Annotated in this window: 47 protein-coding genes and 1 pseudogene (2 of these 48 cut by a window edge); 21 read left to right on the forward strand and 27 right to left on the reverse strand. The window is 47.7% G+C overall.

The window, feature by feature from the left end; translation table 11 throughout:
• Window positions 1-618, forward strand: the 3' portion of a protein-coding gene (locus tag H6F52_RS09405) for a tetratricopeptide repeat protein (RefSeq protein WP_190534017.1). Its footprint begins 591 nt before the window's first position; 618 of the gene's 1209 nt are visible here — the last part of the coding sequence; its start codon lies beyond the left edge, outside the window; it ends in the stop codon at window positions 616-618.
• Window positions 619-666: 48 nt separating this feature from the next.
• Here the strand turns inward: H6F52_RS09405 and H6F52_RS09410 are convergent, their stop codons facing one another.
• On the reverse strand, window positions 667-1839 hold the full coding sequence (locus H6F52_RS09410; RefSeq protein WP_190534019.1) for a GNAT family N-acetyltransferase: 1173 nt from the start codon (window positions 1837-1839) through the stop codon (window positions 667-669).
• Window positions 1840-1954: 115 nt separating this feature from the next.
• Complete coding sequence (locus H6F52_RS09415) at window positions 1955-2203, reverse strand: hypothetical protein (protein WP_190534022.1); 249 nt, start codon at window positions 2201-2203, stop codon at window positions 1955-1957.
• Between the two features lie 72 nt (window positions 2204-2275).
• On the opposite strand from H6F52_RS09415, the gene H6F52_RS09420 reads away from it, so the two are divergent.
• Window positions 2276-4297 (forward strand): serine/threonine-protein kinase, encoded by a 2022-nt coding sequence (locus H6F52_RS09420; RefSeq protein WP_190534025.1) that lies wholly within the window; start codon window positions 2276-2278, stop codon window positions 4295-4297.
• A gap of 46 nt (window positions 4298-4343) precedes the next feature.
• On the opposite strand, the gene dprA is transcribed toward H6F52_RS09420, so the two are convergent.
• From dprA to H6F52_RS09435, 3 genes are all read right to left on the reverse strand, one after another.
• Window positions 4344-5456, reverse strand: coding sequence for a DNA-processing protein DprA (gene dprA / locus H6F52_RS09425; protein WP_190534028.1), 1113 nt, complete (start codon window positions 5454-5456; stop codon window positions 4344-4346).
• Between the two features lie 27 nt (window positions 5457-5483).
• Complete coding sequence (locus tag H6F52_RS09430; RefSeq protein ID WP_190534031.1) at window positions 5484-6134, reverse strand: DUF2301 domain-containing membrane protein; 651 nt, start codon at window positions 6132-6134, stop codon at window positions 5484-5486.
• 68 nt (window positions 6135-6202) lie between these two features.
• Window positions 6203-7006, reverse strand: coding sequence for an SAM-dependent chlorinase/fluorinase (locus tag H6F52_RS09435; RefSeq protein ID WP_190534034.1), 804 nt, complete (start codon window positions 7004-7006; stop codon window positions 6203-6205).
• Between the two features lie 279 nt (window positions 7007-7285).
• Between H6F52_RS09435 and H6F52_RS09440 the strand changes: the two genes are divergently transcribed.
• Entirely contained in the window at window positions 7286-7441 is a 156-nt protein-coding gene (locus H6F52_RS09440; RefSeq protein ID WP_190414178.1) for a hypothetical protein, read from the forward strand.
• Between the two features lie 298 nt (window positions 7442-7739).
• Here the strand turns inward: H6F52_RS09440 and H6F52_RS09445 are convergent, their stop codons facing one another.
• Window positions 7740-9107: a TldD/PmbA family protein gene (locus H6F52_RS09445; RefSeq protein WP_190534037.1), complete on the reverse strand. Its 1368-nt coding sequence runs from the start codon at window positions 9105-9107 to the stop codon at window positions 7740-7742.
• 256 nt (window positions 9108-9363) lie between these two features.
• Here H6F52_RS09445 and H6F52_RS09450 point away from each other — a divergent pair, with 256 nt between their 5' ends.
• Together H6F52_RS09450 and H6F52_RS09455 are read left to right on the forward strand one after the other, a co-directional pair.
• The gene (locus tag H6F52_RS09450) at window positions 9364-11679 is read left to right on the forward strand and encodes an MASE1 domain-containing protein (RefSeq protein WP_190534040.1); all 2316 of its coding nucleotides are present in this window, start codon (window positions 9364-9366) and stop codon (window positions 11677-11679) included.
• 30 nt (window positions 11680-11709) lie between these two features.
• Entirely contained in the window at window positions 11710-12381 is a 672-nt protein-coding gene (locus H6F52_RS09455; RefSeq protein ID WP_190534043.1) for a DUF1361 domain-containing protein, read from the forward strand.
• Between the two features lie 43 nt (window positions 12382-12424).
• On the opposite strand, the gene H6F52_RS09460 is transcribed toward H6F52_RS09455, so the two are convergent.
• Window positions 12425-13222, reverse strand: a complete 798-nt coding sequence (locus H6F52_RS09460; RefSeq protein WP_190534184.1) for a sugar phosphate nucleotidyltransferase — start codon at window positions 13220-13222, stop codon at window positions 12425-12427.
• A 352-nt stretch (window positions 13223-13574) separates the two neighbouring features.
• On the opposite strand from H6F52_RS09460, the gene H6F52_RS09465 reads away from it, so the two are divergent.
• Window positions 13575-14747, forward strand: coding sequence for a hypothetical protein (locus tag H6F52_RS09465; protein ID WP_190534046.1), 1173 nt, complete (start codon window positions 13575-13577; stop codon window positions 14745-14747).
• Here the strand turns inward: H6F52_RS09465 and H6F52_RS09470 are convergent.
• The 4 genes from H6F52_RS09470 to H6F52_RS09500 form a co-directional block, all read right to left on the reverse strand.
• A complete protein-coding gene (locus H6F52_RS09470; protein WP_190414119.1) occupies window positions 14744-15001 on the reverse strand; it encodes a hypothetical protein in 258 nt (85 codons plus the stop codon). The genes H6F52_RS09465 and H6F52_RS09470 overlap by 4 nt on opposite strands.
• A 270-nt stretch (window positions 15002-15271) precedes the next feature.
• Window positions 15272-18127, reverse strand: coding sequence for a putative PEP-binding protein (locus H6F52_RS09475; RefSeq protein ID WP_190534049.1), 2856 nt, complete (start codon window positions 18125-18127; stop codon window positions 15272-15274).
• Window positions 18128-18173: 46 nt separating this feature from the next.
• Entirely contained in the window at window positions 18174-23531 is a 5358-nt protein-coding gene (locus H6F52_RS25680) for a PAS domain S-box protein (RefSeq protein ID WP_242033888.1), read from the reverse strand.
• 99 nt (window positions 23532-23630) lie between these two features.
• Complete coding sequence (locus H6F52_RS09500) at window positions 23631-27500, reverse strand: PAS domain-containing protein (protein ID WP_190534052.1); 3870 nt, start codon at window positions 27498-27500, stop codon at window positions 23631-23633.
• A gap of 178 nt (window positions 27501-27678) precedes the next feature.
• Here H6F52_RS09500 and H6F52_RS09505 point away from each other — a divergent pair, with 178 nt between their 5' ends.
• Window positions 27679-28365 (forward strand): ComF family protein, encoded by a 687-nt coding sequence (locus H6F52_RS09505; protein WP_190534187.1) that lies wholly within the window; start codon window positions 27679-27681, stop codon window positions 28363-28365.
• Window positions 28366-28472: 107 nt separating this feature from the next.
• On the opposite strand, the gene H6F52_RS09510 is transcribed toward H6F52_RS09505, so the two are convergent.
• Window positions 28473-28841, reverse strand: coding sequence for an EamA family transporter (locus tag H6F52_RS09510; protein ID WP_190427002.1), 369 nt, complete (start codon window positions 28839-28841; stop codon window positions 28473-28475).
• A 116-nt stretch (window positions 28842-28957) separates the two neighbouring features.
• Here H6F52_RS09510 and H6F52_RS09515 point away from each other — a divergent pair, with 116 nt between their 5' ends.
• Window positions 28958-29644 carry a Mo-dependent nitrogenase C-terminal domain-containing protein gene (locus H6F52_RS09515; protein WP_190534055.1) on the forward strand — a complete coding sequence of 229 codons (687 nt, stop codon included), beginning with the start codon at window positions 28958-28960 and terminating at the stop codon, window positions 29642-29644.
• A gap of 107 nt (window positions 29645-29751) precedes the next feature.
• Complete coding sequence (gene obgE / locus H6F52_RS09520) at window positions 29752-30771, forward strand: GTPase ObgE (protein ID WP_190534057.1); 1020 nt, start codon at window positions 29752-29754, stop codon at window positions 30769-30771.
• A gap of 210 nt (window positions 30772-30981) precedes the next feature.
• On the opposite strand, the gene H6F52_RS09525 is transcribed toward obgE, so the two are convergent.
• The 6 genes from H6F52_RS09525 to H6F52_RS09550 form a co-directional block, all read right to left on the reverse strand.
• A complete protein-coding gene (locus H6F52_RS09525) occupies window positions 30982-31782 on the reverse strand; it encodes a class I SAM-dependent methyltransferase (protein WP_190534060.1) in 801 nt (266 codons plus the stop codon).
• A 50-nt stretch (window positions 31783-31832) separates the two neighbouring features.
• Entirely contained in the window at window positions 31833-33494 is a 1662-nt protein-coding gene (locus H6F52_RS09530) for a hypothetical protein (RefSeq protein ID WP_206754030.1), read from the reverse strand.
• Window positions 33484-35655, reverse strand: a complete 2172-nt coding sequence (locus tag H6F52_RS09535; protein ID WP_190534066.1) for a hypothetical protein — start codon at window positions 35653-35655, stop codon at window positions 33484-33486. Before H6F52_RS09535 ends, H6F52_RS09530 begins: the two co-directional genes overlap by 11 nt.
• Before the next feature lie 4 nt (window positions 35656-35659).
• Window positions 35660-37330 (reverse strand): 2-isopropylmalate synthase, encoded by a 1671-nt coding sequence (locus H6F52_RS09540; RefSeq protein ID WP_190534069.1) that lies wholly within the window; start codon window positions 37328-37330, stop codon window positions 35660-35662.
• A gap of 96 nt (window positions 37331-37426) precedes the next feature.
• A complete protein-coding gene (locus H6F52_RS09545; RefSeq protein ID WP_190414139.1) occupies window positions 37427-37948 on the reverse strand; it encodes an NYN domain-containing protein in 522 nt (173 codons plus the stop codon).
• A 317-nt stretch (window positions 37949-38265) separates the two neighbouring features.
• Complete coding sequence (locus H6F52_RS09550) at window positions 38266-39108, reverse strand: sulfurtransferase (protein ID WP_190534072.1); 843 nt, start codon at window positions 39106-39108, stop codon at window positions 38266-38268.
• 588 nt (window positions 39109-39696) lie between these two features.
• Between H6F52_RS09550 and H6F52_RS09555 the strand changes: the two genes are divergently transcribed.
• The 4 genes from H6F52_RS09555 (at window position 39697) to H6F52_RS09570 (ending at window position 43859) form a co-directional block, all read left to right on the forward strand.
• The gene (locus H6F52_RS09555; RefSeq protein ID WP_190534074.1) at window positions 39697-40584 is read left to right on the forward strand and encodes an MnmC family methyltransferase; all 888 of its coding nucleotides are present in this window, start codon (window positions 39697-39699) and stop codon (window positions 40582-40584) included.
• Between the two features lie 411 nt (window positions 40585-40995).
• Entirely contained in the window at window positions 40996-41991 is a 996-nt protein-coding gene (locus H6F52_RS09560) for a two-component system response regulator (protein ID WP_347276199.1), read from the forward strand.
• 152 nt (window positions 41992-42143) lie between these two features.
• The gene (gene glmU, locus H6F52_RS09565) at window positions 42144-43523 is read left to right on the forward strand and encodes a bifunctional UDP-N-acetylglucosamine diphosphorylase/glucosamine-1-phosphate N-acetyltransferase GlmU (RefSeq protein ID WP_190426984.1); all 1380 of its coding nucleotides are present in this window, start codon (window positions 42144-42146) and stop codon (window positions 43521-43523) included.
• A gap of 6 nt (window positions 43524-43529) precedes the next feature.
• Window positions 43530-43859, forward strand: a complete 330-nt coding sequence (locus H6F52_RS09570) for a YnfA family protein (protein ID WP_190534079.1) — start codon at window positions 43530-43532, stop codon at window positions 43857-43859.
• Between the two features lie 52 nt (window positions 43860-43911).
• Here H6F52_RS09570 and H6F52_RS09575 read toward each other — a convergent pair whose 3' ends face one another.
• Complete coding sequence (locus H6F52_RS09575; RefSeq protein ID WP_190414704.1) at window positions 43912-44871, reverse strand: isoaspartyl peptidase/L-asparaginase; 960 nt, start codon at window positions 44869-44871, stop codon at window positions 43912-43914.
• A 107-nt stretch (window positions 44872-44978) separates the two neighbouring features.
• Window positions 44979-45140, reverse strand: a complete 162-nt coding sequence (locus H6F52_RS09580; RefSeq protein WP_190414705.1) for a DUF2256 domain-containing protein — start codon at window positions 45138-45140, stop codon at window positions 44979-44981.
• 113 nt (window positions 45141-45253) lie between these two features.
• Here H6F52_RS09580 and H6F52_RS09585 point away from each other — a divergent pair, with 113 nt between their 5' ends.
• Window positions 45254-46087, forward strand: a complete 834-nt coding sequence (locus H6F52_RS09585) for an RNA methyltransferase (protein WP_190414706.1) — start codon at window positions 45254-45256, stop codon at window positions 46085-46087.
• A gap of 199 nt (window positions 46088-46286) precedes the next feature.
• On the forward strand, window positions 46287-48098 hold the full coding sequence (locus H6F52_RS09590) for a serine hydrolase (protein WP_347276200.1): 1812 nt from the start codon (window positions 46287-46289) through the stop codon (window positions 48096-48098).
• 596 nt (window positions 48099-48694) lie between these two features.
• On the opposite strand, the pseudogene H6F52_RS26065 reads toward H6F52_RS09590, so the two are convergent.
• A pseudogene (locus H6F52_RS26065) lies at window positions 48695-48817 on the reverse strand (Ycf66 family protein); the annotation flags it as partial.
• 394 nt (window positions 48818-49211) lie between these two features.
• On the opposite strand from H6F52_RS26065, the gene H6F52_RS09605 reads away from it, so the two are divergent.
• The 3 genes from H6F52_RS09605 to H6F52_RS09615 all read left to right on the forward strand — a co-directional run bounded on the left by H6F52_RS09605 (window position 49212) and on the right by H6F52_RS09615 (window position 51708).
• Window positions 49212-50669: a RecQ family ATP-dependent DNA helicase gene (locus tag H6F52_RS09605; RefSeq protein WP_190534190.1), complete on the forward strand. Its 1458-nt coding sequence runs from the start codon at window positions 49212-49214 to the stop codon at window positions 50667-50669.
• Between the two features lie 79 nt (window positions 50670-50748).
• The gene (locus tag H6F52_RS09610) at window positions 50749-51291 is read left to right on the forward strand and encodes a GNAT family N-acetyltransferase (protein ID WP_190534085.1); all 543 of its coding nucleotides are present in this window, start codon (window positions 50749-50751) and stop codon (window positions 51289-51291) included.
• Between the two features lie 96 nt (window positions 51292-51387).
• Window positions 51388-51708: a hypothetical protein gene (locus tag H6F52_RS09615; RefSeq protein ID WP_190534088.1), complete on the forward strand. Its 321-nt coding sequence runs from the start codon at window positions 51388-51390 to the stop codon at window positions 51706-51708.
• Here H6F52_RS09615 and H6F52_RS09620 read toward each other — a convergent pair.
• Both H6F52_RS09620 and petN read right to left on the reverse strand, forming a co-directional pair.
• Window positions 51705-51872, reverse strand: a complete 168-nt coding sequence (locus H6F52_RS09620; RefSeq protein ID WP_190534091.1) for a hypothetical protein — start codon at window positions 51870-51872, stop codon at window positions 51705-51707. The genes H6F52_RS09615 and H6F52_RS09620 overlap by 4 nt on opposite strands.
• A gap of 7 nt (window positions 51873-51879) precedes the next feature.
• Window positions 51880-51969: a cytochrome b6-f complex subunit PetN gene (petN, locus tag H6F52_RS09625; protein ID WP_190430645.1), complete on the reverse strand. Its 90-nt coding sequence runs from the start codon at window positions 51967-51969 to the stop codon at window positions 51880-51882.
• A 149-nt stretch (window positions 51970-52118) separates the two neighbouring features.
• Here petN and H6F52_RS09630 point away from each other — a divergent pair, with 149 nt between their 5' ends.
• Window positions 52119-52562, forward strand: a complete 444-nt coding sequence (locus H6F52_RS09630) for a hypothetical protein (protein WP_190414713.1) — start codon at window positions 52119-52121, stop codon at window positions 52560-52562.
• Here the strand turns inward: H6F52_RS09630 and H6F52_RS09635 are convergent.
• Together H6F52_RS09635 and H6F52_RS09640 are read right to left on the reverse strand one after the other, a co-directional pair.
• Window positions 52549-53226 carry an SDR family oxidoreductase gene (locus H6F52_RS09635; RefSeq protein WP_190534093.1) on the reverse strand — a complete coding sequence of 226 codons (678 nt, stop codon included), beginning with the start codon at window positions 53224-53226 and terminating at the stop codon, window positions 52549-52551. The genes H6F52_RS09630 and H6F52_RS09635 overlap by 14 nt on opposite strands.
• 101 nt (window positions 53227-53327) lie before the next feature.
• Window positions 53328-53954 (reverse strand): class I SAM-dependent methyltransferase, encoded by a 627-nt coding sequence (locus H6F52_RS09640; protein ID WP_190534192.1) that lies wholly within the window; start codon window positions 53952-53954, stop codon window positions 53328-53330.
• A 78-nt stretch (window positions 53955-54032) separates the two neighbouring features.
• On the opposite strand from H6F52_RS09640, the gene H6F52_RS09645 reads away from it, so the two are divergent.
• Entirely contained in the window at window positions 54033-54761 is a 729-nt protein-coding gene (locus H6F52_RS09645; protein WP_190437887.1) for a class I SAM-dependent methyltransferase, read from the forward strand.
• Window positions 54762-54967: 206 nt separating this feature from the next.
• Here the strand turns inward: H6F52_RS09645 and H6F52_RS09650 are convergent, their stop codons facing one another.
• Window positions 54968-56077, reverse strand: coding sequence for an acyltransferase (locus tag H6F52_RS09650; RefSeq protein ID WP_190534096.1), 1110 nt, complete (start codon window positions 56075-56077; stop codon window positions 54968-54970).
• Between the two features lie 297 nt (window positions 56078-56374).
• On the reverse strand, window positions 56375-57319 hold the full coding sequence (locus H6F52_RS09655) for an ABC transporter substrate-binding protein (protein ID WP_190534099.1): 945 nt from the start codon (window positions 57317-57319) through the stop codon (window positions 56375-56377).
• Window positions 57320-57443: 124 nt separating this feature from the next.
• Between H6F52_RS09655 and H6F52_RS09660 the strand changes: the two genes are divergently transcribed.
• Window positions 57444-57671, forward strand: the start of a protein-coding gene (locus H6F52_RS09660; protein WP_190534102.1) for a PAS domain S-box protein. 3315 nt of this gene lie beyond the right edge of the window; the window shows 228 of its 3543 coding nt (coding positions 1-228); its start codon is at window positions 57444-57446; its stop codon lies off the right edge, out of view.

Below are 57671 nucleotides of genomic sequence, written 5' to 3' on the forward strand. Positions count from 1 at the left end.
GGGGCAATGCTTGGCGTTCCAATAGAATTGGTATGGAAGGGATACGCATCTTTCAACGCTGATTCCGGCATTTTGTTATTAGCAGCGATTGGTGTTTTTTTGCTAGTTCGTAGAGTGATGAGTCCGCATCACGCTTGTTACGAAAAAGGCAATCAGCTACTTAAATCACAACAGTACGAAGAAGCGATCGCTTCCTATGACAAAGCCATTAAACTAAAACATGATTTTTGGGAAGCGTGGCACCATCGAGCCTGGGCGTTAGGAAGCCTACAACGGTATAAAGAAGCGATCGCTTCCTACGAGCAAGCAATTGTCCTCAAACCAGATAACCCCGCTATCTGGACTGACTGGAGTGGGGCACTCGCTGCATTGCAACGATACGAAGAAGCGATCGCCTGTTGTGACAGAGCCATCGAAATCAATCCTCACTACCCTTATGCTTGGTATAACAAAGCTTGCTTCTGTGCCCTACAAGGCAAAGCTTCTTTAGTGCTTGATTCTCTAGAACAGGCAATTAATCTCGATCCCAATACATTTAAAACCTATGCCAAAAATGAATCAAGTTTTTATCGAATTCGGCAACATGAGCGGTTCAAAAAAATGATTGGTGAATTGTAGCTAGTAGGATAATAGCCATTGCCTATCTTGCTGCTAACTAATGAGCCGCTAAAAATGATCTGGCATCCACGGTTCGGGACTGGCAAAGAGCAGCATGGCGGTCAATAAAGAATCGGCATCCCCTTCAATTTTCCCAATCGTTTGTAACTGATGAGCTGTCAGTAACCCTGTGAATAAAGGTGATAAGCCTCGCACATCTAACCGTAATTCACCGCGTCCGCCTCTTGTCACTTCACCGCGTCCGCCGGAAACTGCCAAAACAAATTTTCCATTGTTATCGGGCAATACATTATCTTGAATTTCAAGATGCAATTCGGCTTCTAACCCAATCGGATAGCCGCGCATTGATAGTGCTTTTGGCACATCAACGACTCGCACCAACCATCGTTCTAAATGGGCAATTTTGTAAGTTTGTTCTGTGAGTAAAGACAAAAGCGGGTCTCCTGCCTGACCTTGCCAAATCACCTTGTCTGCCAGAGAACGGTGATCGGCAAAGAAAGTCCACAAACGACGTGCTGCTGCTGGTGTCAATGCCACCATGTCTCTGACTTCAAGGTGATAGCTTGTGTCGCCCCTCTTTTGGCTGAAAATGATGTAACCTTCTGCTTTGTCTTCAAAGCCAATCCGGTAGGCGTAAATCACGTCTTCTGGGGACTCGACAATGCCTTGCCAAATGGCTTGGTGGCGATCCAAGTTGCCACTGGAAGCGATCGCTCGTTGACGGTAGAGTTCGTGAAATTCGTGGTGAGTCGCTTCCACGCGCTGCATCGGCAAAGTGCGATCTTTGAGCAGAATCGTCTCTGTCGGCACCGTCAAACGGCAATAGTTCCCAGCTTGTTCGTAACCTACTTTTCGATAAAGGGCGCTGGTAGAGGCGTAGAGCGTCGATAGGGGAATTCCCTTAGCGTGACACTCCTTAACAATATTAGTCATCAGCGCCGCTGCTACCCCTGTGCCTCGATACTCTGGCGCAATGCCCACGGCGGCAATTCCGGCGATTGGTACGCGAGAAGATCCGAACCACTGACCCATGTGGAGAATGCCTAAGCCCCCAGCCGCCTGTCCTCCTTGGCGGATGACGCGGAAGTTCTCCAACCCAATCCGATTCAAATACATCTGCCAGCTATCTGGCGGTGAATTGAAACACTGGGTTAATATTTGCCCAAGCTGTTTAGCTTCTTCAGGGTTAGAAATCGTGCCGAATTCAAAGTTAGTTGTCATATTAGGCTGCTAATTGCTGATTAATTTTTTACGATCAGCCATAGTCATCTGCGTCTGTGAAATCGAAGCGAACCGAAGGTCGTCCTTGGAGGACATCGCGTTCTGGATGAACCGCCTAAAACTTCATTCCATTCTCTGCCACGATGAAATTGAACTCATGCACCACTATCTCCCGATAGGTAGAATCGTGACATAAGGGTTGCATCGCCACCACCATACCAATGCCTATTTCTCGTGTGCCTGCTAGCGATCGCAGCGAAATAGTCGCCGTGTTTGCTGGTTTCGTAATCGCACCGTGTCCAATAAAAAGCATCAAAACTGTAGCCGTCAGCAGCATTAAAGCTAAGAAAATTTGGCGTTTCATGCTTGAACCACTACAGAGAAAATTGAGGGGCACATTTATCATAGACTCAACCAGATGTTGCATCTTCTACCTATGAGCTGTTGCCTCAACCCTGATTGTCAGAATCCTCTAAATCCTGATACGACAAAGTTTTGCCGAAGTTGCGGGGCAAAACTCATGCCGTTGCTGAGAGCACACTATCGCATTATCCAGCTTATTTCCAATGAGGGAGGATTTGGTAGAACTTATCTGGCAGAAGACATAGATAGGATGAATGAACCCTGCGTTGTCAAGCAATTTAGACCCCAAGTCCAAGGAACTGCGGCACTCAACAAATCTATTCAACTGTTTAAACAAGAGGCAAAGCGTCTGCAAGAGATGGGACATCATCCGCAGATTCCCACGCTCTATGGCTACTTTGAAGAAGGAAATTATTTATATTTAGTGCAGGAGTTTATCGATGGGCAGGATTTATTGCAGGAGTTGGAACAACAAGGTGCTTTCAGTGAAAAACAGATTCGAGAGATGTTGCTGGATATTTTACCTGTTCTCAAATTCGTTCATGATAAAAATGTAATCCACAGAGATATCAAACCCGAAAATATTATGCGTTGCCGCTTAACAAGGGGAGGAAAGCGGGAGTTAGTACTGATTGATTTTGGTGCAGCTAAGCAGTTAACAGCAATAAAGGCAACTCAACGAGGTACAAAAATTGGTTCTTTCGGATATACTTCCTACGAACAAATGCAAGGGGGTGAAGTTTATCCAGCTAGCGATTTATTTAGTCTAGGTGTAACTTGTTTTCATTTGCTAAGTAATGTCAATCCCCACTTATTATTTCTTGATTATGGCTACGATTGGGTTTGTCAGTGGCGGAAATACCTAAAATATTCAATTAGTAGTAATTTGGTTAATATATTAGATAAGCTATTGCAAAAAAATGTTGATTACCGCTACCATTCGGTAGACGAGGTTATTCATGATTTGATGCGGAGTCCGCAAAATTTAACGCCTAAAATATCTGTAGCGCCGTCTAGAAGTAATAACCCTTTTAAAATTACGTCTTCAGCGGTTACACTGGTTAGAAACAACTTTTCAAATCAAGTTTTAGCAGGTAGTACCACGTTAATATTATTGTTATTTGGATATAGTTATTTTAAACACGCCAATCTAAATAATTTTTCAATTAGTAATCTAACGTTAAGTCCGAATCAACCAATTTTTAGAAAAAAATTTGCTTTAGCGAACACTTTAAAGGGACATTCAAAGTCGGTTGCTTCTGTCACCATCAGTCCAAATGGAGAGATGCTAGCTAGTGGGAGTTTAGACAACACGATTAAATTGTGGAATCTGAACACGGGGCAGGAAATTTACACTTTGAAGGGGCATTCAAAGTCAGTGGGTGCTGTTGCCATCAGTCCAGATGGACAAATTCTGGCTAGTGGCAGTTGGGACAACACGATTAGATTGTGGAACCTTAAAAAAGCAGATAAAGTTCGCACGTTAATAGGGCATTCGAGCCAGGTTGTTTCTGTCGTATTCAGTCCCAATGGAGAGATTTTAGCGAGTAGCAGTTTAGATAATACGATTAAATTATGGAATTTAAAAACAGGTCAGGAAATTCACAATTTAAGTGGGCATTCTAACTGGGTTGTTTCTATTGCTTTTAGCCCAGATGGACAGATGCTGGCGAGTGGTAGTTGGGATAATACGGTTAAATTGTGGAATATAAAAACAGGGGATAAAATTCGCACGCTGACTGGACATTCAAACCATGTTAATTCTGTTGCCTTTAGCCCAGATGGACAGATGCTAGCGAGTGGCAGTTGGGATAATACGGTTAAATTATGGAATGTAAATACTGGGCAAGAAATTCGCACGCTGCATGGGCATTCAAAAGCGGTTTATTCTGTTAGATTCAGCCCAGATATGCAGACGCTTGCCAGTGGTGGTATGGACAATACGATTAAATTGTGGAATCCGAATACTGGCAGGGAACGCTACAGCCTTGAGGGGCATTTTAACAACGTTGTTTCCCTCGCTTTCAGCGGCGATGGACGGACTCTGGCGAGTGGAAGTCAGGACTTTAATGTCAAAATTTGGCGGATAGAGTAGCAATTTGGGATTTTAGATTTTGGCTTGGGAAAGGTAGCGATCGCTTCTAAGATTTTTGATACCGCATCCCCGGCAATTGCGACACTAACCCCATGAGTTCTAACTGCAACAGCGCACTGGAGACTGAGTTAGCTGGCTTACCCGTTTGCTGCATAATTAAATCAAAAGCCGTTGGTTCTGAGGAAATTGCTTGCCAAATCTGTTTGAGTTCAGGTTCCAAATCGGGTACAGGAAGCTGATTAAATAAGTCTAGCTGTTGCACTGGGTCGAGTTTTGGAATCGCTCCCAGCATTTCTAATAAATGATTTTCATCTAGAAAAGGCGTCGCTCCCTTACTAATTAATTTTAAACAACCCAGCGACTGCCGATCGTCCAACCTTGCAGGCAAAGCATAGACATCTCGACAGAATTCATTCGCATAATCAGCAGTAATTAAGGAACCGGATCGGGTTGGCGCTTCCATCACCAGCACCGCACGACTCAACCCGGCGATAATCCGATTGCGGGGGGGAAAGTGTTCGCGCTTCGGTTGGGTGCCAGCAGGATACTCACTCAGCGCTAACCCGCGATCGCATATTTGTTCGTATAGGGACTTGTTGCGCCAAGGATAGACAACATCCACGCCAGTACCAAAAACTGCCAGCGTCCGTCCCCCAGCTTCTATACAAACGCGATGCGCTTCCGTATCAATGCCATCTGCCATGCCGGAAACAATCGTGAAACCGCTTTTCGTCAAAGCAGCGGTAATTTTGCCAGTCCAGCGTCTGCCATATTCAGAGGGTTGGCGAGTACCGACAATGCCGATCGTTGGCGTAATGCCATGATTTTCTTGGAGTTGCACTTTGCCGCGATAATACAGCACTGGCGGTGGGGTAGGCGTCTCTAGAAGTAAGCGGGGATAATCAGCATCTGCTGGCGTCCAGAAACAGGGATTTTTTACCAAGTGTTCTTCTAAAAATTGTTGGGGATGCAGGCGCGATCGCTTCTCTATCACCCCCTCAATCGTTTGACGCCCAAACCCCTCCACCTCCCTCAAGGCGGCTGGATTGGCTTTCCAGGCTTCACTGAGCGTGCCAAAATGCTGGTGCAAGCGCCTGAGCAAAATAGGGCCAATTCCAGGGATTTGCGACCATGCTAGCCAGAAGGCACGTTCTTCCATAAGATATAGGGCGTTTAATCGCTTTCCTCAAGCCTTCGCCGAATGCTGTTGTTTGAGATAGACAAATACCGACTTATCACCAATATCCGGTGGAATTTCTTGGACAACCTTACGCAAGGCAAAGATGACAAATAGAATTGCCCAAACTGCCAATAATCCCCGTTCTACTGACACTGGCAATACACCCGTCAGGTGTCCTAACAGCAACATTGGCAGCAAAGGCGTGAGAACTTTAGTTTCCAGACGGTTGAAGCAAAAGGCTTCTTTGAAATAAATCCCCGTTAATGCCGCAAAGGTGAAGCCGACTCCAAACAGGGTTATTGGGTGATTGTAGACATATAGGGCAAGAGGTTCGCTACTTTGTAGCGCCAACACTGTCGCTGATAAAACACCAATTGCCCAAAAAGCTTGAAGTAGTCGGTGTAGCGGTTCTAGGTAAATATGGATGGTAAATAAACTGACGCCTAATGCCAAACAAAAACAGGCGTACAGTGGCGTGAGGAGTGACAATCCCATGTTTGTCTTTAGCACCAGGAAGCTACCTAAAGCAAAGCTTAAAGCCGCTACCATTAAGCCACTGCGGTAAACGATCACGCCAGTGCGATCGCTCTCGGTTATCGTAAATTCTCCAAACTGACCTTGATAAACTACCGAATCTGACGCATTTAACTGAGTCATAAAACCTATCCGAAAATTGCTATAGAATATCAGCGATGCGGATGTCTAAATCCCGATTAGGAATTGAATTAATCCATCTGAAGAAGCACCTCATCTCCCCAGTCTAGTTGGAGTTGCGACTGAGCATTGCCTCCGTTGACGGCAATTTCGACCCAACCGTGACTGCCAATTAAAGCGATCGCTTCTCCGGTTGGACTGTCGCTGTAAGTCTGGCAACTGGGTAGCCTAAATCCCACAACCACAGACCAGATTTTTCCTTGGACGAAGGTACCTGGAATATTCGTAATTAAGTTGCCAAAGCGATCGATATACTGAATGCAACCCGTGACACCCGCTTCTGTCTGGCTGCATTCAGGGATGGGCAGTTGAACTACGCTGGCTGGATCGATAGCGTCTCCCAGTTGTTCGAGAGGAACGCCACTGGCAAGATGGGCACCCACGGGAGCAAAAATATCTCGACCGTGAAACGTTGAACTGGGTTCGGTGGTGCGCCAGTAGTCGGGGTTCGTGAGTTCGACGGCGGCAATTTCGGGTAGGGACGGGGAAACCCCAGGACTACTCAGAATGCCACTAAACAGCCCGTTATCTGGTCCCACCAAGAAACCGGCGGCAAATTTAACAGCGATCGCTCTGCGGCTACTTCCCACTCCCGGATCGACAACAGCAATATGCACTGTCCCTTTCGGGAAATAAGGGTAGGCATTCATCAAACAAAACCTTGCGGCTGTAATATTCTGAGGGGGAATCTCATGGGTGAGATCCACCACCGTCAGCGTCGGGTTGATTTGAGCAATCGCGCCTTTCATCACCCCTACATATACATCGCTTAAGCCAAAATCGCTCGTCAGAGTAACGATCCGGTTTTGATACATCTTTGTTAAGAGGGATTCTTTGTGCCAAGCGCGGGTGCGATGCTGTTGATGCAACCAGAACGCGCGGTGGTTTGAACGTCTTTTTTGAACGTTTTCAGAGTCTAGCTTACCTTCAGCAAGGGCGATCGCTCTCAAACCCGTATTCGTTGCAAAGCTTTAACCCTTAACGCTAGCTAACAAACTATGAATATTCTGTAACAAAAACTACCATTTTTTGGGTATTTAGGTTATATTAGATAAGTAGCAGATACCTCAAGTCGCTTAAAAAAAATGTCCATTATGAACGGAAGACGCCAAGATAACCAGAAAAATGCGGCTGCGGCTCACCGCGAAAATATTCAAAAAAGCTTGCAGCATCGTCTAGAAATTGCCAGAGCCAAAGGTGACGAAGCTTTGATTCGCCAGTTGGAAGCGGAAGCCAACTACTTCCACTAAACCTGAATTAAGCGATACTCTCAGTCTCAAATACCGAGCCTTCGGAGTCTGCTGTTTCCGTGCAAGTGTACTGGGGCAAAACCGCCACAAATGCCATGCTATGCACGTTAATTAAATAAAACAAAAGGGGATGCCGTTTACTAGCGGCATCCCCTTTTTGATTAGAGCGTCTATCGATTCAGATCCCCGACTTCTTAGGGAAGTCGGGGATCTCGCGTTCACGAATCATTTAGAATTGCTATACGGTAATGGGTCATTGGAGAAAGGGAGAGAATTCTTCATAGCTTCCCGGTTCCTCCTAGCGCCCGCCCACCACGACATTTTTAATTCGCAGATGGGGACCCCCCACACTCACTGGTAGCGGCATTTGTCCGCCTTTACCGCAACCGCCATTGATATAGATGGAGTCGTTCCCAATCGCCTCAATATCTTTAAGCGTTTGGAAGACATTGCCAGTCAGACTGACATCAGTCACTCTTTCAGCTATCTTGCCATTGCGAATCATATAGCCTTCAGCAGCGGCAAAGGTAAACATCTCGCCGTTGGTTTGTCCGCCAAGCATCCGCACCGCATAGACGCCTTCCTCGATATCCCCAATCATGTCATCGAAGGAGTGTTCCCCCGGTTCAATGCCGGTATTGGTCATCCGCACCAACGGAGGATAAGTCGCGTTAAGTGCCCTAGCGTTGCCAGTCGGAGCTTCGTGCAGCTTGCCAGCAGTTTCGCGGTTATGCAAGCGCTGGGTGAGGATGCCGTCTTTAATTAAATATTTGCGTTGAGCGGGGACGCCTTCATCGTCATACTTGAGAGAACCAGGTAAATCGGGCATCGTGGCATCATCAACCACATTCAGTTGTTTGATGGCTAAGGGTTTGCCTAGAGTAAGCAATTCCTGCATCCGGGGGTTTTCGTAGACAAAATCAGCTTCCGAAAGATGTCCAAAAGCTTCGTGAATGAAGACACCCGCGAGATATGGGTCGAGAACGACGGTATATTGTCCGCCTTTGACTGATTTGGCTTCCAATTGACCGACAGCGCGTTTGGCGGCTCCCAGTACCTGGTCTTCAATTCCTTCGAGAATGTTATAGTCTGTGCGGGAATGGACAGATTCAAAGCCTTGGCGGGGGGCAGAACCTTCTTCCCTAGCGATCGCCCCAAATCGACCCGACACATCCAAGCGTTCTTGGGCAATACAGGTGCCGAGAGAATTGGCAAAATAGGTGATGCCGAAGCGATCGCGCAAATTCACCATTGTCGTTTGAATTCGGGGGTCGAAATCTAGCAGCAGTTGGTTATATCCCTCCAATAACCGCCGCTTTTCTGCCAGAGAAACCCCACGTGGATCGCGCCCGATTTCCACCGCCACATAATCTTGAATGGGTTCCATTGGCGCTAGCATCGTCGTTTCTTTTCCGACCAGATGCGCTTGAGAAATCGCTTCTTCAATCCGGTCTTTCAACTCAGCTAAACCATTGAAAGTGACAAAACTCCAGCCGCCCATGTGGCAAGCGCGAATGCCCCCAGCCAGGGTAAAGTTACGATCTACGGCATCCAGCTGATGACCGCGAAAGGAGATAGAGGTAGACTCACTTTGTTCTAAGCGAATTTCTAGATAATCTACCGCTGTGCGATAAGGAGCGATCTCTGCCTGCAACCGATTTTGCATAGAATTTTCCACTTTTTAATCCTTTTATTTAGCCCCTGATAGGGATTCTAGGCGATTGTTAGGGCAGGCTGCTTAAATCGATTGGCACTGGATTATTGCTTAATTTGTACTAAACCGAAGGTGAAATCAGATTAATTATCGGATTTCTCCCTTCAGTTAAAAATTTGTCTATATTTACCTTTGCAACATCTAGCTCAGCGGATTATGGTTGCAAGGAGAAAACATCTCGCATTTTGAACCCCTAAACCGCCGTATTATGTCCCAAACTCGGCTTTGGCGATACTTAGCCAGCGTCGCCATACTGACTGCCATCTACATTGGTGCAGCAAAACTATCACTGGCGCTTCCGGTGTTGAATAAGTACGTAACGCCGGTTTGGCCTCCGGCTGGGATTACCCAAGGCGTGCTGTTTATCGGGGGGCGAAAGCTTTGGCCTGGAGTCGTGCTAGGTGAATTTTTATTTGCCAAAGTAGTTCTGCACGTACCCCTATCTGTTGCCATTGCTGGCAGCTTGGCTACCACCTTGCAGGCTCTAGTCGGGGTCACGTTGCTTCGTTTGATTCGTTTGCGCCCCTCTCTGGATCGCCTGCGAGATGTTTTCGGTTTTCTCGGCTTGTCTGTGATGCTGTCTACTCTAGTCGCTTCCACTCTGGGTTTGACGACTCTTTGCTGGGCAAATCTTATCCCTTGGAGCGACTATGCGACGACGTGGTGGACGTGGTGGTTAGGGGATGGCATGGCAGTTTTAGTGTTAGTCCCGGCGATCTTGACTTGGAGCGTCCTTCCTCGCATAGACACAAGACGAGAGCGAATCATCGAGGCGATGCTTTTGCTGACTTTGCTTGCAACCGTCACCCAGTCAGTTTTCTTCGCCAAAACTGCTACAGCGATCGCTCACTATCCCCTTGCCTACATGCCCTTCCCTTTGGTCGCTTGGGCAGCCCTCCGATTTAATCAGCAAGGCGCTGTACTGGCAACTCTACTTGTCTCCTGCATTGCTATCTGGGGCACCGCCTTGGGGGATGGGCCGTTTGCGGCAGTTGCCATTAATACCGACCAAGCTTTGCAATTTTTACAAGCCTTCATGGGCGTTATCGCAGTCACTGCTTTGGTTTTGGGGGCGGCGGTTGCGGAACGCGCCTCAGCTGAAGCGTCACTACGCTCTAGCGAAGCCAGTCTCGCCAACGCCCAACGGATCGCCCATCTCGGTAACTGGGATTTAGACTTGGTTAAACAGCAACTGCGATGGTCGGATGAACTTTATCGCATCTTGGGTTTTTCACCAGCAGAATTTGAGCCAAGTATGGAACGATTCCTGACATCCGTTCACCCAGATGACCGAGAACGGGTCAGAGAATTGATAGACGCCGCATCGTATTTCAAGCAAGCCTTCAGCACTGACTTTAGAGTTGTTTTATCCGATCGTTCTGAGCGCATTGTCCACGGCACTGGCAAAATTATTCAGGAGCAAGGAGGGAAAGCCGCTCGACTCATCGGCACGATTCAAGACGTTACAGAACAAAAAAGAATCGAGCAAGCACTGCTGCAATCGGAAGCTCAATTACTCGAACTTGCCCACAATCTCGATCGGAAAGTAACCGAAAGAACTCTGGAGTTAGAAGAAAAGAATAATGAACTCGCGCGATCGCTCACCTCGCTCAAACAAGCCCAACAGCAATTAATTCAAGCTGAAAAAATGTCGAGTTTGGGGCAATTAGTAGCAGGAATTGCTCATGAAATTAATAACCCCATTAACTTTATCACTGGCAATATTAGCCATATTACTGCTTATATTCAAGACCTCCTCGACATCCTGAACCTTTACCAGCAAAATTATCCCACCCCACCCCCGGCGATTCAAGCGTATAGCGAAACGGTTGAACTGGACTTTGTGATTGAGGATTTACCGAATCTTCTAGAGTCCATGAAAACGGGTGCAGAACGTATCCGTCAGATTGTGATATCCTTACGCAGCTTCTCCCGTCTGGATGAAGCCGATATGAAGCCGGTGGATATTCATGAAGGCATCGATAGTACGGTGCTGATTTTACAGCGTCGCCTGAAAGCGCGTCCGGGACATCCAGGCATCGAAGTGGTTAAAAATTACGGTGACTTACCCCTCGTGGAGTGCTATCCGAAACAACTCAATCAGGTGTTTCTCAACCTGCTTAGTAATGCCATTGATGCCTTAGAAGAAAGAATGAAAGAGGAAGAAAAGGTCAAGGATGAAATTACCCTTTCAGGATTTTCACCTCAGCCGTTTGCGATCGCCCTCACCACCCAAATTTTGTCACCCACTCAGGTGCAGATTGAAATTTCCGACAATGGCATCGGCATGACTCCGGAAGTCAAAAACCATATTTTTGAACCATTTTTTACCACCAAACAAGTCGGCAAAGGCACCGGCTTAGGTTTATCGACTTGCTATCAAATTGTGGTAGAAAATCATCAAGGACAACTCATCTGTCTATCGCAGCCAGGATTAGGGGCAACATTCCAGATCGTCATCCCCCTGCGGCAGAGTGGTCATCCCGGAATCAGTAGTTATACTGGTAGCTTCAATGTGAACTAAAACTGCTGATTCAACAATGAGACAGCGTGTATGAAATTTGAGCTGGTTCGCTGGACTTCCAATATATTGCGGGTTTTGTCCCGCAATCTGGACTGGATGACGTGGAATCTGTTTTTGGCGTTTGTACCTCTGCTTTTGAGTATTTGGCTATTTCGCAGCAGGCAAAAGCGCTCGCCGATCTGGTGGGCGGGAGTCTTAGTTTTTATCGCGTTTTTGCCGAATGCGCCCTATTTGTTGACAGATATCATTCACTTGATTCATGATATTCGCGCTAACTACTCGGTGTGGATGATTACGCTAGTTCTCATCCCCCAGTATTTGTTAGTTATCCTGGCTGGCTTTGAAGCTTACGTTATATCTTTAATTAATCTAGGTTACTATTTACATCGCCACGAACGTAGTAAATACATTCTTTGGATGGAGCTAACTTTGCATGGTCTTAGCGCCATTGGCATTTATTTAGGGCGATTCCTACGCTTCAACAGTTGGGATTTTGTTACTCAACCGGATGCTGTCTTCACTAGCGTGCTGGATGACTTGGTCGGCAAATGGCCTGTGGTGGTCATGGTTGTCACCTTTATCATAATTTCTGGCTTGTACTGGCTGATGAAGCAGGTGACTTTGGGGATAATTTTGCGAAGGCGGTTAAAAGCTATCCAGTCGCCATCCAATCACAATCATACGGACTCCCCGACAGCTTAAGCGTTTGTTTCTTTCAAGCTGAGCCGAGAGAGAATCAATCAATTTAGATATCAATCTCATCAGCCGCAAATTGACGAACTGCTTTCACAAGATCCGCAGGGGTGCCGATATCCAGGTAGGTTCCATCCGGAAACGTTTCGGCTTCCACCCGCAAGCCGCTGTCAATCGCCGCCTGAACCACATCGCTAATCGGTAACTCTTTCGCCTGTGGCACTTGCCCAGCTTGGATTGCAGCGAGATACTCGTGCATAAACTGGGTAAAAGCTGGCGTCCAAACCGCGATCGCCCACATATACTTTAAATCGCTAATCGGCGGTTTTTCGACCACGAAGTGGACTCGTCCTTCGGCATCAAAATCAACCATCCCGGCTTTATGAGGCTGATCGTTCGGAAATAATCCCAAAACTGCATCGGCATTCCCAGCCGCAAGCCGTGCCAGTAAACGCACAAAGGCGTCTTCGGGCTGAAAAAGGATGTCGGGAAAGCCCAGTGCTACCACCGCGTCTTGCACGAAGGGATAGGCTTGATCCAAGGTATAAGGAACGCCATAAGGCAACCCCAGCATCAGATAGCCGAGGTTCATGTCTAGCAGGGTGCCGTCCCCAAAATAAGCCGGAATATCCCACTTTCCCGGACGCAGTACGGTGTATGCCTTCTTAATCCCTGCCAACCGCATTTTCTCTAGTAAGTAATGACTCACGACTTTGGGGCGTAAGGTGCCGCTGCCGCTATCTACCGGACGAAATCCAATCGGGTACAGCTCTTTGCTCATCGGTAAGGGGGCGATTCGCGTTGCTTGCCCTCCTGCTGGTAGCAGTCCAATGACTTCCCGCTGGTGAATGCGATCGCTATCAATCATAAAAATGCCGATTGCGGTGGAATGGAACAGGGAAACCCTCAATCTTATTATTCTCCCTGAATCTTTTTGACAGATAAAGACTTGCTGGGATTTTTGCTGGGATTTTGGTCAGGTGTGAGCCAAAGTTCCTATCAAAAGAAAGATGGCATCGCACCTGTCTTAGTCTGAAATGAATTTAGGTTGGGTTGTGCATTTAAGAATTTCCCGCAGCCGCAACCATAATTATTTCCATAGAAGGGCGGATTTCCTGTATGGCCTTTTCCGCCATATCTTTCTTTAGAGATTGCCAATTTTTGTCGTCCTTTCTGAATATTTTTGAAAGGAGTCCAATCAGATGCCGCTATTGTCTACTGATGAATTAAAAAGTTTGATAGAAAATTCCGCTAGTCCCTGTATCTCGATTTATATGCCGATGGAAAAGGCAGGGCCAGAGATTCGACAAAACCCGATTCGCTTCAAGAATCTCATGCGTGAGGCTGAGCAACGCTTGGAGGAAATGGGGATTGACCACAATCAGGCGATGACATGGCTTGAGCAAGCGAATGCGATTGATAGCCCTGAGTTTTGGGAAGAAAACCAAGGCGAGGGGGTGGCAATTTTTATCTCTCTCGAAGTCTTTCGTTACTACCAGCTTCCGGTTGATGTTGAAGAATTGGTAGTGGTTAGCGATCGCTTCCACATTAAGCCGCTGTTGCCTATCGTCAACAACGATGGACGGTTCTACATCCTAGCCCTTAGCCAAAAGGATGTCCGGCTGCTTCAGGCAACGCGCACTACGGTCAAAGAGGTGCATATTGAAGACTTGCCAAAAAGCAAGGATGAAGCCCTCCAATATGACGCGACTTCCAAGGACGGTCAGATCCGGATTGCCACATCAAAAGGGGGAACCAACAATACTTTTCAGCAACCCGGTAGTTTCCACGGGCAGGGAAGCCCAGATCAGGATGATATCAAGAAGGATCTCCTGCAATTTTTCCATCAGATTGATGGTGCATTGCATGACTTCTTCCGGAATAAGAAAGGCCCTTTGGTGTTAGCGGGAGTTGAGTATCTTTTCCCGATTTACAAAGAGGCGAATACTTATCAACATTTGGTAGAGCAAGGGATTACTGGAAATCCTGAAATATTCAAGCCAGAAGAATTGCACGAACTCGCTTTACCGATTGTGGAGCCTCTGTTACAAGAGAATATTGAGGGGGTTGTAGAGGTATACAAAGAACTGGCTGGAAACGATACGAGTAAAGTATCCCACGATATCAAAGAAATCATCCAATCTGCTTATTATCACCGGGTTGATTCTTTGTTTGTGGCGGTCGGCGAGCAGCGCTGGGGTCACTTTGACCCTGAAACCATGACCGTAGATTTACACCCTGAACCACAGGCGGACGACGAAGATATGTTGGATTTTGCCGCTACTCATACAATTTTGAACGGTGGTAAAGTCTATGCAGTGGAGCCGGAAAAAGTACCGGATGAGGCTCCGGTAGCAGCAATTTTCCGCTATTAATCAGCGATTGACTGCGAGCGATCGTAGGGTTTCAAAATTGCTAAGTTTGTCAACCCCCCCGCTTCCCCAAGGACGGGGGGTTGAATATAAGTTAGGTCACTCAAGAAATCGTTTGGATCGCAATTAGGGGGAAAAATAAAAATTTCCTTTCCCTCTTTTAGTGCATTCTGGTGAAACGCGATCGCTTCTACCAAGGGACAAAACATAATTGGAATCCATCTGCCACTGTAAAAACAGACAACGACGCGGCTCATTGTGTACTCTTCCAGCAGGAGTGGATTTCGCCAAGGTGAAACCACACGAATTCTATGATAGGTATACTCTTTAGTTGTTCACGATTAGAAGCAAAAGCGCAACAGCCTTAAGTAGTATCTATTAACCTTTCTCGGAAGGGAATTATTAGAAAAATCGGTTGGCAGACACCCCTTGAAAGACAACCCTTGAAAATAGGATGACTTAAGACAAAGGGCAAAAAGTGGGTGTGGATTTGAAACCGTCTCTACCAGATTTTTGCCGATCGCTACTTATTGATTCAACTGACGACGGGCGGCTGCTAAGAGAAGGCGTTGTTCGGCACGAGCGATCGCGTTATAGGTTCGCTCAACGGCATCTAGTTCCACAGAAATTGAGGGAATGCCCCACTGCACAAGCCGATCGATCAACTCTGGATATTGAGCCGGTGCTTGACCGCAGATGCAGCAGGGAATTCCTGCCTGTTTTGCCATTTGGATGAGTTGCGCGATCGCTTGCGTGACTGCTGGATGACGCTCATCAAACGCCGCCGCCATCTGCGCTTGGTCTCGGTCAACTCCCAGCAGCAGCTGGGTGAGATCGTTAGTGCCGATCGAGATTCCCTGGACACCCGCTTTCACGTAATCAGGTAGCAAAAATAGAACCGACGGCACTTCAGCGACGATCCAGAGTTGGAATTGAGGCGATTGGCTGAGTCCGGCTTGTTCAACGCGGCGGCGACAGAAGGAAAACTCTTCCACCGTGCGGACAAAAGGCAACAGCAAGCGGACATTAGTATATCCCAATTGCTGCACCCGTACTAAAGCTGCCAGTTCTACATCGAACAAGGCGGGATTGGAAACATAGCTGAATGTTCCCCTCATCCCTAGCATCGGATTGGCTTCCGGGTGCCCCAAAGAACCACCAACTAAGTATTGAAATTCATGCGATCGCAAATCTAGAGAGCGATAAAATACCGGGCGAGGCGCAAATGCCTCGGCAAACTGGCACAGTTGTTGGGCAAGAATTTCCCTCAACTCGTCTTCACGCTGCTGCTGGAGCCATCGTTGAGGATGTTGTCCCTGCAAAACTTCCAGCAGCATCAGCTCAGAGCGCAATAATCCTACTCCATCCACCGGCATCTGAGCCGCGCGTTTGATACTGCTGGGTTGACTGAGGTTGACCAGCAGTTGAGTTGCGAGGACTGAGGACTGAGGACTGAGGGCTGAGGGCTGAGGACTGAGGACTGAGGGCTGAGGGCTGAGGACTGAGGGCTGAGGACTGAGGGCTGAGGACTGAGGGCTGAGGACTGAGGGCTGAGGACTGAGGACTGAGGGCTGAGGGCTGAGGACTGAGGGCTGAGGGCTGAGGACTGAGGGCTGAGGACTGAGGGCTGAGGGCTGAGGGCTGAGGGCTGAGGGCCGAGGAGTGGAAAGTGCAGCGTGAGGAGCCGGGAGTCCAGAGTGCGGGGTGGAAAGTGCAGCGTGAGGAGTGGGGAGTCCAGAGTGCGGGGTGAAGGGTGCAGAGTGTGGGGTGGAGAGAGAGGAGTGCGGAAGAATTTTCTCCCGCTCGCCTGCTTGAGCCTCAACACGATAAACTGCTCCCTTGTCACCATCTACTAGCACGGCGTCGCCGGTTTGAATCAGCCGGGTGGCACCGACAGCACCCACAACCGCTGGGATGCCTAATTCCCTGGCAATAATGGCAGCGTGACAAGTCATCGCACCCTGTTCGGCAACCACAGCGACAGCCTGTTTTAGCAGTACCAGCCGATCGGGAGTAATGCTTTTGACGACTAAAATTTTCCCATTAACAGGCGAGTTTTCATCTCCATCGGCATCAGGGAAGTGGAGATGATTGGAATCGGTTAATACATGAGCGATCGCAATGGTTCGTCCTGCTGACGCTCCCAGCCCTTCGATCAAAGGCTTTAGGTCTGGTTCTGGCACTGTAGGCACTTTCCCTTCCTGTAGGCGGTGCTGAGTCTGGGGTGAAAAGAAGGATAAAGGAGCGAGCATCAAGGAGGAATGACCGATCTCTATTGAGTGCTGTAAGGATTCCTTAACCGCTCCTACTTTAATTTTGGACTCCTTCAAGCTCATTGCTGAGTGCCCAACGATGACTTGTGTGAGAGACAACTGGTTGCCTTCATTTTCTTTTCCTGGAGAGAGCGTCCACTCCAAAGTAAAAGTTGGTCCGAGTTCAGTCCTCAGTTGCTTCGCCAGTTGAATGAGAACATCTAAGTGTTTTTCTTCCAGGGCGTAATATTTTTGTTGCTCTTCGTTGAGCAGATACGCTTCTAGACAATTATCTACCCTTAATCGAGAAGAGTGGGCGCTTGCGAAATTCTCCGTGCTGTTTGTGTCGGTTTGGGCGTCTCTAAAGTTCTCAAGACGATAAGCACGGGTTTTACTGCCCAGATATCGAGTTTGCACTTCCCCCGTTTCTGGTTGCACCTGATAGAAATCTGGAACCACTTCTCCCAAGACTAGCGCCTTGCCCAGTCCCCAAGTTGACTGAATTTCCCAGCACTCTGGAGTTGCTTGAAGAGTCCCGGAAGCGATCGCATCTAAGACGGGTTGCACTAAAATCGCCAAGTTCAGCTGAGCAGTCTGAATACCCCAACAGTGCCAATAAAACAAACTTCTGGCACGAAACAGCTCTGCCCAAGCCAGCTTCAAACCCATCGCCAAGCTCTCTGGCGTCGCCAGACAAACGTGGGATTCTAAAAGCCCAGACTCTGGTAAAAGCACCCCGGTTGCCTGAACTTTAGACGCCGGATCTAAAGCCAAAGAGGGGCGCAAAATCAGCACCTTCGTTTGCCAATGCGCTTGTGCCGATTCTATTTCCGACATCCAAGACGACGGTAGCGTAGCGGCTGTAATTTCCTGCCGAATCGTTTGAGCAACGCTCTGTAGTTGGCGGGGATTATCTACATCCAGATGTAGCGAAGAATAGGGCAGGTCTAAGCCAAGCGGTGCCGACCATTGAATGCTTTCGAGAAATTGACGGGCTGCGGTTGCCGGAACGACAAAACCGGGCACGACCGGATAGCCACGCTGTATGAGTCGGCTCAAGGAAAAAGCTTTGTCGCCTACCAGGGTGCGGTCGAAGGGTTGAATTTGGTCGAGCCAGTGGAGTTTTTCCACTCAGGTGAAAGGGTAAATAGGGAACAATGCATCATAACTTAATTATTTATTCATCATTCTGAATTTGACCCGCAGATTTCCAAAGATTCGCCACGACTGCTACCAACTGGGCGGTTTCCACCGGCTTAGAAAGATGGCGCTGATAGCCAGCGGCGAGGGTTTGCTGCTGGTCTTCCTCAGTGGCGTAGGCGGTCAGTGCGATCGCGGGAATCTTACCTCCGCGTTCGGCTTCTCGATTCCGCAGTTGGCGAATCAGCCCATAGCCGTCCTCTAACGGCATTCCGATATCGCTAATCACCAGGTCTGGCAACTCTCGATCCAGCGCTTTCATGGCTTCTGGCACTGATGCCACGGCTCTCACACTTGCCCCTGCCTCCTCTAGAGTGGTGACAACGACTTCGCGGATATCGGCATCATCCTCCACTAACAGAAGGCGCAATCCGCTGAGAGCATGAGGATTGAGGGAAGAGGAAGAGGACTGAGGGCTGAGGACTGAGGACTGAGGATTCAGGGAAGAGGACTGAGGGCTGAGGACTGAGGGCTGAGGATTCAGGGAAGAGGAAGGGGATGAGGAGTGAGGATTGAGTGAAGAGGATTGAGGATTCAGGGAAGAGGATTGAGGATTCAGGGAAGGGGAAGGGGATGAGGAATTTTTTCTTTCCTGATTCGTGTCTTCTACCTCAGTCGGCACTTCGTGCTGGTGCGCTAAGACTCCTGAAGTTTTCAGCTCTACTTGTGTACTCTCTAAAAGAGGTAGGCGCACCGTAAAAGTGGCTCCGAGTCCTTCGCCTGGGCTTTGGGCGCTGACAGTGCCGCCATGCATTTCTACAAGATAGCGGACAATCGCGAGTCCTAGCCCTAGACCTCCATGCGATCGCGTGGTTGTACTATCAGCCTGACGGAACAAGTCAAAGACATGGGGCAAAAAGTCAGGAGTAATACCCACTCCGGTGTCGCTGATTTGGATTTGGGCATAGTGAGTAATTGGTAATTGGTAATTGGTAATTGGTAATTGGTGAGATTCTTCCGCATTAGCCATTACCGATGACCTATTCCCAATAACGATTGACATTCGCACCGTCACTTGTCCGCCGTTCGGTGTGAACTTGAGGGCATTCGAGAGTAGATTTGACATCACCTGCTGCAATCGGACGGGATCGCCTTGGACACGTCCGCAAGAAGGGTCTAGCACTGTCTCTACTTGAATTTCCCGTGTCTGAGCTGTTGCCAGTACAGAATTAATGGAAGTTTGAATCACCGGCACTAGGTCAACTGGGAGGAGACTGAGGGGCAAGTTCCCCCGGATCATGCGCGAGACATCCAAAAGCGACTCAATCAGCTGCGTCTGTGCCTTGGCATTGCGCTCGATAGTTTCCAACGCCTGCGCCGTCCGGTTTTCATCAAACTTGCGGCTGCGGAGCAGCTGTGCCCAACCCAGGACGGCGTTGATCGGAGTTCGCAGTTCGTGGGAGACAATCGCCAGGAACTGGTCTTTCATGCGATTGGCTTCTTGAGCTTCGTGGTAAAGTCGCGCATTGTCTACCGCCAAGGCAGCGCGGTGAGCTAGTTCAGAAGCCAAGGAGAGATCCGCCTGATTGTAGTGACGACCCGATTCGGCAGTAATAAAGGCGATCGCTCCCAAGATTCGTCCACGGGCAATTAATGGTAGGCACATATAAGATTTGAAATCTGCCTTGCGGAGGATTTCCAAGTGTTCCGGATCGCGGGCGATCGCGACGAGCAATTCATCGGAAACCTCCGGAGCGAGTTTTGCCTCACCTGTATGCAACACTTTCGCCAAACCACGGGGCACCTTGGGATCGAAGGGATAACGACGCTCTACCTCCCATGCCAGCTCAACCTTTGAGGCGTCTGCATGGGCAACCGCTCGTTGGCGAATCGAGCCATCCGGCTCAACTGTATGAACGGCGCACCAGTCGGCAAGGTGCGGCACCGCCAGATGTACGAGGCGTTCTAACGTAGCTTGATAATCCAGCGAGTCAGCCAGCACGACGCCAGCTTCCGAGAGGAATTGCCGTGACTGTTCCGCGCGTTTGCGATCGTCAATGTCGGTGCAAGTCCCGAACCACTTGACGACCCATTGATGGCGATCGCGTAGCGGCAATGCCCGAACCAGATGCCAACGGTAAACGCCATCTGAGGCTCTCTTAAAACGGCATTCGGCTTCGTAAGTCTCACCCGTATCAATGGCATTGTTCCAGCCGTCTACCGATGCCTGCAAATCGTCTGGATGGAGTATAGGCTGCCATCCCCAGCCTTGGGCTTGCTCCAGCGTTGTTCCCGTGTAGTCAAACCAGCGTTGGTTGTAGTAATCCACTGACCCATCTGGCTGTGCCGTCCACACCATCTGTGGAATCGCCTCTGCTAGGGAGAGATAACGCTGCTGCGCCTCTTCAGCTTGGGCACGCGCTTCCTGTTCGCGGACGAGCTGGAGCCGTTCTTTCTCAGATTTTTTGCGGTTGGTGATGTCCTCAATCACATACGCAAATTTCGGATGCAAACTGGAAGCTCCCTCGATGGGACAGACGCTAGCAGACAGCCACTTCTTACCCAAGTCAGTCTCGTGAGGGTATTCAAAGCGGATGGTTGTCTGGGTGCGTTGAGCCAACCGATATTGATGAATCCACAATCGCAGGTATTGCGGCGGGACTCCCAAACTGCTACTCAGTCGATTTTGCATCGCTTCGGGAGTTAGCCCAAAGAACTTTGCTGAGGTGGAGTTATCAGAAATATGCCGGATGTCATCTTCCACCAATTCGACAATTCCCATCATCAAAGAAGCGCTATCGAAGAAGCTGCGAAGGATGGATCTTTCCCATTTGAGTGCTTGAAGTGCTTGGTACCGTTCGGTGATGTCCTGAACGAGAGCCACGAAGTAATCAATTGAGCCGTCAGTACGGCGCACGCAGCGAGTCGAGATGCTGGCGTGGATCGTTTGACCATCTTTGCGGATAAACCGCTTGTCCATTGAGTAGGCTTCAATTTCGCCTGCTAAAATCCGCTGGAATTGCTCTACATCGGCTGGCAAATCATCGGGATGAGTTAATTGATCCCAAGTCATTTGCGTGAGTTCTTGCCGGGAATAGCCAAAGATGTCACACAATTTATCGTTGGCGTCTAGCCAACCTTTGTCTGGCGAACTGATGGCGATTCCGACTAAAGGAAGTTCAAAGTAGCTGCGGAAGCGTTGTTCGCTCTTCCGCAGCTCTTGTTCGGCTTGTTGAGCCAGGGCAATTTGTTCTTGAAGTAATTCATTCGCTGTTGCGAGTTCGGCAGTTCTTTCCCGAACCCGAATTTCTAAATTTTGATGGGAAGCCTGCAATTCGCGCTGGCGGGAGGTGAGTTCTCTGGCTAAGGTGGCGAGGTCTATATCCAGAGTTTGTAACTCCTGCTGAAGAATCTCACGGGTGCGTTTCATAGCGATCGCATTCCCTACCCGCGCCCGGAGTTCCTCGATATGAAAGGGCTTCATCAGGTAATCTTGTACCCCTTCTCGTAACATCTGCACCCGTAGCTCGTCGTCTGCTTTCGCCGTCAGCAGAACAATCGGGATCGTATCGAGTTCCTTGATGGCTCTGACTTCCCGCACTAGCTGGTCGCCGTTCATTTGAGGCATCATCATATCGGTGAGGATTAAGTCAGGATGCAGTGCGATCGCTTTTTCCAATCCTTCCTGTCCATTCCGGGCACTTACGACCCGATTCTCTGGCGCTAAACTCTCGACGATGAAGCGATTCATTTCCGGATTGTCTTCAACTACCAGCACGAGTGGGGATTGAGAATTATAAATTTCACCTTGAGGATTTTGCGCGGACTGTTCTGATGGGAAAATTTTTGATGACTGGTAATTTAATCCCGATTCCAAATCGTTGGGTTGATGCCCCAGTTCTGCCATTACAGAAAGGGCAATTTCCTTGTAATTTGTGGATGTTTTTGCCTGAGGCGATCGCGTCGAATCGATTTGAAGATTTGTCGAAGTCAGCTTGTCGAAGTCTGTAGCAGCTGGTTGCGCGATCGCAATCGTCTCCCCATCCAGATGAAAATCGCGATTCCCATCGGGTACTAGCAACCCTTCTGTATTGGTACTTAGAACGTCTGAGGGTGCTGCTTGCGGCATCCAGGTCGTGAAAACTGCCCCGCCTTTTGGAGCCTGGTTAACTTCTATGGAGCCGCCGTGCAATTCAACGAACTCCTTAACAATGGCTAGCCCCAGACCAGTACCGCCAAATCCTTGCTGAGTAACGAATTCCTCTTGGCGATACGGCTCAAAAATGGCTTCCCGGAGTTCTGGTGGCACGCCTGGGCCAGTATCTTCAATGGTGAGGGTGAAGGATGAAGACGACAGGGAGTCCAGGGCGAAGACTTGCTCCTCTGTGCCTCTGTGCCCCTGCTCCTGAGGACTGACTTCCGCAAGGATGCAGCGGATACTACCCCCCATCGGGGTGAATTTGAAGGCGTTGGAAAGTAGATTGAAGCAGATGCGCTGCCACTTATCTGGATCGACACTCGCCCTAAGAGATGAAGGAGTTTCGACAACGAAGGATATCTGACGGTCTTCTGCAATGGTTTCAAAGTTGGCAGCAATCAGCCGCACCAGCTCAGCCACGTCGCTGAGTGCGTAGTTCACTTCCATTTTGCCTGCCTCCAGCTTGGAGACATCCAGCAAATCGTTGACCCGTTTGAGCAGGGTACGGGCGTTACGATCCACCAATTCTAGGTTTTGACGTTGTTCTGGGTTGGTCAGATTCGGCTCGGAGAGCAGTTTCTCCGTTGGCCCTAAGATCAAGGCAAGTGGTGTCCGTAAGTCGTGGCTAACGTTGGCAAAAAATTGGGTTTTTAATTGGTCGAGTTCCTTAAGTTTTTGGTAAAGCGTCTCTAACTCAACGTTTGCCGTTTCTAGTTGGAGTTTACGATCTTCAGAGGTTTTTGCAGAGGCAATCAGCGTCAGGACTTGAGGAACTAATGGCGGGATTACCAAGGCTGTCGTCACTGAAGCGATCGCTGTAATTAATTTAATCGTTCCGGATAGCCAATAAACGGGCATCCATAGTGTCCACACTTCTATAAAATGCGTGGCACCGCAGGCAATAATGAAAAATCCAAAGGCAATAAATACTGAATGAAAAGGAATATCTCGACGCGCTTTGTGGACTAAATAAACTAGCGTCACTGAAATCGAAACATACGCTAGTCCGATTAACGTATCGGTGGCAACATGAAGTGACACCAACCCTGGTTTCCACAAGTAGCAATGTCCATGTGGGATAAAACCATTCGCTGCAAAAAGATTGTTTAATAATTCCGGCCCTAGCCACAGACCCAGCAAAGTACAAATAGATACTACTAGCCCGTAGCCGAGAGCGGCCCAAGGTATGATATGCATAGATTGCTTTTCCCCTCCTGATACTATTTTGAGGGTTAAATCCCGACTTTGGGGATCGCGCCGCTCTCGTTCTTTCAGCCAATTGAGCAAGCAGTGCGTCTAGCGAATAAGCTTAGCGATCGCTTCTGCTAACAGGGATGGCTCAACTGGCTTAGCGATGTGTCCATCGAAACCCGCAGCGCTCGCTCGCTGGGTATCTGCCGAACTTGCATAAGCGGTGAGTGCGAGTGCTGGCAGCTGCCTCACTCGTTCTGCCGAATGGTTCCTAACTTTAGCAATTAGCGAATAGCCATCCTCCAAGGGCATTCCGATGTCGCTGACAAGGACATCCGGCTGAAACTGTTCGAGTGCTTCTAAGGCATCGAGAACGGATGCCACAGCAAGTATCTTTCCTCCATACTGTTCCAAGGCTGTGGAAAGAAATTCTCGTGCGTCTGCTTCATCATCTACAACCAGTATCCGCACTCCACTCAGAATGTTCAGGACAGGAGGAGTGAGGGAAGAGGAGGGAAGAGGACTGAGGGCTGAGGACTGAGGACTGAGAGAAGAGGAGGGAAGAGGGCTGAGGGCTGAGGGCTGAGGGTTGAGGGTTGAGGAGTAAGAGTAATTTTGGGTTTTCTCATTTGCTTGTTCTAGGTCAATCTGCACTTCCTGCCGCTGCGCTAACAGTCCTGAAGTTTTTAGTCCTACCTGTGTCCTTTCTAAGAGGGGCAACCGCACTGTAAAGGTCGCTCCGAGTCCTTCTCCTGGACTCGTCACCTCAACGGTGCCGCCATGCAGTTCCACCAGTTGGCGGACGATGGCTAACCCTAGCCCCAAACCCGCTTGCGATCGCGTCGTTGTACTATCCGCTTGCCGAAAGCGCTCGAAGACGTAGGGCAGAAAGTCAGGACTGATGCCCAATCCGGTGTCGCTGATTTCAATTTGGGCGTGGTTGGGAATGGGGAATGGGTTCGATGGGTTGCTATTCCCGATTCCCGATGACTCATTCCCCTTGACCGTTGACAACTTTACCGTGACTCGTCCGCCTTCCGGTGTGAACTTAATGGCATTGGAAAGCAGATTCCAGACGATTTGCTGCAAGCGTTCTGCATCACCCATCACAACGCCAATATCAGGAGCGAGCATTGATTCTAGAGCGATCGCTTTGGCTTCGCAGGAAGGTAAGACGGTATTGATGGATGACTCAATTACCGATATCAGGTCAACTGGACGAATATTCAGGCGGATTTGCCCGCGAATTAGGCGCGAGACATCTAATAAATCCTCAATCAGTTTTACCTGTGATTTGGCGTTGCGCTCAATCGTCTCTAGCGCCCGCGCGGTGGTGGTTTCATTGAGTTTCCGCGTCCGGAGCATCGTCGCCCAACCCAGCATCGCGTTTAAGGGCGTCCGCAGTTCGTGGGAGACGATTGCCAAAAATTCGTCTTTGATCCGGCTAGCTTTCTCTAATTCTTCTGCCTGTTGCCGCAGGGTCGCCTCTAACTTCTTGGCACGAGTGATGTCCTCGGCAATGCCAACAATGCGGTAAACTTCTCCCCGATCGTTTTGGATCGGAAAAGCGCGATCGCGTATCCAGCGCTCCTCGCCGTCGGGTCGGGCAATCCGATACTCTTGATCGTACTTTTCGTAGCTCTGCTTTTTCGCCGCCGCGATTACCCGCTCTCGATCTTCTGGATGGATGGAATTCACCCAGGATGAAGGGTCTTCGTAAAGACTTCCGGTCGTGCGACCCCAGATTTTTTCATAGGCGGGACTGACGTAGAGCAACTGTTTCGGAGCGTCTGAACGAATCCAGAACACTTCATCGATGTTTTCTGCCAGCTGACGGAACCGCTTTTCACTTTCTTTGAGTGCTTCCTCTGCACGCTTGCGTTGGGTGCGGTCGAGGACAAAAGCAACGCAACTATCGGGAGATTCTTCCAACCGAGCCAACCCAACGAGAACTGGAACGCGGCTGCCATCTTTACGAACGTATTCTTTTTCCCAAGGCGTACACGTGCCGGAGTTCAGCATTTCTTGGTTTTTGTGCCGATCCAAATCGTCGAATTCCTCCGGGGTCATGATATCCCAACGCACTTTGCCCGTTTGCAGCTCTTGGCGGGTGTAGCCAAGCAGATTCAAAAAGGCGTCGTTGGTATCGGTGACATTGCCGTTAAAGTCGGCGAAGACGACCCCGATGATATTGGATTCCACCAGACGCCGAAATCGGGCTTCGCTTTGCCGCTTTGCCTCTTCGGTGCAGTGACGCTCAATGGCGATGCCTGCCAGATTGGTCGATATCTCAACCAGTTTCTGGTCGTGCAAACTAGGCTGTTGCGGCTTGCGGTAATACATCGCAAAAGTGCCTAAGATATCTCCATTCGTGGCAAAAATCGGGACTGACCAACACGCTTGGAATCCATGAGACAAGGGCAAATCTTTGTATTCTGCCCACAGGAAATCGTTGGCAATATCCGACACAACTACTGGTTCGCGCCGATAAACCGCCGTACCGCAACTGCAAGCTACAGCACCGATGGGAATCCCGTCAGGGACTGCTTGAAAGTAGCTGTTTGGAATGCTGGGTGCTGCACCGCGATAGAGTTTTTGCTTTTCTTTGTTCATCAGCAGAATGGAACACAGAGCGCCATCCGACTGTTGTTCGATCAACCGGGCGAGAACATCCAGTACGGAGGGGAGGGCGGCACCTTTGGCAATCATTTCCAAGACCGTGTTTTGCGTCGCTAACAAAGCTTGGTTTGAAGAGCGCTGGGTGATGTCGAAAAAGGTGACAACAGCAGCGACGAGTTTGCCCGCGCGATCGCATACCGGAGAGGAGCTGACGTGCATTGTGCCTCGCGTATCATCCCCCCGCAAAAATTGAATTTCTTCATCAATGACGACTTCGCCGGTGCTGATGGAACGTGCCAAAGGCCATTCCTGCGGCTGATAAGGTCGCCCGTCGGCGTGGAAGCCTTGGTACTCGCGGTACTCCTCAATATCCCTAGATTGCCGAAAAGGATGACGCCAAATCCGATCCACCTGCTCGTTGCCGAGGATCAGCTTCCCGGAGGGAGCTTCCGCAACAATCGCGCCGACTGGTAGCTGCCGCAGCACCGCTTCTAGGAGGGCGCGTTCGGTTTCCAATTGCGAATGAGCGCGATCGCATTCGTCTTGAGCAATTCGGCTTTCGCTGATGTCTAAAGTACAGCCAACCACGCGCACTGCACGCCCATCAGCATCTCGCACGATTAGCCCTCTATCCCAAACATATAGATACCGATCGTTTTTGTGGCGAATCCGATATTCAACGGTAAAACTACTACTGGCGGCGATCTTGCTGTTTATTTCCTCGTGTACCCGCTGTCGGTCATCCGGATGAATCCGCTCCATCCACCACTGAACAGTTGTTTGGGCTTCTTCAATTTGATAGCCTAGAACCTCACTCAGCCCCTGTGTCCTTTCTATCGTGTTCTGAGTCAGATCCAATTCGTAGATAATCCCATTAATTGCCGCAGCCGCCAGCTCAAAGCGCTCGTTTGCCCTCCTCAGCTTTTCCTCGACCTGTTTGCGTTCGCCCAGTTGCTGATTCAGAATGTCGTTAGTCGCCTCTAGCCTCAAAGCTTGTTCTGCGCGGCGCTTTAGAAACCCGACCATCAACACCAGAGCTGGTGTGGTGAAGGCTAGTACGAGCAAGTGACGGGCATTTTCGTCTGTGTACTCAAACAAATGTCCGGGGTTGGAAAAGAAGCCAAGGGCATACACCAGCGAAATCGCTGCGCTAATCAACCCAGCCCAAAAACTGCCGCTGAAGGTAGCATAAACAACCGTGGTGAGGGAAATCGGGCCTGGGTTGGGGATGGCAAATTTTGTCTGAGACAGCACCTCAATGGCGACAAGCGTCACCACTGTTAGGATGGGGCCAATGACCTGCGACCCGAAGCTCGTGTTCGACGACTTTTTTCTGACATGATTAGAGTCAGCCATTATTCTGGAACTTCAGCTAATTTTTTGGTGTAATTCGGTGTGAAAGTTTAAAAAAACTCTGATTCTTAAAGTTAAATTCATTAATTTTGTAAAAAATTAAGCTAGACGTTACTTGCGCGATCGCTCAAAAACCTATTTGTATTTTAAAGAAATCTTCCCCAAGGATGAGGTATTGACGATGGGGCATTGGAGCCAGACTGTAAAAGGTTTGCTAAATCTATTTCTGAAGTCCAACTGCCCACTCTGCCAGCGCCCGACTTCTCAAGAATTTTGCGAAGACTGTCAGCGGCAACTGCAACGCTGTCAGATGTCCAATCCTAACCAATTTTGGCAAGGGCAACTACCCGTGTTTGCTTGGGGCGGATATGGAGGGGCAATGAAGAGAGCGATCGCTGCCCTAAAATATGAAAACCATCCCCAACTGGCTCGTCCGTTGGGTCATTGGCTTGCTCAAGCATGGCTGAATTCTCCGGTATCCGCTCAGCTCAAATTAACCGTAGTGCCCATCCCCATGCACCCCTCCAAAGTGAGTCAGCGAGGCTACAATCAGGCAGATTTACTGGCTCAAAGCTTTTGCGATTATACCGGCTACCCCATGCGATCGCTGGGTTTGGAACGGGTACGGGCGACAGAGGCTCAGTTTAGCTTATCTGGCACCGATCGAGAAAAAAACTTAGCTGGCGCTTTCTCCCTTGGAAAAGAATTTCTTCGTAGCCGTCCATCTACGCCAGTCCTGTTATTAGATGACATTTACACCACGGGAGCAACCGCTCAATCTGCGGCTCAAACACTCGCACAACATGGCATCCGAGTATATGGTTTAGTTGCAGTCGCGACTCCTAAAAGGGTGAAGGATGATGGTTGATACGAACCAATTAGCAATTACTAATGACACCCGGTGTGCAACTTTCTGTATTTTCGCCCAATCAATAGGGGTTAAGAAAAAGTGGCGCAGGGCGTAATGCACGAAATTTAATTTTTCCAAATCACTAACACCACGCCGCTGATAATCAGGCCCAAACCCACCACGCGGCTCAAAGGAATCGCTTCTCGGAAAATAAAATAACCCAGCAGCACAGAGAATACATAAGTCAGACTTACCGCAGGGCCAGCGATGCTGAGATTCACCCGCGTCAGTAGCAAAATATAAACAAAAGCCCCTAAACCATAGCAAGCCAGACCCGCTAGAAGTTCTGGTGTACCGAGAATGCTTAAAAGATGACCGATCCAATTAGCTGCATTGACTCTGCCTAACTTCAAAGCTCCAGCTTTGAGCAAAAATTGCCCTGCAACGCTCGCTAGGATCGAAATCAGGAATAACCCAAATTCTGGTGAATTCACAGAAATATCAATAAAGTGAGGAGATCCGTCTCTAAGTTTACAGCCATCCGAGGCTGAGCCAGAGCTAGAATCGACTCAAAGGGATCGCAAGGTAAATTCAAGCAAATCAGAGTGTTATGACGAGCGTACTTCAGTCTCCCTATACCAGCGAGCAAATGGCGGTTTGGATACGCGGCTTGCTAATGGTTGCTTGGGCAGACGGCAATTTTGACGCCGAAGAACAGAAATTAATTTCATCGCTGACTCAGAACCAAGTAGCGCCCACAATGGATTTGGGATCGCTCGAACCGATTACTGCCGATGAATTAGCAGCGGCTTTTAAGGAAGATGCCAGAAGCGCAGAAGATTTCCTGCGTACCGCTGTGATGGTGGCAGTCGCAGATGGCGTTTATTCCTCCAGCGAGGATGAATTGCTATTCCAGTTTTGTGAGGCATTAGGACAGCAGCCGAAAGCGCTTTCATTGCTGCGGCAAACGCTGATTCCTACCTCAGAAAGCGAGATTTCCGCTGACTCGGACAAAGGAGCAGCGGCTCGGATTCGGCAGCGGGATGTGCTGCGCCCAGTACGGGTATGGCTTGATGGGTTAGAAATTCACGATCCGCGATTGGCGAGATTCTTGTGCAAAATGATTCCTGCCCAGTGCCCGTTTGAGCGCGATGTCAAGCTATTTGGTCACAAAATTGTCCACATCCCGCCCCTGTGTAAGCTCAATCCCATCTACGAACAGTTAGTAGGTTTGCGCTTCCGCGCTTTATCCTATTTGGCGGATGATTGTGGTGAAGATGTGTCACCGTATTGTTAGTGGAAGACTGGCTAATGGCTAATGGTTCATGATTCATGGTTCATGGTTCATGGCATCCCGGAGCAAACGATCAATCAGTAACAATTAGCAATTAGCAAAGGAAATTTATGCAATTTATCGATCAGGTAGAAGTTGAAGTGGAGGCGGGGAAAGGGGGCGATGGAATTGTCGCTTTCCGACGGGAAAAATATGTGCCAGCTGGGGGGCCATCTGGGGGGAATGGCGGTCGCGGTGGTTCGCTGATTCTAGAGGTGGTTGAGAATTTGCAAACCTTGCTGGACTTCAAGTATACCCATCGTTTCAAGGCTGAAGACGGTTCGCGCGGAGGGCCAAATAATCGCACGGGTGCCGCGGGACGCGATCGCGTGATTCATGTTCCCCGTGGCACGATGGTTTATGATGCCGAAACGGATGAGTTGCTGAGCGATTTGGTCGAGACAGGGCAAACTTTCTGTGTGGCGAAGGGTGGCAAGGGGGGTTTGGGAAATCAGCACTTTTTGAGCAACCGCAATCGAGCGCCGGATTATGCTTTAGACGGATTGCCAGGTGAAAAACGGCAGCTGCGTTTGGAATTGAAGCTCTTAGCTGAGGTGGGGATTATTGGTTTACCCAATGCTGGTAAATCTACGCTAATTTCGGCGATTTCAGCGGCACGACCGAAGGTAGCAGATTATCCTTTTACAACCTTGGTGCCGAATTTGGGGGTAGTACGCAAACCCAGCGGTGACGGCACCGTATTTGCTGATATTCCAGGTTTAATTGAGGGTGCCCATATGGGTGCCGGGTTGGGACACGACTTTTTGCGTCATATCGAGCGTACCCGATTACTGCTGCACTTGATTGATGGGACTAGCGAAGATCCCATTAGCGCGTATCAAACGATACAGCAGGAGTTGCACTCTTACGGTCGGGGGCTAGCAAATCGTCCGCAGATTGTGGCGCTGAACAAGGTGGATGCAATCGATCCCGATCGTGATGTGGAAGCGATCGCGCAACAGCTTCGTCAGTTAAGTCATGCACCCGTATTCCTGATTTCAGGGGTTGCTGGCATTGGGCTAGATCAAATGTTGCACGAAGTTTGGCAGACCCTCGCTCAACTGGATGAACTAGCCACCATTAATCATTAATAACTAAAAATTAAAAATGCAAGAATTTATCTTTCATTTTTAATTTTTACTTGTGACTTTTGCTGGGGATTAGTCCTAATAACGCTTACAAATTACTGGATTCTTAGCTTCGTTTGAGGTTAGAAACCTAACCAGTGTGAGTTTTTTCTCAAAACAAGCTAACAATTTTCAGTAATTAATCTCATCCTCCGCTTACTTGAGAAATACAAATTATTTCGTTGCGACTACAGCAAGATTCCAGGCAAAACGCTTCATTAAAGGAATCTTTTTCAAAACGCCATCCATCTTCTCTAACCGTTGATAATTGGGTGCCAATCTTTCATGTTCAATAATAATTTTCTTCCAGTAACGTTCCTTATTCGGATCGATTTTTTCAATTAAATAGAAGCGTAGAAAAATCCACAGCGTTGCCAACCAAAACGTATCGTAAGACGTTTCTGAAAACTGGGATTTTACAAAATTGACAATATTAATATCCAGCGGCGTTTCATCTTCAGTCCGCACTTTCGTCGCAATCCGGCGGTACACATTAATGACTGGATTGTGTTTCAGAGGGTCCCAAAAACAAGCTTTTCCACCCGGTTTAAGCACCCGGTGCATTTCCCGAATGGCGAGTTTCGGATTGGGTAAATGGTGCAACAAATTCGAGGCGTAGACAATATCAAAACTATTATCGGGGCAATCAAGCGCGATCGCATTCATGGTTCGCCCCTCAATCTCGACGCCGTTTTTCTCTGCCAGTTGTAGGGCGACTTCCACCATGCCGGGAGAGTAGTCAGATGCCACGCACAGCGCCCCTTTTTTGGCAAAGTAAACGCTATTTTCCCCAGCACCACACCCTAAATCGAGAAGCTTTTTGCCTCTGATATCTCCCAGTCGTCTGAGGATGAAACGATTTTCAGGGGAAGTACAAGCTTCAAAATAATCTTTAACTTTAATTCCCTCTACATCAATGGTAGATGCCCATTGATCGTGAAAGTGTCGCTCTCTTTTTAAGCTTTCGTTTTCCATACCATTTGTTACGCCAATTTACTTAAATAATTGTTTTGTGTAAACTCATTTTAAATTCTATCTTTAGAATACTCTATTGGGCAAGAAACCTCTATTGCCCGATTGGTCGATAACACTGGTATTTGCTCCCGATTTACTTTAACAACTGCCGGATCAATTTTTTTAACTTCAATAAAATTTTTTTCTAAGTAATCAAAGACCAGGGAAGCATATTTTTTTACTTTTCTATCCTCCCTATTATCGTAAACAAAATCCTTTATATCAATTACTAAACTTACCTTTTCATCTGACATTCGTTTAACCATTCTTACTTGATCGTTCTTTGTTGAAAAATACCCTGGAGCCAATAACATTTGCCCTCCACCAAAGGGTCTATCTGCCAAATAATATAAACTTGTTAAAAATGGTAAGGCCAGGATGCGTTGTGATGAACTGGTGCATCTTTGGGTATATCGGATTGCCTTTATATGCCAGTTATCAGGATCTTTTTGCTCTACGTAGTTTAAAAAGGTTTGGGTTGAACCAGAGTAAATACGCAAGTTATCCTGCAAGGAGTATAAATCAAAGCGAGGCCACATACTTAGTGAAGTGGTTATGAAAATAAATGTAGCAGCAATACCGACCAATGTCCCCAGCCCTGCCACTGCATAACGCCGTTGCCAAAACGAGCCAGACTGAAGGAGTGAAATTGCCACTCCTGTCAGCCAAGCGCATAAAACAAATGAAACAGGTATTGCTTGCAAAAGATGTCCATAATCAGCTCGATGAGACGCTTGCAACAAAGCAGCCTGGGCCAAAATAGCTGTAGCTAGTATTTTGCGTCTCTCTTCTTCAGTCATCTGATTTCGCCTTAAGATAGCGACGAAAATAGATACTACTGGAAGTGCATAAAAAAATCTGGATACTACAAATACCGCGTTCTCAGGGGAAATTAAAGAACCGTCCCCTTTGAAACCTGGAAGCGGTAAAGATAATCCAACAGCATGATTAACAGCACCAAAGGTGGAGTCATAGAAGTAGTTACCTAAACCCCCATTGAGCAAACTCCAGATTAGCCAGGGCGAAGCACAAACAATAATGGCTCCTACAAAAACGCTTAAACGCTGGATTTTTACCAATAACTTCGGTGTGGGACGTAAGCCAACGACAACTATTCCACACAGTGCTGAGTAAACGCCAAAATCCGGTCTAAACAAACCCGTAATTGCAATTTCCAGAGCAAGAAACCAGAGCGACCTTCGGCTGGGTCTTTCTACATAGCTCCACGCTGCAAATAATGACATTACCGGGCCAAGAACTATGTAGTATTTGTAGATTCTAGGAATAAGTGTAAGTCCTAAAAGAGTGAATACAATAGAAATGCTCAGCCTACCGCTTGCTAGCCACAACAGCCTAAAAAGTAATACATAGGCAATCGAATAGCCAACAACTAGTAGTATCATTTCACCAATAATACGTTTACCACTTAAAATCTGGCTTAAGGCACTGGCATAAAAAACAAGCGGTCCATATGTACTTCTAAAATGAATAAAAGGATGTTCTCCGAACAGAATTTGATTAGCTCCCGCTAGTTGGTGCCCTCCATCGGGATCAACCAGTAAAAAAGAAGGCTCTGGAAGTCTGAAGCTAACCCAGAAAACACAAAAGATAGCTATTAAAACTGTTGCCAAAAAAGAAAATTTAAACTTTCCTAAGTGTTGATTACTTATCATTTTCTTGAGAAGATACCGAAAGTTGATTGATTGACAATGAACAGTAATCTATCACGTTATTGGTGTCATAGCTCAATACATCCATAAGGAGATAAGCTGCATTTTTACCCTGGATTGAGAGTGCAAAGCTAGATGAATCACCAGGGGAATGTATGGTTTTGATAGAGTTAATTATATTACTTTGCCGATCAAGCATAGCAAATCGTAGTGATGCTCCGACACATCGACTGTCTAAGAAGTTCAATATGCCGCTGACTTTTGCTTGTTCTGAAAGTGAACCCAGATATAGGAAGTATGTTGCCGATCCCTTGGCGCGATCACGATAGCTTGGATGAGTCATTAGGCTGTATGTGTCGTCTGGATTTTTACTAATTGAAGCATTGTTGAAAAGCTGACTCAAAGTTATCCAGTCCTTCTGTCTCCCAGGGCGTTCACCAATTTGTTGCTGCATTGCATAAAGTGTCCGTACCGCTGTTTCCAGAGAACTTGGACGAGTTCGCTGATAAACGCTGACAATAGCGCCTCCCTCTAGGGTGAACTGTACAGGTAGGCGCTTGAAGTCTTGGGCAATTTCCCAATTTTGAGTAAAAGCATCAAACACAACCTTGATGACATCAACTTCTTTATTTGGTAGCCATTCCCCAACAGCAGGAACCTTAGTAGGACTAAGCGGATAATCGGGTAGAGGGTTGGGAACAACCACGTACTGTGCCTGTAGCAATGTTTCTACCGGGTAATCATCACGAGAGTCCACTTGGGGGGCTGGCAGGATGTTCAAGATCCTGCTCTCTGGTTCATATAGCAACCGCTCAGCCGCTTTCACCATACTTGGATTAAGCTGAAGGCGTTGATAACCCACTACATAAAGAGGCTCTTTGTTAGGAGCCAGTTGACGCAAGTAGTTAACTAGTCGGACGACTTCATCGTAGTCTGTACGAACTAGCGGTTGAATGCTGAGGGCAAACAAGGGACGAAAGAAACTGTCAAAGCTACCAATTGGGGTCAGTCCAATGATTAGATTAGCGACTAGATAGCAGCCAACCATACCAAGCATTAGCGTGCGAACCTTCCCCGCCAGCCTGCTCCAGGTTGTCCAGATAAAGGCTGCTAACCCTATAACTACTAGAGGTGTAACGTGTAAGGAATAAAACACATTTCCATAACGTAATACAGCTAGCCATATAATCAGGGAGAAAATTCCCCACAGCCCAATCAAGCTGACAGCTGGCAAAGTCACGGCACGAGTAAGAATCCCCGCAGAAAACCCAATCGCCACAATCAGCCCGGTTGCCCAGCCATAAAAGTAGGTGTATAAGTTGAGTACATCGCTCAATGGTAGAGTCCAAGAAATGTAGAGAGTTTTGTAATCGCTTAGCAGGGCACGTTGGGTAAACTCCCAAGCAACAATTAAGAGCGTACTAAGGCTAATGGCCGCGATTAGAGCAATTCGCGTACCATAGCCTAACAAAAACTGCCAAGCTCTACGCGGATGCTGTCGCACCTCGACAGAGAAAAAAATCAAGGCTTGTAAGGTAACTGCACTTAAGAAGGCAACTCCACCGTAGATGAAATGGCGGCGCAATAGAATAGCTAGTGCAATCAAAAATCCAATCAGAGGAATTTGCCACCAGCGCTTGAGTTTGACATCCTGCAAGTAAACTAAAACGGCCAATCCAATTAGTAAAGCTCCACCTGTGTCAGGAATGCCCATGAAGGTCGGTACCCAGCTGACTGGAATTAGTAAGGTCAGTAGAGCAGTTGACCAAAAAACAGTTTGCGAATGAGCCGGGATGACCCTAGCAGATATGCCCCCCATGACGAGGCTAAACGGCAGCAGATAGACCAAGCTAAGGCTCAGTGTGTAGACCAGGCGGGACTTACCGAAGGTCAAGAGGAATGGAACCAACGGCAGCGTATAGATTTGGTTGCGATCATCGACAAGAGATAGCAAAACTTGCTGTATAGCCTTAGATGGTGATTCACGAAAGGCGGTTGCTACCTCAATGGCTTGGTTATACCAGTCGATCCACCAATGAAAGTTACGCTCACTGGAAACGTATAGCCATGTGATGGTTACTATAATCAGCACCAGTATCGCCAGAAAGCTAGCATTAACTAGAAATTTCTGGCGAACTGCTACCCGTAATCGGGAAAGTGACATTATCTCAGGCTTGTTCCCTTGAAAACTCAACAACCGCTGGTTCTTCTTTTATGCAAGATGCATTAGTCAAGCTTTCAGTGCGATTGTGCGATCGCGTCTCTTCTTTTTCCAAGGCAACATACAAGCGATTCAGGGCGTTGACATAGGCTTGGGCGGAGGCGACGATGATATCGGTGTTGGCAGCATGACCGGAGAATACTCGATCTTGGTGCCGTAGGCGAATCGTGACTTCTCCGATGGCGTCAATTCCAGCCGTTACGGATTGAACGGAAAATTCAATCAGTTGGTTGGGGACGTTGACGACGCGGTTGATTGCCTTATAAACGGCATCTACGGGTCCCGTACCGATGGCGGCGTCTGTTAGTTCTTCGCCTGCGGGAGTGCGAAGGGTTACAGTTGCGGTGGGCTGGGAGTTGCTACCGCAAGAGACTTGCACCAATTCTAAGCGGAAAAGTTCTGGGGCTTGTTGGATTTCATCGTTGGCGATCGCTTCCAAGTCCCAATCGGTGATTTCTTTCTTTTTATCCGCCAAGTCTTTGAACTTCAGAAAGGCTTTATTTAACTCACTTTCTGATAGTTCAAATCCCAATTCTTTTAGTCGAGCGCTGAAGGCATGGCGACCGGAATGTTTGCCCAGTACAATCTGATTATCGGTTAAACCGATAGATTGGGCATCCATAATTTCGTAGGTGAGCTTGTTTTTCAGCACCCCATCTTGGTGAATGCCAGACTCGTGTGCAAAAGCATTTGCGCCCACAATTGCTTTATTCGGCTGCACCAACATCCCTGTTAAGTTGGAAACTAACCGAGATGTTTTGTAAATCTGCTTTGTGTCAATATTCGTGAGGGGTTCTTCTGACTCCTCTGGGCGTCCTAAAAATGGATTGTAATACTGACGCCGAACATGGAGTGCCATCACCAATTCTTCCAGCGATGCATTCCCCGCTCTTTCGCCAATGCCGTTAATGGTGCATTCTAGCTGTCGTGCGCCATTTTTCACGGCTTCCAAGAAGTTCGCCACCGCCAAGCCTAAGTCATTATGACCGTGTACGGAAATAATTGCTTGGTCAATATTCGGCACATTCTCTTTAATTCCCTTAATTAAGTCACCAAACTCGCTGGGAGTCATGTAACCAACGGTATCGGGAATATTGACAGTTTTGGCACCCGCCGCAATTGTCCGCTCTAGCACTTGGTAGAGGAACTCTGGATCGGAGCGAGCGGCATCCATTGGGGAGAATTCTACATCGTCCATGAAGGATTTAGCGTAGGCGACCATTTCTTCTGCGATCGCTAACACTTCAGCCCTTGTCTTTCTTAGCTGATATTCTAAGTGAATATCAGATGTTGAAATAAAGGTGTGAATCCTACCTTTTGCAGCTGGTTTTAGCGATTCTGCGGCGGCTTCAATATCTGCTTTGATCGCTCTTGCCAAACTACAGATAACCGGGCCATCCTCTGTCCCGACTGTCTTGGCAATTTTCTGAACTGCCTCGAAATCTCCTGGGCTAGCATAAGCGAACCCCGCTTCAATCACATCCACGCCCAAACGAGCCAATTGTCGCGCGATACTCAGCTTTTCGTCTACATTCAGAGTTGCGCCGGGGCACTGTTCCCCATCTCGAAGGGTTGTATCGAAAATAATAATCCGGTCTTGGCTAGGTTCAACGTTCATAGGTCAAAAAAAACACATCCTTCAACTTTGATTCATTCGCCGTTAGTCATTAGTTCTTGCTAATTAGTTATAGCCAAAAAAACTAAGGTTTGAAGACTAATATTCAGTTTTTTCAATAAATTCCCGAATTTCATTCAGGTCTATGTAGCGGTCTGTAGCGTTTCTTAGCTCTCTCGCTATCATTCCTTCTGTGGAAACTACTGTAATATGCGTATTTTTAGAACGTAACAGTTCGATGGCTCTTTCAAAATCGCCATCTCCACTGAATAAAACTACTCGATCGTACTGTTCTACTGTATTAAACATATCAACAACAATTTCAATATCTAAGTTCGCCTTTTGCGAATAGCGACCGGAAGTGTCATCGTAATATTCTTTAAGAATTTTTGTACGGACGGTGTATCCCAAACTAATTAGTGCGTCTCGAAATCCTCTCTGATCCTGCGGATCTTTTAGCCCGGTGTACCAGAAGGCGTTGATGAGATTTGTATCGGGCTGTTCCTTTCTAAAGTATTCCAATACTCGCCTAGGATCGAAAAACCAACCATTTTTTTGTTGAGCGTAGAACATATTGTTCCCGTCTACAAAAATAGAAAGACGGTTCATTAAGAAAGCCATAGAAACTAAAACCTAAAATTTGTAGAAAAGAATTTTAGTGGAATGATTTATTCTAGCAATTTGTTACGAATAATTATTCATAAGTACTTTAGTGCAATCCCTATTCTTTTTTATCTTTCCGGATCTCCCCAAAACCTGCTGGCATTCAGGAGGTTTTTCGGCAAAATCGGCGATTAAAGTCGAAAAAGGGGAACAGCACCGATAAAGTCAAACATAACTTCTTCTTTAAACTCTACCTTAGTTGAGGACTCTATTACTGTCCTAGTGGACACTATCGTATAGTTAGGGCAAGTACTTAAGCACTGCCTTTATAGTATTTACAGGTAAGAACACCAATCACTCCAACTACCAGCATATAGCTTGCCCGTATGAACTCCCGCTATTTCTAAAGACAACAGATTTACGCAGGCGGTAACGCCAGAACCACAGTAGACTAAAACCTCCTCAGCTTGCTCTAAGCCTACCCATCGTGCGCGTTGTTCCGTCATCGGTCGTAGGTAAGATTGACTACTCGATACTTCCTGCCAAGGATAGTTTACGGCTCCGGGGATATGACCGGCAATTGGGTCAATGGGTTCTCGTTCGCCAGAAAAGCGATCGCCTTCCCGCGAATCTACCAATACCACTCCTGGCAAGTCTTTTCTAGCTTTGACGGTTTCAATATCTACTACCCAGTCTTGTCGCACCTGAGGCACAAACTTGCCTATTTGAGGCGTTGGAAGAACATCTGTAACCGGATATTCCGCTGCCTGCCATCCGGAAAAGCCGCCATCTAACAAAGCCACGCGATCGTGCCCTAGGTAACGCAGCAGCCACCAGAGACGTGCAGCAAAGGCGAATCGGGAATCATCGTAGGCAACAACCAAGGTTTCCTGAAAATTTACCCCAATGGCTGCTAACTTCTTGGCTAATTCATCGGGATTGGGCAATGGATGCCTTCCCCCGTGCTGTCCGACGGGTGCAGAAAGGTCTTTGTTGAGATCCAGATAGTAGGCACCGGGAATGTGACTGGTGAGATACTGCTGGTGTCCCAATTCCGGATTGGCAAGGGAAAAGCGACAGTCCACGACGATAACTTGCGAAAGCTCCGGAGCCGCTGCGCTAAGGTTCAGGTGTTCAAAAAGCCACTCGGCGGAAACGACAAAAGGGGTATCGGTCATTGACTTGACTCTTTGCAATCAAAACAGTGTACAAGTCTTCAGGGAGCGATCGCATCTGTGTTGCCACGGCAATAGTGGAGAAGCGATCGCGTTTTTGTTTGAAATTCAATTTTAAGTATCCATGTGACTCACTTACAATTTATAGAGTTAGCTGAGTGTTAGAACCAATAAAATAGATAGCAAGACACGAAATTATCGCTAAGCTGGAAAGGTTACATTTTGACCAAGACTAAGCCAGTTTTACCCAATAAACTGCAACTAGTTGGTAATGCATTTAATTAGCGGTATGATAAACTTTCGATTCGCTTATCCGAAAGCTTTCACGAGCATTTTTCAAGAGTAGATGACCGAAACTTTAGAATTTTCCTAAAGCAGCATTTTGGTAATCAGGGCTTCATGTCCTTTCGTATTGAAGAGGCTGAAGTGATTGATGCATTATGTAAAAAGTGGGTTCAGGAGTGGGCAAGCGTAGCCGAAGTCGTGCAGTTTGCCTAAGAGTCACTCGTCATCTGGAAAAATTAAATTTAGTTTCAACTGAGCTTAAGCAGTTTTTGCAGTGCTTTATTAACCTGCCTTCCTCTCTAAAAAATGCAAGACATGGGTATCTTCACACCTCAACTCACCGCTGATGGCTCATTCACCTTCTTTTCAGAAGAGTTTGGCGAAACTTTTCATAGTCAGCAGGGTGCGAAGAAGGAAGCCGAACTTAAGTTTGTCGAACCGACTCAACTTAGGCAGAAAGCACAGCAACCAACATTACATTTGTTGGATATTTGTTATGGTCTGGGCTACAACACCGCGGCGGCTTTGGAAACGATTTGGGAAGTGAATCCAAATTGCCGAGTGGAGTGGGTGGGGCTGGAATTAGATGCATCGGTACCAAAAGCAGCGATCGCGCATCATCTACTGAACCACTGGAACCCAGATCACGCCCAAATTTTCCACCAGCTAGCCACTTCTGGCAAAGTTCAGACCGAACGCCTCAATGCTCAGCTAATCGTGGGAGATGCCAGAGCCACAATTCAGCAGATATACCACTCAAACTTCCGGGCAGATGCGATTTTTCTCGATCCTTTTTCACCCCCCCGATGTCCGCAATTGTGGACGGTGGAATTTTTAAGCTGGGTTGCCAAGTGCTTAAAACCCGATGGGAGACTTGCTACTTATTCTTGTGCGGCGGCGGTACGGGCTGCTTTAATCGCCACTGGGTTACAAATTGGCGCGACATTCCCGGTGGGAAGGCGATCGCCTGGAACGGTCGCTAGTTTTACAAACCTAGATATAGCGGCGCTTTCAGTACAAGAACAAGAACATTTGCACACCAAAGCTGCCATTCCCTACCGCGACCCTCATCTGTGCGAACCTGCTGATGCGATTTTGCAGCGTCGTCAAATCGATCAACAAGCCAGTGCTTTAGAGCCAACCTCTCATTGGAAAAAGCGTTGGTTATTTCAATCTCAGCTCAGAATTCAATAGCTCTACAAGCGAGTGCTTTAGAACAAACCTCTGCTTGCAAACAGTGCGGGTTATTACAGTCCCCGATCGGGATTGAATGCGATCGCCGCAATGGTCTAGGTCTCAAACGGCGGTGTATAATCGTAGCATTCTTTGCAATCGCTCAAGTGAAAGATTATTAACTTTTAAGAACTGCCTGACCGAACCCGGACAGATAAAGAATCTCCGAATTTTGTAGGTTATCAGAAGATTAAATCGATGCCTGATGCCAGAAGACGGAAGCTGCAATCAAGATGTCTGCTAAGTGCTGTTAATATCCGTGAAAAACCCGATTCCACGGTTAAGCTATTCGCTCATACTAAAAACAAATTTATGTTATAAATCATGCTCAATTTATCAACGGCTGCTTCTTCTCAAACAAGGTTGTCTTCAGTGAGCTTTATAGGTTCGGAGTTGCCCAAAATTCTGGTGGTTGACGATCATCCCTCCAGTCGGATGACGGCGGTAGCACTGCTATCGGTGGAAGGCTACGAAGTTTTGGAGGCAGAAAGTGGGCCAGATGCATTGAAGCGTGTAGTCGAGTCCAACCCAGATTTAATTCTGCTGGATGTAATGATGCCGGGGATGGATGGGTTTGAGGTATGTCGGAAGTTAAAACAAGACGAACAAACCCGCCTGATCCCGGTCGTTTTTATCACGGCGCTAAATGATAGGCGATCGCGCATTCTGGGCATTGAAGCAGGTGGAGATGATTTTCTGACCAAACCCTTCGATCGCTTAGAACTCTCTGCCAGAGTCCGGTCTCTCGTCCAGCAAAAGCGTTTGAATGAAGACCTGGATCACGCCGAACAAGTCCTGTTCTCGATTGCCCGTAGTGTTGAAAGCCGCGATCCGGCGACAGGCGATCACTGCGAACGGCTGGTGGAAATGGGTAAAGCTTTTGGTGAATTTCTGAATCTTTCTCGCAACGAAGTTCGGGATTTGATGTGGGGCGGTTATCTCCATGACATCGGTAAAGTGGGCATTCCCGACGCCGTGCTGCTCAAAACCGGGAAACTCAACGACGAAGAATGGGTAATTATGAAGCAGCACGTCCTGATTGGTGAGAAAATTTGTCAGCCGCTGCGAACCATGCGGGGCGTCATTCCAATTATTCGCAATCACCACGAACGCTGGGATGGAACGGGTTATCCCGATGGTTTAGCTAATGAGGAGATTCCCTTTTTGGCGCAGGTTTTTCAAATTATTGATATTTACGATGCCCTGACAAGCGAACGTCCCTACAAACGCGCGTTTACATCAGCACAAGCCTTAGAAATTTTTGCAGAAGAAACGGCAAAAGGTTGGAGAAATCCTCAATTAGTAGAGAAGTTTACTGAGTTTATTCAATCAGCTCGCGTTGCTGAGGCGATGCCAGAAGCCGTGTAGGGGCAAGCTCGGATTGACTCAAAAATTTAGTCGGATGCTGGCGTCGGCTGACTGAGCCAATGTTTCACCCGGAAAGAACCACGAACGCTCTTTCATGGTTCATGCTTCATCCTTTATTCTTTTAGCTGGTCTGATAACGCGAAAAGCTGAATATGGTAGCAGTAGCAATTCTTGCAGCGGGACGTGGGACGCGGATGAAATCGGATCTGCCCAAGGTCCTACATTCCTTGGGAGGGCGATCGCTCGTCGAACGGGTTCTCCATAGTTTGTCTGAAGTCGAACCATCGCGGTGCCTCGTCATCGTTGGGTATCAAGGCGATCGCATCAAAGATGCCTTGGTAGAAGTCATCGATCGATTGCCCCCACTTCCCAATCTGGAGTTTGTTGAACAAACCCAGCAGTTGGGCACGGGTCATGCCGTCCAGCAATTACTCCCCCATCTGGAAGGCTTCACCGGCGATTTGCTGGTTTTAAATGGGGATGTCCCTTTGTTGCGATCGCAAACGCTCAAAAATCTGCTGCAAACTCACCAAGAGCATCAGAACGCCGCCACCCTCCTTACCGCCCAAATGCCAAACCCCAAAGGCTATGGGCGGGTTTTTTGTAATGGTCAAAATCTGGTCAAAGAGATTGTAGAAGACCGGGACTGCTCGCCTGCTCAAAAGCAAAATCGCCGGATTAACGCAGGGGTTTACTGCTTCAATTGGCCTCAACTGGAAAAAGTATTGCCGCAACTGGTACCCAACAATGACCAGCAGGAATACTATCTAACCGATGCGGTTAAATTCATGGAGCCGGTGATGGCTGTGGATGTGGAGGATTACCAGGAAATTCTGGGAATTAACGACCGCAAACAACTGAGTAATGCTTACGAAATTTTACAAGAGCGAGTCAAGGATGCCTGGATGGCGGCGGGTGTGACTCTCGTGAGTCCAGACACGATCACCATTGATGACACGGTAGAGTTGCAACCGGATGTAGCGATCGAACCGCAAACTCATCTGCGGGGAAATACCACGATCGCATCTGGGAGTCGCATTGGCCCTGGTAGCTTGATTGAAAATAGCCAGATTGGGGAAAATGTGACGGTGGTTTATTCTGTGGTGACGGACAGTGTGGTTAAAAAGGGCACCCGGATTGGCCCCTACGCCCATTTGCGCGGTCATGTAGAAGTCGGGGAATCTTGCCGCATTGGAAATTTTGTGGAACTGAAAAATAGCACCTTGGGCGATCGCACCAATGCTGCCCACCTATCTTATTTAGGCGATGCCACTTTAGGGAATAAAGTGAACATTGGGGCGGGGACAATTACTGCCAATTATGACGGCGTGAAGAAGCATCGTACCAAAATCGGCGATCGCACGAAAACCGGCTCCAACAGCGTTCTGGTTGCGCCAGTGACACTGGGAGAAGACGTAACCGTTGCCGCCGGGTCTGTGGTCACGAAAGACGTTCTAGATGATTCTTTGGTAATTGCCCGTGCCCGTCAAGTCGTCAGAAAAGGCTGGCGCTTAAAACCCCAGCAGGAGTAAATCAAGATGCCAGTTATCAAGTCTGTATTCTATTTCGTCTTAGCCGGGTTATGCGAAATAGGTGGAGGATATCTGATATGGCTTTGGCTGCGGGAAAATAAGAGTATTTGGTTTGCTTTCTTAGGAGCGATCGCAATGATTCTCTACGGAATCATTGCGACGCTGCAACCTGCGAATTTTGCGAGAGTTTATGCAGCTTATGGAGGTGTCTTCATCGTTCTTCCTATTCTTTGGGGATGGCAAGTAGATAAGATAGCTCCAGACAAATTTGACTTGTTAGGAGGTTGGATTGCTCTGCTTGGCACGCTGGTCGTTATGTATGCGCCTAGGGGTTAATATTTTTACACCCTAACTGCAAGCAGGCTGCAACCTGCCACCCTACTTGCACTTAAGAAATGAAGCCGGATAGGGTGTCACCCGTCCATTCCAAGGTATCGCCCATCTGTTCGCCAGTGTGAAAAGCAGCGAGGAGGACTTCGCTCGTTTTCCCAAATGCGATCGCTCCAGTTGCATCAATCCCAATTGCCCCAAAATCTCGCTGACGCCCACGCGCTTCGGTAAAGGAGCGCTCGAAGGCATCTGCAAGAGACAAACCATCCGTCACCCGCACCACAATCCGCGCTGCCAGACATTCATCAATAATGTCTTCTCCAATTCCCGTACAGCTAATTGCCGCTTGAGCGGTGGCGTAGTTCCCCGCAGGCATTGCGGAATCGCTGACTCGACCAATCCGCTCGAAACCTTTGCCTCCCGTCGAAGTGCCTGCGGCTAAATTTCCCTGACCGTCCAAAACCACGACTCCAATCGTGCCGCGTCCAGCCTCTGGGTCATCCACCAGCTCTTTTTCCGCTACCACCCCAGCGGCTTCTTTAATAAAATTCTCGCTCCGCTCTTGCAGCCACTCTTGCAAGCGAATCTCGATCATCGGATTGTAAATCGGAACCTGCAATTCCCGCACGAGTTCTGCCGACCCGTAATCTGATAGCACGCGATCGGGTGAAGCTTGTAAAGCTTGGGCCAGATCGATGGGATGTTGAATGCGGGATACATTAATCACGCCACTCAAGCGCTGAAATGCCCCATCCATCAGGGAGGCACTCATGCGAATTTGACCATCTGATTGCAGTACCGAACCTGTTCCCGCATTAAAGCGGGGATCGTCCTCCATCAAGTGGCAACCATGTACCACTGCTGCTTGGGCAGTTGCTCCTGCCAAAAGCAGGGTATAAACTTCTTCCACGACTTTGTAGAGTGATTTGCGGACTGCGTCAGCCCCCTCTTGACTTTTGAGGGCGCTACCGGCACCACCGTGAATAATCACCTTGGGTTGCACCTGATTGAGTGACATATTTCAATCCTTTGTAATTTTTAATAAATACCAAGACTCAGCCTTGATTTCAGATTTTAGATTTGTGATGTTTTCAATCCAGTATCGAAAATCTAAAAATTGGGCTTTTACGCGGACTCATTGGCTTGGTTGCGGCGGCGGCGACAGCGCTCCGAACAGTATTTCACATCATCCCAACAATCAGCCCATTTTTTGCGCCAGGTAAAGGGACGCTGACATACCGGGCAAATTTTGCTGGGTAAGTCGGACTTGGATCGAACGCGCTTCATGTTAATTTGACGGTACATTACCAATATTCAATTTTACGAAATAGATCGGAAGTCAGGTAATTATGTCCGCCCATAGAGAGATGCGCTTTTAGACTATTTTATTCTTTTTACTTATGGATGAGACTAGATTAGCTAAGGTGCGGATTGTATTGGTAGAGCCAGCAGGCCCGCTGAACGTAGGTTCTGTGGCTCGCGCGATGAAAAATATGGGGTTGCGGCAGTTGGTACTGGTGAATCCGCAATGCGATCGCCTCTCGAAAGAAGCAACGGATATGGCAGTTCATGCCATAGACGTCCTGGAATCGGCTCAGGTAGTCGCGACGATCCCAGAGGCATTACAAGGGTGCGTGAAAGCGATCGCCACCACTACCCGCTCCCGAACGTTAGATACGCCGCTAGAAAATCCCAGAATCGCTTTACCTTGGTTGCTGGAAGAACCGCTGCCATCAGCCTTGCTCTTTGGCCCAGAAGATCGCGGGTTAAGTAATGTGGAATTAAACTATGCTCAGCGATTTGTACGCATTACCACGAATCCGGAGTATCCTTCATTAAATCTGGCTCAAGCAGTTGGGATTTGTTGTTACGAGCTTTACCAAAATTGGTCAGCACTCAGCAGTCAGTCGCAAACTACTGACAATCAACAGTACGGGCATGGCAGTACCGTGCCTCTCCCAACTGAAAACCCACAACTGACCATTGACCCTGCCTCATTAGAAGTTTTGGAGGGGTATTATCAACAGATGGAAGCCGTGTTATTAAAAATGGGTTATCTCTATCCCCACACCGCTGGCAGCCGTATGGAAAAATTCCGGCGTCTGTTCAATCGAGCCAATCCCAGCAAAGCAGAAGTGGCAATGCTCCGAGGCATTTTCAGCCAGATGGACTGGGCGCTACAATTTTTGCCACATTCTGTTGCTAATGAACCAGAACAGCAAGACGCACCATAAAATAAGCAAAAGTTGCTAGGAACGTTAACGTTAACGCTCTTTTGTCCGTTAGCGGTGTTGCGATACGCAAAAGCATTCGTTCCCTGATGCAAGTGATAGACCCTGGAAAAGTAAAGCCAAGGCTTAGCCGGTACAGTGGTTAGTCACTCTTTTTAACAGCTAACAATTAACAATAACCATAGTGGTGGAGGAGTTAGGAGTGACTCAGCAGTCTGAAACTCAGTCAGTTGTGTCAGCGGTATCAGGAGGAAGTACGTTTAAAGATAATGGGCAAAGCCCAAATAGTTCATCCTCACCGAACCAACACAATCGTTCTGACATCCGCGAACGTCGGCGGGAGCAACAAAAAAGACAACCCGCGTCGCGGAATCGACGCGACGCACTCAAAACGACACCCTTGAGCGTGAGCCGTGAAGTAGCTGCGACGCCGCGAGGAAAGAATCAAAGTTCAGCAAGGATGGGTTTCGGTTTGAAAAATGCGCCCCTAGACACAGAACAAAAAAAATCTTCTCCGTCCCTACGTACTCGAAACTCCTCCCGCGCCAGTCTGTCACTGCGACAGGTGCAGTCAAATTCTGCTCCCAATCGTTCCTTAAGATCCACCACGCCAATGAGGGAATCACTCTCTCGATTCGTTTCCGATGTGAATTGGGGAAGGCAAGGGATAGAAGCACCTGCACCCCAAACAAGCCGTCGCGATCGCTCGCGTCAAGGCGGTTCAATCCCCAATCAAAGTCTGCGCGAGGCAGTGCGCCCTTACCCCGTCACGTCACAGGGGAATGTGAGGCGCTTCCAGAAACGCCCTCCTGCCCAGCCAGCTCAGCCCACAGGCACGCATAAAAGCGGGGGAACTTTACCTCAGCGCCGGACGCGATCGCCCGGACGCCCGGTTTCTCCCTGGCTGTACGGTGCGCGTCTGCTCATCTTGGGAGTGGGAATTGGTGCGATCGCGGGAACTGTTTTATCTGCTTGGGACCCGGCAACCCGCCAGCTAGCAGGCGCTGCTAACAAGGATTCCGCCCTCCATCAGCAGTCAGCAGTCGGGGCGATTGGTCAAGCGCCGGGACAAAAATCACCAGCTCAAGCTGACGCGGCGATGGGTACGGCGGCGGGTACTTCCGTTCTGACGCTGAATCAAGAAATCCCAGCGCTGAAAGCACATATACAGGCGCTGGTGACGCAAAATTCCAAATTAAATCCAGGCGTCTTTTTAGTAGAGTTGGAGACGGGTGCCTATCTTGACTTTTCGGGTAGCGAAATCTTCCCAGCTGCTAGCACCATTAAAGTGCCAATTCTCGTCGCCTTTTTCCAAGATGTGGATGCTGGAAAAATTCGTCTGGATGAACCGTTAACGTTAGAGAAAAATCTGATGGGTTCTGGTTCCGGCGATTTGCAGTACAAAAAGCCAGGGACAAAGTACACCGCCCTAGAGGTGGCAACGAAGATGATTGCGATTAGTGACAACACCGCTACCAATATGCTGATTCAGCGTTTGGGCGGTGCTGAGGCGCTGAATCAGCGGTTCCAATCTTGGGGATTGACGTCAACTGTTATCCACAACGCCCTACCGGATTTGGAAGGAACAAACACTACGAGTCCTAAAGAGTTGGCGACGGTGATGGCAATGGTCAATCAAGGCAATGTGGTCTCGGTGCCATCGCGCGATCGCATCTTGCATATCATGCAACAAACGGTGACAGATTCGTTGCTGCCACGGGGACTGGGGAAAGGCGCTAACATCGCCCACAAAACCGGCGACATTGGCTCTCTAATCGCGGACGTTGGCTTGATTGATATGCCCACTGGCAAGCGCTACATTGCCGCTGTGATGGTGCAACGCCCCCACAATGACGCTAAGGCATCAGAGTTGATTCGCCAGATATCTCGTACCGCTTATCAACACTTCAACCAACCGGCGACACCACCCAGTTCGACGGAAGCGCCATCAGGCATCTCTAGCCCAATTCCCAAGCCGATTACGGCGGGAAATCCTACCAGTTTTATTAATTAGCTGAAGTTAGGCAGATTGGTAAAAATAAACTGAATTTGTTGGGAATAGTAATGGGTAATTGATCGCCGGGAATTTTCAACAGTTAGCATTACTTGCAACTGACCACAAATAGGAGGGTAGCCCACCGAACTGTGCTACCCTCCTATTCTTATTACCTTTTTTACATGAAAAACGTAGTTATGTTTAATTAGGTTTATTAGGGGGAGATAAAAGAGCGATCGCTCTGAAGAATTACCACTTTTTCACCGGACACTGTTCTTAATTTATCTGTGTCGCTCTAACCGCTCAATTACAATATCTTTCGCTATCATATAAAGGATTAATAAAAATCAAAGAAATTGCCCAAATTGTAAAATTGGATTTAAACGCCAACCTTGCAAAAATAAAATTAGCCCGAAAATTAGCAGCAAACTTCTTATAATTGCAGATACAAATTTATCTAATTTTAAAACTGAGGCACTCAAGTTATTTCTTCATCCGGATGCTGCACCTTTAATTAAACTTAGATAGATTATAGCCAGAATAATATATATCATCCCTAAAATTGATGCTGAATTTAAACCAAAATTTATCCTTTCATTAACTCCTTTCCGATTTTAAATAAAATCAATATAAATATCTTTGATAATTATGCAAATAATGACCCCTGTTAAAAGAAATTGTACAAACTGAAGGATTGGGTCTAAACGCCAACCTTGAGAAAATAAAATAAAGCTACACGAGAACATTATTTTTGGTAAAATTACGATTTGAACAACCTAAAAAATTAGGAACAAAGCACTCGTCTGCCTTGAACGTTTAATCATTAGAATCATAGCCATTATCGGGTAAATTAAACCGATAATCCAATACACTAAACCGATTAACGAGGCTAAATTTAAACCGTAGTTAACCATTAAGCACACTCCTTCTTAAGAAAGAGCTAAAATAAACTACGTCAGATTTGGCTGAAGCTTAATATATCTTATTGCTAAAAATAGCCACTAGAAGTAATCCTATTTGAGCTGTAGATGCTAGCCCTTGAGATCCCCGACTTCTTTCTCGAAGTCGGGGATCTCTTATTCACGAATCATTTAGGATTGCTATAGAAGCGATCGCATCTACATACGAATGATGAATAATTCCGAAACAAAATCCTGGGAAGAAGTCCGCATCGCCTTCAAAAAAATCTGGGGATATGATGATTTTCGACCTCCACAAGGAGAAATTATTCGCACCTTGTTGCAAAAGCAAGATGCCCTAATTGTGATGCCAACGGGCGGGGGAAAGTCGATTTGTTTTCAACTCCCGGCGCTTCTGCAAACGGGACTAACGTTAGTGATTTCGCCCTTGGTAGCGCTAATGGAAAATCAAGTGCAGGAATTGCGCGATCGCAAGTTACCCGCTGCCTTGTTGCATAGCGAAGTGCCGACTCACCAGCGACGGCAAACGCTGCAAACTCTCGAACATTTGAGATTATTGTACTTATCCCCAGAAACGCTGCTGAGTGCCCAAGTTTGGGAAAAGTTGTGTCAACCAAAACTAAAAATTAACGGCTTAATTCTCGATGAAGCGCATTGCTTAGTGCAGTGGGGAGAGACATTTCGACCAACTTATCGACGACTGGGAGCGGTGCGACCGGCGCTGCTAAAATTAAAGCCAGCTGGGACTAAAATCGCGATCGCTGCTTTCACTGCCACTGCCGATCCCGCAGCGCAGCAAACCATCCAACAAGTCTTACAACTCCAACAGCCAGCGGTTTTTAAAAATAGCCCCTATCGGCAAAATCTACACCTGAAAGTGCAAACCATTTGGACACCTAGAGGACGCCGCCAAGGGTTATTCAAGTTTATTCAGGAAAGACCCAAACAAGCAGGGTTAGTCTACGTCCGCACCAGGCGAGATAGCGAAGAATTAACTCAGTTACTAAGCGATCGCGGTTGTGCAACAGCAGCTTATCACGCGGGGCTGAGTCCAGAGGAACGCCGCTCAATTGAAGCAAGCTGGCTGAGTGATGAAATGCCTTTTGTCGTGTGTACCTGCGCCTTCGGGATGGGGATTAACAAAAGCAATGTTAGGTGGGTTGTTCATTTTCACTCGCCTTTACTACTTTCCGAGTACGTGCAGGAAGTAGGGAGAGCTGGACGAGATGGTAAATTATCTGAAGCTTTAACCTTGGTGAGCGAACGGACGGGGTGGCTGAACCCGGAGGATAAGCAAAGACGGGAATTTTTTGCGGGAAAGATGCGATCGCAATATCAAGAAGCTCAGCAACTCGCATCCAAACTCCCACCAAAAGGGGAAGTAACCGCCGTAACCAAACAGTTTCGAGACGGTGCTATAGCGCTTGCTCTCCTCCACAGTGCTGGACAATTGGAGTGGCAAGATCCCTTCAATTATGTTCGGCGTTCGGTTGGAAAATCTCGCTCTTTTGGGGAACTCAGTAGCCAGCAGCAGCAAGTTCAGTCCCAGATGGCTCAATACCTGAACACACGACAGTGCCGTTGGCAGTTTTTGTTACAGGCTTTTGGCTTCACCCAAGAGGCAGCTGGCTGGCGATGCGGACACTGCGATAATTGCGCTCGAAGCTAATCTTCGGAGTCTGTATCAGTTGTTAACCCGCTGCGAGCAACGTTGAAGATGAAGTAGGTTTTCACTTCGGAATTGAGTCATGTTTATTCAAACTCATCGTCTGCTGCTGCGGGAATTTACGGAAGCCGACTGGTCTGCCGTTTTAGCTTATCAATCCACGCCAGCATATCAACGCTTTTATCCAGAGGTCGGGCGCACTGAGGCAGACGCTCGCGCCTTCGTTAATCGCTTCCTCCGGTGGCAGCAGGAAACGCCCCGATGGAGGTATCAATGGGCAGTCGTCCGGAGACAGGACGGACTGATTGGTAATTGCGGTATTCGCAAAAGCGATCGCGATGCCTCAGAAGCAGAAATTGGGTGTGAATTGGCTCCCGAACACTGGGGGCGAAATTATCCGGTTGAAATGAGTCGTCCGCTACTGCAATTTGGCTTTACAGAACTTGGACTGCATCGCATTTATGCACGCTGTATCGCTGAGAATAGAGGGGCGGTGTCATTGGCGCAGAAGCTTGGGATGACCCAAGAAGGTCGCTTGCGAGAGAATGTCAGCATCCGGGGACGGTGGCATGACACGCTCGTATACGGCATCTTGAAGCAGGAATGGGAGGCGATGGTTGAATAACACCGGAACACGGACTAAGTTAAACTTCTTGAGGCAAAAGTCTTTTCTTTCTTCTTCATGGCTAGAGCCAAGGGCTTGAAACCCTGTCTGCTGAAGATGCCAACTTCTTTTTTACTGAGTCCTCAGTCCTCACTCCTCAGTCCTCACTCCTCACTCCTCAGTCCTCAGTCCTCAGCCCTCAGTCCTCACTCCTCAGTCCTCACTCCTCACTCCTCAGTCCTCACTCCTCACTCCTCACTCCTCAGTCCTCACTCCTCACTCCTCAGTCCTCACTCCTCACTCCTCAGTCCTCACTCCTCACTCCTCAGTCCTCACTCCTCACTCCTCACTCCTCACTCCTCACTCCTGAAGACTTTTTCGCTCAAAAGGCAAAAGGCAAAAGTAAATATTTTTACTTTTGCCTTTTATAGACCCTAGACTTTAGTTGAGCGACGACGAGAGGGCTTATTCTCTCGCCTCTCCCGATCTTGGCGACGGCGATCGCGCCATTCTATCAGCGTCAGATAGATAATGCCCCCAGAAACCACCATTAACAGGGCGAAGGTAGAAAAAGCCAGAACAGTCAGAACAGAAGTTTCCACAATGCTTTTAGAAGCCGTTACGACCCCAAATGACCATTGAAATCGACCAAGTAAACAAAACCAAAACTGAAACCCAACCGAGACTCAAAATATCCATAGTTGTATGTAAAGATAAGTGCCCAATAATCACTCCAGCGCCTATCATAATTCAATTTGAGGCATCTATGGCAGACCTCGGCGAATGACGAGGTCGCCAAAAAAACCTTTAACTGAACTAGGAGCGATTTTCACAGGATATTGCACGAGATGGTTGATCGGCTTGAGCGAATAGAATCTATCAAGGCAGGAACTGTTGCTGCTTTGTCTTTTTTCCTGGGTTATGGCATTGCTACCCTGAGCAATATTCTCGTGCTGTCGGAGCAGTTTGAGACACTCGCCAATCTGAAAGTCACGAATGGCGTTCACTTTCTAGTGAGTATGGCGATCGCTCTTTTGAGCGGCTTTCTGTTTGGCGTCACCTACCGCTATATTATTCGGGAAGACCCTAACCCACACCTCAGGACTGGCGCAGTGTTTGCCTTTGGGTTGGTGCGGGGATTAGGGCAAGTGGAGGCTGGGTTAAATTTCCCCGATGCCTTCTGGTCGTTTGGGATTCTAGGAGGAGAGAGTATTTTGCTATTTGCGATCGCTCGTCTCCTCCTCGACTGGACAATTCAGCTAGGCTGGGTAAAACCGTTTAAGTCAAGCTAAATTCCGCAAACTCTGGTTGCCCATACATCATATTTCGGTCAACCGCTGAGAGGATTTTCTGGTTCGCAGCATCAGAATTAAGACACTGGCAAGTCAACTGCGCGACATCCGCGCGATGAATCGTCCCCGCAACTCGCGGATCTTCCGTCAAAACGCCATTGCCAGTTGCTGGTTCAGCCTTCAATCCGCCGGGGCGGATAATAGTGTAAGTCAGTCCGCTGTCAATCAGATACTTCTCGGCTTTCTCCTTTTCAATTAACACTGGCTTCAGCGTTTCTAAAGCTTGTGGAGGGATAGCCCCGACACTATCTCCACTTCCAATCGAAGAAATGAGGATAAACTTTTTTACCCCTGCTTTCACAGCAGCGTCAATAAGATTTTTGTTCCCCAAAAAATCAGCTCTTTCGCCGTCTTTGGGTAAACCGCCGATGGTGCTAATCGCAGCATGAATCGGTTCATCTCCTAAGATTGCCTGCTCAACTTCGGCAACATTTAAAGCGTCTCCCATCACTCCTTTAATTCCCATCGCTTCTAATTCGGCAGCAGATGCTTGCGATCGCAGTAGTGCCTTTACCTTCTGATTTTGCTTGGTTAAATAGTTAGCAATTTCTCGACCAACGCCCCGACTGGCACCCGCTAGAAAAATATAGGATTCACTTGTCATCTTAAATTTCTTACTGTCCTAACTTGATATTTCATATTTTGCCGTAATTCGAGCGAAGAAAAAATGTAAAATTCCCAAAGCTATTCTTCAATTTTGCATTTTTAATTTTTAATTTTTAATCTTCTCCTTGCCACCATCACCAGCCAAGATTGAGCTTCACAGGGCAATCCTGGGGGACGATAGTAGTGGTGGAGAATCTCAAAATCAGCTTGTTCTAGACAGGGTGCTAAAATTTCATATTCCCACCCGGAAACAAAGCGATAGCCGGTTGGACGAACGCTATAGCCTTCGCTATCTCCACGACAAATAGAAATAATAATTGCACCGCCAGGAACCAGCGCTTGATGCAAATCCTTCAGCACTTTCACCATTTGGGCATGAGGAACGTGAAGTAGCGATGCATTCGCAAAAACCCCATCAAAGGTTTCTGGCGGCAGATCGAGATTAAAAAACGACTGCTGCCAAACCTCACAATCGGTAGCCTGTCGTGCCATTTCCACAAATGCAGGCGTTGCATCCAAGCCAATCGCAGTATGCCCTTGACGTTTGAATGCCAGCAAATCTCGTCCGGGACCGCAGCCTAGATCGAGGATTTTACCCGGATTTTTAGGCATCGCTGCTACTAAGGCATCACGATTTTGGGAAACATCGTGATCCCAAGTACCTTCCCGAAAAGATTCCGCCGTCGCTTGGTACTCCGCAATTGTCAGTTGCTCGTGTTCCTGCATCATTCGCCTTTCTCAAACCTACTAGAATCTTACTATTCTCTATTTCCTCGTATTCTCTGTACCTCTGTGGTTTAAATTATGTTTCCTGGAGAAGTATTCGCTAACACCGCCGATTTTGACACTGGGATTCGCCATCTGTTGCCACGCTATGACGATATGCTGGATGCGATAGCGATAGCGCTGACTCGTCAGTTCGCTCTCTGTCTATCTCCTACAACCAAAACCATTCTGGAACTCGGCTGCGGCACCGGCGAACTCAGTTTAAAAATCCTCAACCGCTGTCCTGATGCCCACCTGGTTGCTGTAGATTACTCTCCTCGGATGATTCAGTTTGCACAAAAGAAAATCCACGCAGCAGGCTATGCAGACAGGTGGACGGGAATTGAAGCCGACTTCGGAGATTGGGCGAATCATGCGCTGGAGGTGGGAGAAAGCTTTGATGCCTGTGTCTCATCCTTGGCAATTCACCATCTCACCGACGAAATGAAGTTGAAATTATTTCAGCGGACTCGTGAAAGCCTCAACCCAGGCGGCGTCTTTTGGAACGCAGATCCCATCCTGCCGGAATCACCAGTGATGCAGGAAATTTACCAAACGGCGCGGGAAGAATGGACATTGCAGCAAGGAACAACGCTGGCGGAAATTCGCAACAAAATTGGTAAGAGCAATCCTCAAGGTTACTCTAGTCAAGATCAATTAGCGACTCTAACCTCCCACTTAGAAATGCTGACAAATTCTGGGTTTACTACAGTGGCTATTCCTTGGAAATATTACGGTTTAGCCGTATTTGGCGGCTTTGTAAGATAAAATTTTAACCCCAATGTATGGTTAGGAATCCTTATCTAACCCTGTCGAGGTGAGAGAAAAATCTGGTAAATCATGCCAATTTGGCAGTATTTTACCTTCGCGTCTTCGTGGTTTAAAAAACAATTTTAGAACTACGAAGACACAAAGCACGCGAAGAAACCCCTCGTCTGTCAACTGGCACATTGAGTGCGGTAACAATCCCAATCCTACTGCTGTAATGCTTGAGTGCCTTTCTCTGCCAAAATTGCTGAGGATAGGGCTGAACGCTTACTTAAGGAAAATAGGTAAGGAAATCTTATCTTTTTTGTTAGCTCATATAACAGGATTGGTAATATCAGACTAAAAATAGTTACTAGAATGATATGTAAAACCACATGATTGATGTGAAGACCTTTTTGGAGGAATATTCGAGTCGCTCCCATTGCTAACATATGAGCTAAATAAATGGGCATCGATAAAAAACCTAGGTAGCGAATAATATCTAATTTTTTTGTTTCTGCCAAGTAGAAAGATATGGCTAGAGTAAATATGATTCCTCCAGATGCCATAAAAAATCTAGTTCCTGGTTGTTCGCTTAAACCAAATTGTAAAAGGGTCATTTGAAAAATGACAAATATCAGCGCGATCGCGCCAATTTGCTGTTTATTCAATTTATACAAGTTACTCGGAATATTTCTCAAGTCATTCTGCAACCAGCGTGCCACAATTGCCCCAATGACGAAAAACACAAACATACTCATGAATTTAGTCAGAATTTCGCTAGGCGCATAGGGATTCAGCAAGTAACTTAAAATAGAGAAAGAAAGCAATATATATAGGTTGATAAATTTTTGAGCGATCGCAAAGACTACATAAGACGCAAATAGAACATATAAAAACCAAAGAGTAATTAAAGGAATGGGATTAAAAGCAAGGTAAAATGGTAAATCTTTAAACTGCAACTTGATGGGATTATTCGTATAGGTTGACATCAAAACCAAAATACTACCTTGGATAACAGACCAAAGTAAGTAGGGATATACAATTGTATTGAATTTATCCCCCCAGAATTTCTTCTTACCCTTCAATAAGCTTTTTTCTACAAATAAACCGGAAAGAAAAAAGAAAAGTGGCATATGAAAGCTGGAAATAAAATTAAAAGAGTAATCATGAAATAAATCATGCATTCCCATTCCAGCATTTTTGAGGTTTGTTAAAACATGGACATAGACAACTAAAATGATGCCGATGCCTTTAGCATAATCAATCCAGTCAAGTCTACTGCTAGATAACTGTTCAGACTTGGTTAGCGAAGTTTGTACTGGGACAGGCTTCATAATCTTGGTAGTTCCCCTTAATTGCAGTGCTGCATGATTAATGGAACCAGCGATGCCTGTTTTATCCAGTGAAGGATCTAGCTTCCGTAAAGACTACAGAAATCCGATATTTCCGTTGTCATGCTACGTGCAACTTCTTTGCAAGTTCCGCAGCGAGTCAGACGAAAAAAATCAACCCTCAGCTAGATTCGGGCAGACACACCTTCAGTTAGCAGCACTTCTAAACTACTATCTTCATCTGGACAGTAGAGCGAGGTCAGCCCTAAGATAGATTTTTTTGTGAAGAAAGTATGTTGTCTATACCGGAGAATGATTTAATAAGCACTCCCAGCCAGTACCCTCGTATCCAAAATGGAAGCTTTCGGGATGCAGAATTTCGGCTAAGATTTCCAGGGAATCTACCAAACGGGGGCCGGGACGGTTGAAGTAGGCGTTGCCATCGGTGATGTAAACCCTGCCGGTTTGTACCGCTTGTAAGCTTTGCCATTCGGGACGTTGAAGCAGCGGCATTGCCTCAGCGCGAGTACGGTTTAAATCGAAGCCACAGGGCATGAAGATAATGGCAGTCGGGTTAGAGGTTGCGATCGCTTCCCACTTCAACCAAGGAGAATGTTCGCCCTCAACACCGAACAGAGATTGACCTCCAGCCATTTTGACTAATTCAGGAATCCAATTTCCTGCTGCCATTAGAGGATCGATCCACTCGATACAGGCAACCGTAGGACGGGCGCTGTCAGGAAGTGCTTGCGTCTTTTGCACGCAAGCGTCGATGCGAGACTGTAAACCAGCTAGCACAGGTGGCGCTGCGACACCCAAGGCATTAGCGACTCGTTGAATATCTGCCCAGACATCGCTTAAAAAATTAGGCTGTAAGGAAATAATCTGTGGCTGAGAGTGCGTAAGCGTAGCAACTGCTTGCTCGACTTCACCGAGGCTAACGGCGCAGACTTCACACTGAGCTTGAGTCAAAATGTGGGTGGGTTGCAGCTGTTCGAGAACGTCGGTTTTGACTTGGTAAACACTCAGAGCAGATTGCAACAAATCTGTAACGCGATCGTGAATTTCCGGACTGGTGCCTTCGGGGTTAAATTTGGGCTGGGTGCAGACGGGCAAATTTTGGATTTCTGGCGGATAGTCGCATTCATGCGATCGCCCGACAATCGCCTGAGTTAGCCCCAAGATCGCTAAAATTTCCGTAGCGCTGGGAATCAGAGAGACAATTTTTAGGTTTGAATGAGTCACTTTTCCAACTCCTTTAGCAGCCTCGATCGAGAACTCATCATCAATTCTTGCTATCAAACAGTTCCAGGATGGCGCTGACGCCGTTAAAGAAAACAGCTCCTTTGGTTAGGGCTAAACCACGAATATGCCTCAATCTCATTCTCGTCTACTTTCTTTCCTGCAAATCGCGTCTCCAGCTGCGATCGCGATCGCGTTTCCACTTGGCTGTTTGGTGATGCTCGATTGGCTGTTCGAGCTTCCTTTCCTCAAGAATGTATTTCCACAGCACTGCCACAGCGACATCGGACTGGCAATTCTTGGAGTGATGAACGCGGTGGTTTTTGGCATCCTGGTTTGGTGGAATGATAAAGCA

It is taken from the genome of Coleofasciculus sp. FACHB-542 (assembly GCF_014695825.1).
GTDB lineage: Bacteria > Cyanobacteriota > Cyanobacteriia > Cyanobacteriales > FACHB-T130 > FACHB-T130.

Excerpts from the sequence above, each read along its gene's own strand:
- H6F52_RS09455 (WP_190534043.1), top strand. The coding sequence starts at position 11,710 with ATGAAATTTGAGCTGGTTCGCTGGACTTCCAATATATTGCGGGTTTTG.
- H6F52_RS09450 (WP_190534040.1), top strand. The coding sequence starts at position 9,364 with ATGTCCCAAACTCGGCTTTGGCGATACTTAGCCAGCGTCGCCATACTG.
- H6F52_RS09630 (WP_190414713.1), top strand. The coding sequence starts at position 52,119 with ATGGTTGATCGGCTTGAGCGAATAGAATCTATCAAGGCAGGAACTGTT.
- H6F52_RS09545 (WP_190414139.1), bottom strand. The coding sequence starts at position 37,948 with ATGGCTTTCTTAATGAACCGTCTTTCTATTTTTGTAGACGGGAACAAT.
- H6F52_RS09650 (WP_190534096.1), bottom strand. The coding sequence starts at position 56,077 with ATGAAGCCTGTCCCAGTACAAACTTCGCTAACCAAGTCTGAACAGTTA.
- H6F52_RS09505 (WP_190534187.1), top strand. The coding sequence starts at position 27,679 with ATGGGGCATTGGAGCCAGACTGTAAAAGGTTTGCTAAATCTATTTCTG.
- H6F52_RS09515 (WP_190534055.1), top strand. The coding sequence starts at position 28,958 with ATGACGAGCGTACTTCAGTCTCCCTATACCAGCGAGCAAATGGCGGTT.
- H6F52_RS25680 (WP_242033888.1), bottom strand. The coding sequence starts at position 23,531 with ATGCATATCATACCTTGGGCCGCTCTCGGCTACGGGCTAGTAGTATCT.
- H6F52_RS09530 (WP_206754030.1), bottom strand. The coding sequence starts at position 33,494 with ATGATAAGTAATCAACACTTAGGAAAGTTTAAATTTTCTTTTTTGGCA.
- obgE (WP_190534057.1), top strand. The coding sequence starts at position 29,752 with ATGCAATTTATCGATCAGGTAGAAGTTGAAGTGGAGGCGGGGAAAGGG.
- H6F52_RS09635 (WP_190534093.1), bottom strand. The coding sequence starts at position 53,226 with ATGACAAGTGAATCCTATATTTTTCTAGCGGGTGCCAGTCGGGGCGTT.
- H6F52_RS09415 (WP_190534022.1), bottom strand. The coding sequence starts at position 2,203 with ATGAAACGCCAAATTTTCTTAGCTTTAATGCTGCTGACGGCTACAGTT.
- H6F52_RS09605 (WP_190534190.1), top strand. The coding sequence starts at position 49,212 with ATGAATAATTCCGAAACAAAATCCTGGGAAGAAGTCCGCATCGCCTTC.
- H6F52_RS09570 (WP_190534079.1), top strand. The coding sequence starts at position 43,530 with ATGCCAGTTATCAAGTCTGTATTCTATTTCGTCTTAGCCGGGTTATGC.
- H6F52_RS09440 (WP_190414178.1), top strand. The coding sequence starts at position 7,286 with ATGAACGGAAGACGCCAAGATAACCAGAAAAATGCGGCTGCGGCTCAC.
- H6F52_RS09540 (WP_190534069.1), bottom strand. The coding sequence starts at position 37,330 with ATGAACGTTGAACCTAGCCAAGACCGGATTATTATTTTCGATACAACC.
- H6F52_RS09555 (WP_190534074.1), top strand. The coding sequence starts at position 39,697 with ATGCAAGACATGGGTATCTTCACACCTCAACTCACCGCTGATGGCTCA.
- H6F52_RS09435 (WP_190534034.1), bottom strand. The coding sequence starts at position 7,006 with ATGTATCAAAACCGGATCGTTACTCTGACGAGCGATTTTGGCTTAAGC.
- H6F52_RS09550 (WP_190534072.1), bottom strand. The coding sequence starts at position 39,108 with ATGACCGATACCCCTTTTGTCGTTTCCGCCGAGTGGCTTTTTGAACAC.
- H6F52_RS09610 (WP_190534085.1), top strand. The coding sequence starts at position 50,749 with ATGTTTATTCAAACTCATCGTCTGCTGCTGCGGGAATTTACGGAAGCC.
- H6F52_RS09645 (WP_190437887.1), top strand. The coding sequence starts at position 54,033 with ATGTTTCCTGGAGAAGTATTCGCTAACACCGCCGATTTTGACACTGGG.
- H6F52_RS09580 (WP_190414705.1), bottom strand. The coding sequence starts at position 45,140 with ATGAAGCGCGTTCGATCCAAGTCCGACTTACCCAGCAAAATTTGCCCG.
- dprA (WP_190534028.1), bottom strand. The coding sequence starts at position 5,456 with ATGGAAGAACGTGCCTTCTGGCTAGCATGGTCGCAAATCCCTGGAATT.
- H6F52_RS09585 (WP_190414706.1), top strand. The coding sequence starts at position 45,254 with ATGGATGAGACTAGATTAGCTAAGGTGCGGATTGTATTGGTAGAGCCA.
- H6F52_RS09465 (WP_190534046.1), top strand. The coding sequence starts at position 13,575 with ATGCCGCTATTGTCTACTGATGAATTAAAAAGTTTGATAGAAAATTCC.
- petN (WP_190430645.1), bottom strand. The coding sequence starts at position 51,969 with ATGGATATTTTGAGTCTCGGTTGGGTTTCAGTTTTGGTTTTGTTTACT.
- H6F52_RS09575 (WP_190414704.1), bottom strand. The coding sequence starts at position 44,871 with ATGTCACTCAATCAGGTGCAACCCAAGGTGATTATTCACGGTGGTGCC.
- H6F52_RS09525 (WP_190534060.1), bottom strand. The coding sequence starts at position 31,782 with ATGGAAAACGAAAGCTTAAAAAGAGAGCGACACTTTCACGATCAATGG.
- H6F52_RS09615 (WP_190534088.1), top strand. The coding sequence starts at position 51,388 with ATGCCAACTTCTTTTTTACTGAGTCCTCAGTCCTCACTCCTCAGTCCT.
- H6F52_RS09535 (WP_190534066.1), bottom strand. The coding sequence starts at position 35,655 with ATGTCACTTTCCCGATTACGGGTAGCAGTTCGCCAGAAATTTCTAGTT.
- H6F52_RS09430 (WP_190534031.1), bottom strand. The coding sequence starts at position 6,134 with ATGACTCAGTTAAATGCGTCAGATTCGGTAGTTTATCAAGGTCAGTTT.
- glmU (WP_190426984.1), top strand. The coding sequence starts at position 42,144 with ATGGTAGCAGTAGCAATTCTTGCAGCGGGACGTGGGACGCGGATGAAA.
- H6F52_RS09445 (WP_190534037.1), bottom strand. The coding sequence starts at position 9,107 with ATGCAAAATCGGTTGCAGGCAGAGATCGCTCCTTATCGCACAGCGGTA.
- H6F52_RS09410 (WP_190534019.1), bottom strand. The coding sequence starts at position 1,839 with ATGACAACTAACTTTGAATTCGGCACGATTTCTAACCCTGAAGAAGCT.
- H6F52_RS09470 (WP_190414119.1), bottom strand. The coding sequence starts at position 15,001 with ATGAGCCGCGTCGTTGTCTGTTTTTACAGTGGCAGATGGATTCCAATT.
- H6F52_RS09640 (WP_190534192.1), bottom strand. The coding sequence starts at position 53,954 with ATGCAGGAACACGAGCAACTGACAATTGCGGAGTACCAAGCGACGGCG.
- H6F52_RS09500 (WP_190534052.1), bottom strand. The coding sequence starts at position 27,500 with ATGGCTGACTCTAATCATGTCAGAAAAAAGTCGTCGAACACGAGCTTC.
- H6F52_RS09420 (WP_190534025.1), top strand. The coding sequence starts at position 2,276 with ATGAGCTGTTGCCTCAACCCTGATTGTCAGAATCCTCTAAATCCTGAT.